The sequence below is a fragment of the Rhodobacter sp. NSM genome (genome assembly GCF_052244495.1).
Classification (GTDB): domain Bacteria; phylum Pseudomonadota; class Alphaproteobacteria; order Rhodobacterales; family Rhodobacteraceae; genus Cereibacter_A.
The window spans coordinates 1-55100 of record NZ_JBQPXH010000003.1 but is presented as its reverse complement, the minus strand read 5'-3'; the positions used below and the strand labels follow the sequence as shown (position 1 = coordinate 55100).

At 68.0% G+C, this 55100-nt stretch carries 53 protein-coding genes and 1 tRNA gene (1 of these 54 running past the window's edge); 31 read left to right on the top strand and 23 right to left on the bottom strand.

What is annotated here, in order from left to right:
* Positions 1–997, bottom strand: the 5' portion of a protein-coding gene (locus tag ACTVZP_RS07360) for a CoA-acylating methylmalonate-semialdehyde dehydrogenase (protein ID WP_443211495.1). It extends 503 nt beyond the left edge of the window; the window shows 997 of its 1500 coding nt (coding positions 1–997); it begins with the start codon at positions 995–997; the stop codon falls past the left edge of the window.
* Between the two features lie 103 nt (positions 998–1100).
* On the opposite strand from ACTVZP_RS07360, the gene ACTVZP_RS07355 reads away from it, so the two are divergent.
* The 3 genes from ACTVZP_RS07355 to coaD all read left to right on the top strand — a co-directional run bounded on the left by ACTVZP_RS07355 (position 1101) and on the right by coaD (position 3039).
* A complete protein-coding gene (locus tag ACTVZP_RS07355; RefSeq protein ID WP_443211494.1) occupies positions 1101–2009 on the top strand; it encodes a LysR family transcriptional regulator in 909 nt (302 codons plus the stop codon).
* Between the two features lie 37 nt (positions 2010–2046).
* Entirely contained in the window at positions 2047–2481 is a 435-nt protein-coding gene (locus tag ACTVZP_RS07350) for a CBS domain-containing protein (protein ID WP_443211493.1), read from the top strand.
* Positions 2482–2550: 69 nt separating this feature from the next.
* Positions 2551–3039: a pantetheine-phosphate adenylyltransferase gene (coaD, locus tag ACTVZP_RS07345; RefSeq protein ID WP_443211492.1), complete on the top strand. Its 489-nt coding sequence runs from the start codon at positions 2551–2553 to the stop codon at positions 3037–3039.
* A 135-nt stretch (positions 3040–3174) separates the two neighbouring features.
* Here coaD and ACTVZP_RS07340 read toward each other — a convergent pair whose 3' ends face one another.
* The 3 genes from ACTVZP_RS07340 to ACTVZP_RS07330 form a co-directional block, all read right to left on the bottom strand.
* A complete protein-coding gene (locus ACTVZP_RS07340; RefSeq protein ID WP_443211491.1) occupies positions 3175–3330 on the bottom strand; it encodes a hypothetical protein in 156 nt (51 codons plus the stop codon).
* 197 nt (positions 3331–3527) lie between these two features.
* On the bottom strand, positions 3528–4529 hold the full coding sequence (gap, locus tag ACTVZP_RS07335) for a type I glyceraldehyde-3-phosphate dehydrogenase (protein ID WP_443211490.1): 1002 nt from the start codon (positions 4527–4529) through the stop codon (positions 3528–3530).
* Between the two features lie 109 nt (positions 4530–4638).
* Positions 4639–4782 carry a hypothetical protein gene (locus ACTVZP_RS07330; protein ID WP_443211489.1) on the bottom strand — a complete coding sequence of 48 codons (144 nt, stop codon included), beginning with the start codon at positions 4780–4782 and terminating at the stop codon, positions 4639–4641.
* A 138-nt stretch (positions 4783–4920) separates the two neighbouring features.
* Here ACTVZP_RS07330 and ACTVZP_RS07325 point away from each other — a divergent pair, with 138 nt between their 5' ends.
* Entirely contained in the window at positions 4921–5892 is a 972-nt protein-coding gene (locus ACTVZP_RS07325; protein WP_443211488.1) for a DUF808 domain-containing protein, read from the top strand.
* A 31-nt stretch (positions 5893–5923) separates the two neighbouring features.
* Entirely contained in the window at positions 5924–6217 is a 294-nt protein-coding gene (locus ACTVZP_RS07320; RefSeq protein ID WP_443211487.1) for a DUF2934 domain-containing protein, read from the top strand.
* A gap of 241 nt (positions 6218–6458) precedes the next feature.
* On the opposite strand, the gene tkt is transcribed toward ACTVZP_RS07320, so the two are convergent.
* Positions 6459–8477, bottom strand: a complete 2019-nt coding sequence (gene tkt / locus ACTVZP_RS07315; RefSeq protein WP_443211485.1) for a transketolase — start codon at positions 8475–8477, stop codon at positions 6459–6461.
* Between the two features lie 252 nt (positions 8478–8729).
* Here tkt and ACTVZP_RS07310 point away from each other — a divergent pair, with 252 nt between their 5' ends.
* Positions 8730–9197 carry a hypothetical protein gene (locus tag ACTVZP_RS07310; RefSeq protein WP_443211484.1) on the top strand — a complete coding sequence of 156 codons (468 nt, stop codon included), beginning with the start codon at positions 8730–8732 and terminating at the stop codon, positions 9195–9197.
* Positions 9190–9564 (top strand): cell division protein ZapA, encoded by a 375-nt coding sequence (locus tag ACTVZP_RS07305; protein ID WP_443211483.1) that lies wholly within the window; start codon positions 9190–9192, stop codon positions 9562–9564. The genes ACTVZP_RS07310 and ACTVZP_RS07305 overlap by 8 nt, the downstream gene beginning before the upstream one ends.
* 431 nt (positions 9565–9995) lie before the next feature.
* Here ACTVZP_RS07305 and grxD read toward each other — a convergent pair whose 3' ends face one another.
* The 4 genes from grxD to ACTVZP_RS07285 all read right to left on the bottom strand — a co-directional run bounded on the left by grxD (position 9996) and on the right by ACTVZP_RS07285 (position 14309).
* Entirely contained in the window at positions 9996–10361 is a 366-nt protein-coding gene (gene grxD / locus ACTVZP_RS07300; RefSeq protein WP_443211482.1) for a Grx4 family monothiol glutaredoxin, read from the bottom strand.
* 58 nt (positions 10362–10419) lie between these two features.
* Positions 10420–10662, bottom strand: coding sequence for a BolA/IbaG family iron-sulfur metabolism protein (locus tag ACTVZP_RS07295; RefSeq protein ID WP_443211481.1), 243 nt, complete (start codon positions 10660–10662; stop codon positions 10420–10422).
* A 121-nt stretch (positions 10663–10783) separates the two neighbouring features.
* Entirely contained in the window at positions 10784–12943 is a 2160-nt protein-coding gene (gene purL, locus ACTVZP_RS07290; protein ID WP_443211480.1) for a phosphoribosylformylglycinamidine synthase subunit PurL, read from the bottom strand.
* A 472-nt stretch (positions 12944–13415) separates the two neighbouring features.
* Positions 13416–14309 carry a LysR family transcriptional regulator gene (locus ACTVZP_RS07285; protein WP_443211479.1) on the bottom strand — a complete coding sequence of 298 codons (894 nt, stop codon included), beginning with the start codon at positions 14307–14309 and terminating at the stop codon, positions 13416–13418.
* Between the two features lie 158 nt (positions 14310–14467).
* Here ACTVZP_RS07285 and ACTVZP_RS07280 point away from each other — a divergent pair, with 158 nt between their 5' ends.
* The 12 genes from ACTVZP_RS07280 (at position 14468) to ACTVZP_RS07225 (ending at position 27788) form a co-directional block, all read left to right on the top strand.
* The gene (locus tag ACTVZP_RS07280) at positions 14468–17854 is read left to right on the top strand and encodes an indolepyruvate ferredoxin oxidoreductase family protein (protein ID WP_443211478.1); all 3387 of its coding nucleotides are present in this window, start codon (positions 14468–14470) and stop codon (positions 17852–17854) included.
* A gap of 146 nt (positions 17855–18000) precedes the next feature.
* Positions 18001–18813: a glutamate racemase gene (locus ACTVZP_RS07275; RefSeq protein WP_443211477.1), complete on the top strand. Its 813-nt coding sequence runs from the start codon at positions 18001–18003 to the stop codon at positions 18811–18813.
* Positions 18814–18837: 24 nt separating this feature from the next.
* Positions 18838–19866, top strand: a complete 1029-nt coding sequence (gene argC, locus ACTVZP_RS07270) for an N-acetyl-gamma-glutamyl-phosphate reductase (protein WP_443211476.1) — start codon at positions 18838–18840, stop codon at positions 19864–19866.
* 22 nt (positions 19867–19888) lie between these two features.
* The gene (gene ccmE, locus ACTVZP_RS07265; RefSeq protein WP_443211475.1) at positions 19889–20344 is read left to right on the top strand and encodes a cytochrome c maturation protein CcmE; all 456 of its coding nucleotides are present in this window, start codon (positions 19889–19891) and stop codon (positions 20342–20344) included.
* Between the two features lie 252 nt (positions 20345–20596).
* Positions 20597–21208, top strand: a complete 612-nt coding sequence (locus ACTVZP_RS07260) for a holin-associated N-acetylmuramidase (RefSeq protein WP_443211474.1) — start codon at positions 20597–20599, stop codon at positions 21206–21208.
* Positions 21199–21690, top strand: coding sequence for a holin family protein (locus tag ACTVZP_RS07255; protein ID WP_443211473.1), 492 nt, complete (start codon positions 21199–21201; stop codon positions 21688–21690). The genes ACTVZP_RS07260 and ACTVZP_RS07255 overlap by 10 nt, the downstream gene beginning before the upstream one ends.
* A gap of 74 nt (positions 21691–21764) precedes the next feature.
* Positions 21765–23507 (top strand): arginine--tRNA ligase, encoded by a 1743-nt coding sequence (argS, locus tag ACTVZP_RS07250; protein ID WP_443211472.1) that lies wholly within the window; start codon positions 21765–21767, stop codon positions 23505–23507.
* 70 nt (positions 23508–23577) lie between these two features.
* Positions 23578–24570, top strand: coding sequence for an SPOR domain-containing protein (locus ACTVZP_RS07245; RefSeq protein ID WP_443211471.1), 993 nt, complete (start codon positions 23578–23580; stop codon positions 24568–24570).
* Positions 24567–25580: a beta-N-acetylhexosaminidase gene (gene nagZ / locus ACTVZP_RS07240; RefSeq protein ID WP_443211470.1), complete on the top strand. Its 1014-nt coding sequence runs from the start codon at positions 24567–24569 to the stop codon at positions 25578–25580. Before ACTVZP_RS07245 ends, nagZ begins: the two co-directional genes overlap by 4 nt.
* A complete protein-coding gene (locus tag ACTVZP_RS07235; RefSeq protein ID WP_443211469.1) occupies positions 25573–26361 on the top strand; it encodes a segregation and condensation protein A in 789 nt (262 codons plus the stop codon). The genes nagZ and ACTVZP_RS07235 overlap by 8 nt, the downstream gene beginning before the upstream one ends.
* On the top strand, positions 26358–26993 hold the full coding sequence (gene scpB / locus ACTVZP_RS07230; protein WP_443211468.1) for an SMC-Scp complex subunit ScpB: 636 nt from the start codon (positions 26358–26360) through the stop codon (positions 26991–26993). Before ACTVZP_RS07235 ends, scpB begins: the two co-directional genes overlap by 4 nt.
* Positions 26994–27347: 354 nt before the next feature.
* On the top strand, positions 27348–27788 hold the full coding sequence (locus ACTVZP_RS07225) for a chlorhexidine efflux transporter (protein WP_443211467.1): 441 nt from the start codon (positions 27348–27350) through the stop codon (positions 27786–27788).
* 4 nt (positions 27789–27792) lie between these two features.
* On the opposite strand, the gene ACTVZP_RS07220 is transcribed toward ACTVZP_RS07225, so the two are convergent.
* Positions 27793–28485, bottom strand: a complete 693-nt coding sequence (locus ACTVZP_RS07220; protein WP_443211466.1) for a DUF1045 domain-containing protein — start codon at positions 28483–28485, stop codon at positions 27793–27795.
* Between the two features lie 142 nt (positions 28486–28627).
* Positions 28628–29092 (bottom strand): disulfide bond formation protein B, encoded by a 465-nt coding sequence (locus tag ACTVZP_RS07215; RefSeq protein WP_443211465.1) that lies wholly within the window; start codon positions 29090–29092, stop codon positions 28628–28630.
* Between the two features lie 127 nt (positions 29093–29219).
* On the opposite strand from ACTVZP_RS07215, the gene ypfJ reads away from it, so the two are divergent.
* The 3 genes from ypfJ to ACTVZP_RS07200 all read left to right on the top strand — a co-directional run bounded on the left by ypfJ (position 29220) and on the right by ACTVZP_RS07200 (position 31693).
* Complete coding sequence (ypfJ, locus tag ACTVZP_RS07210) at positions 29220–30059, top strand: KPN_02809 family neutral zinc metallopeptidase (RefSeq protein WP_443211464.1); 840 nt, start codon at positions 29220–29222, stop codon at positions 30057–30059.
* Between the two features lie 106 nt (positions 30060–30165).
* A tRNA-Leu gene (locus tag ACTVZP_RS07205) sits at positions 30166–30249 on the top strand.
* A gap of 814 nt (positions 30250–31063) precedes the next feature.
* Positions 31064–31693 carry a Hint domain-containing protein gene (locus tag ACTVZP_RS07200; RefSeq protein WP_443211463.1) on the top strand — a complete coding sequence of 210 codons (630 nt, stop codon included), beginning with the start codon at positions 31064–31066 and terminating at the stop codon, positions 31691–31693.
* A gap of 151 nt (positions 31694–31844) precedes the next feature.
* Here ACTVZP_RS07200 and ACTVZP_RS07195 read toward each other — a convergent pair whose 3' ends face one another.
* From ACTVZP_RS07195 to ACTVZP_RS07160, 8 genes are all read right to left on the bottom strand, one after another.
* On the bottom strand, positions 31845–32447 hold the full coding sequence (locus ACTVZP_RS07195) for a nucleotidyltransferase family protein (RefSeq protein WP_443211462.1): 603 nt from the start codon (positions 32445–32447) through the stop codon (positions 31845–31847).
* A gap of 1 nt (position 32448) precedes the next feature.
* Positions 32449–33744 carry a branched-chain amino acid ABC transporter permease gene (locus ACTVZP_RS07190; protein ID WP_443211461.1) on the bottom strand — a complete coding sequence of 432 codons (1296 nt, stop codon included), beginning with the start codon at positions 33742–33744 and terminating at the stop codon, positions 32449–32451.
* Positions 33741–34751 carry a branched-chain amino acid ABC transporter permease gene (locus tag ACTVZP_RS07185; protein ID WP_443211460.1) on the bottom strand — a complete coding sequence of 337 codons (1011 nt, stop codon included), beginning with the start codon at positions 34749–34751 and terminating at the stop codon, positions 33741–33743. Before ACTVZP_RS07185 ends, ACTVZP_RS07190 begins: the two co-directional genes overlap by 4 nt.
* Positions 34752–34754: 3 nt before the next feature.
* Complete coding sequence (locus ACTVZP_RS07180) at positions 34755–35465, bottom strand: ABC transporter ATP-binding protein (protein WP_443211459.1); 711 nt, start codon at positions 35463–35465, stop codon at positions 34755–34757.
* A 92-nt stretch (positions 35466–35557) separates the two neighbouring features.
* The gene (locus ACTVZP_RS07175; RefSeq protein WP_443211458.1) at positions 35558–36340 is read right to left on the bottom strand and encodes an ABC transporter ATP-binding protein; all 783 of its coding nucleotides are present in this window, start codon (positions 36338–36340) and stop codon (positions 35558–35560) included.
* Positions 36341–36458: 118 nt separating this feature from the next.
* The gene (locus ACTVZP_RS07170) at positions 36459–37643 is read right to left on the bottom strand and encodes an ABC transporter substrate-binding protein (protein ID WP_443211457.1); all 1185 of its coding nucleotides are present in this window, start codon (positions 37641–37643) and stop codon (positions 36459–36461) included.
* Positions 37644–38146: 503 nt separating this feature from the next.
* Complete coding sequence (locus tag ACTVZP_RS07165; RefSeq protein ID WP_443211456.1) at positions 38147–39805, bottom strand: methyl-accepting chemotaxis protein; 1659 nt, start codon at positions 39803–39805, stop codon at positions 38147–38149.
* Between the two features lie 653 nt (positions 39806–40458).
* The gene (locus ACTVZP_RS07160; RefSeq protein ID WP_443211455.1) at positions 40459–41478 is read right to left on the bottom strand and encodes a GlxA family transcriptional regulator; all 1020 of its coding nucleotides are present in this window, start codon (positions 41476–41478) and stop codon (positions 40459–40461) included.
* A gap of 144 nt (positions 41479–41622) precedes the next feature.
* Between ACTVZP_RS07160 and ACTVZP_RS07155 the strand changes: the two genes are divergently transcribed.
* Positions 41623–42993 (top strand): class II 3-deoxy-7-phosphoheptulonate synthase, encoded by a 1371-nt coding sequence (locus ACTVZP_RS07155; RefSeq protein WP_443211454.1) that lies wholly within the window; start codon positions 41623–41625, stop codon positions 42991–42993.
* Positions 42994–43089: 96 nt separating this feature from the next.
* On the opposite strand, the gene ACTVZP_RS07150 is transcribed toward ACTVZP_RS07155, so the two are convergent.
* Positions 43090–43767 carry a PAS domain-containing protein gene (locus ACTVZP_RS07150; protein WP_443211453.1) on the bottom strand — a complete coding sequence of 226 codons (678 nt, stop codon included), beginning with the start codon at positions 43765–43767 and terminating at the stop codon, positions 43090–43092.
* A gap of 194 nt (positions 43768–43961) precedes the next feature.
* On the opposite strand from ACTVZP_RS07150, the gene ACTVZP_RS07145 reads away from it, so the two are divergent.
* The 5 genes from ACTVZP_RS07145 to ACTVZP_RS07125 all read left to right on the top strand — a co-directional run bounded on the left by ACTVZP_RS07145 (position 43962) and on the right by ACTVZP_RS07125 (position 48808).
* The gene (locus ACTVZP_RS07145; RefSeq protein WP_443211452.1) at positions 43962–44852 is read left to right on the top strand and encodes a YicC/YloC family endoribonuclease; all 891 of its coding nucleotides are present in this window, start codon (positions 43962–43964) and stop codon (positions 44850–44852) included.
* A 4-nt stretch (positions 44853–44856) separates the two neighbouring features.
* A complete protein-coding gene (gmk, locus tag ACTVZP_RS07140; RefSeq protein WP_443211451.1) occupies positions 44857–45492 on the top strand; it encodes a guanylate kinase in 636 nt (211 codons plus the stop codon).
* The gene (locus tag ACTVZP_RS07135) at positions 45489–46007 is read left to right on the top strand and encodes a gamma carbonic anhydrase family protein (protein ID WP_443211450.1); all 519 of its coding nucleotides are present in this window, start codon (positions 45489–45491) and stop codon (positions 46005–46007) included. Before gmk ends, ACTVZP_RS07135 begins: the two co-directional genes overlap by 4 nt.
* Positions 46008–46195: 188 nt before the next feature.
* Positions 46196–47389 (top strand): trans-sulfuration enzyme family protein, encoded by a 1194-nt coding sequence (locus ACTVZP_RS07130; RefSeq protein WP_443211449.1) that lies wholly within the window; start codon positions 46196–46198, stop codon positions 47387–47389.
* A gap of 378 nt (positions 47390–47767) precedes the next feature.
* Positions 47768–48808, top strand: coding sequence for a sensor histidine kinase (locus ACTVZP_RS07125; protein ID WP_443211448.1), 1041 nt, complete (start codon positions 47768–47770; stop codon positions 48806–48808).
* A gap of 25 nt (positions 48809–48833) precedes the next feature.
* On the opposite strand, the gene ACTVZP_RS07120 is transcribed toward ACTVZP_RS07125, so the two are convergent.
* From ACTVZP_RS07120 to mazG, 3 genes are all read right to left on the bottom strand, one after another.
* A complete protein-coding gene (locus ACTVZP_RS07120) occupies positions 48834–49775 on the bottom strand; it encodes a nucleoside hydrolase (RefSeq protein ID WP_443211447.1) in 942 nt (313 codons plus the stop codon).
* A 196-nt stretch (positions 49776–49971) separates the two neighbouring features.
* A complete protein-coding gene (locus ACTVZP_RS07115) occupies positions 49972–50982 on the bottom strand; it encodes a Fe(3+) ABC transporter substrate-binding protein (protein ID WP_443211446.1) in 1011 nt (336 codons plus the stop codon).
* Positions 50983–51075: 93 nt separating this feature from the next.
* Positions 51076–51882: a nucleoside triphosphate pyrophosphohydrolase gene (gene mazG / locus ACTVZP_RS07110; protein ID WP_443211925.1), complete on the bottom strand. Its 807-nt coding sequence runs from the start codon at positions 51880–51882 to the stop codon at positions 51076–51078.
* Between the two features lie 259 nt (positions 51883–52141).
* Here mazG and ACTVZP_RS07105 point away from each other — a divergent pair, with 259 nt between their 5' ends.
* The 3 genes from ACTVZP_RS07105 (at position 52142) to ACTVZP_RS07095 (ending at position 54973) form a co-directional block, all read left to right on the top strand.
* Positions 52142–53308 (top strand): M20 aminoacylase family protein, encoded by a 1167-nt coding sequence (locus ACTVZP_RS07105; RefSeq protein WP_443211445.1) that lies wholly within the window; start codon positions 52142–52144, stop codon positions 53306–53308.
* Positions 53309–53558: 250 nt separating this feature from the next.
* Positions 53559–54524, top strand: a complete 966-nt coding sequence (gene speB, locus ACTVZP_RS07100; protein ID WP_443211444.1) for an agmatinase — start codon at positions 53559–53561, stop codon at positions 54522–54524.
* A gap of 5 nt (positions 54525–54529) precedes the next feature.
* Positions 54530–54973, top strand: coding sequence for a DUF1499 domain-containing protein (locus ACTVZP_RS07095; RefSeq protein ID WP_443211443.1), 444 nt, complete (start codon positions 54530–54532; stop codon positions 54971–54973).
* The last annotated feature ends 127 nt before the right edge of the window (positions 54974–55100 follow it).

Genomic DNA, 55100 nt, shown 5'->3' with positions numbered 1-55100 from the left:
TCTCCTTGGCGGCGGCCGTGACCACCGGGCCATAATCCACGTCGTTGCCCGCGGTGTAGGGACCGACCTTCAGCTTCTCGATCCTCGGGATCAGCCGCTCGATGAGCGCGTCGGCCGTTTCGTCGCCCACCGGCACCGCGACCGAAATCGCCATGCAGCGCTCACCCGCCGCCCCGTAGCCCGCGCCCACCAGCGCATCGGCGGCCTGGTCGAGGTCGGCATCCGGCATGACGATCATGTGGTTCTTGGCGCCGCCGAAGCACTGAACCCGTTTGCCGTTCGCGCAGCCGCGGGAATAGATGTATTCCGCGATCGGGGTGGATCCGACGAACCCCACGGCCTGGATGGTGTGGTTGTCGAGGATGGCATCGACCGCCTCCTTGTCGCCGTTCACCACCTGGAGGACACCGTCGGGCAGGCCCGCCTCCTGGAAGATCTCGGCCAGCATCAGCGGCACCGAGGGGTCGCGCTCGGAGGGCTTGAGGATGAAGGCGTTGCCTGCGGCGAGCGCCGGGCCCATCTTCCACAGCGGAATCATGGCCGGGAAGTTGAACGGCGTGATGCCCGCGGCCACACCCAGCGGCTGGCGCATCGAATACATGTCGATGCCGGGGCCGGCGCTGTCGGTGAAGTCGCCCTTCAGCAGATGCGGCGCGCCGATGCAGAACTCGATGACCTCGAGGCCGCGCTGCACGTCACCCTTCGCGTCGGGCAGGGTCTTGCCATGCTCGCGCGACAGCGCCTCGGCCAGCTTGTCCATGTCCCGGTTCAGGAGGCGCACGACCTCCATCATCACGCGGGCGCGGCGCTGCGGGTTGGTGGCGCCCCATTTCACCTGCGCCTCGGCGGCCGAGGCCACGGCGGCGTCGAGTTCGGCCTTCGAGGCCAGCGGCACGCGGGCCTGCACCTCGCCCGTCGCCGGGTTGAAGACGTCCGCAAAGCGGCCCGAGTTGCCCTTGACGTGCTTGCCGTCGATCCAGTGGCTGAGTTCTTCCATGAATTCCTCCCATCGTTGCGGCGGCAGGATAGCTTGCAAATCCGCCGGAGAAAGCGGCAAGTCTCCAAAAGCGTTTTGCAGAAATACCCGGACGGAGGCCGAAGTGGACTGGGACGACCTGCGCATCTTCCTCGCCGTCGCGCGCGCCGAAAGCCTTTCGGGCGCGGGTCGCGGTCTGCGGCTCGATCCCGCGACGGTCGGTCGGCGCGTGGCGCGGCTCGAGGAAGCGCTGGGAGCACCACTCTTCGTCAAGAGCCCGCAGGGCTATGCGCTGGCCGAGGCCGGGCAGCGGCTGCTCGTCCACGCCGAGCGCGCCGAGCAGGCCGTGTCGGAGGCAGCGGAGGATCTGCAGGGCGCAGGGGGCCTGTCGGGACAGATCCGGATCGGCGCGCCGGACGGTTGCGCCAACTATCTTCTGCCGCAGGTCCTCGCCGCGATCTGCGACGAAAACCCGGGTCTCGAGGTGCAGATCGTTGCGCTGCCGCGGGTTTTCAACCTCTCGAAACGAGAAGCTGACATGGCAATCGCGGTCAGCCGGCCAGAAGCCGGGCGCCTGCGCGTGCAGAAGCTCGCGGACTACCGGCTGCATCTTGCGGCGCACCGCGACTACCTTGCCACGCACCCGCCAATCCTCTGTCTCGACGATCTTCGGGCCCATCGGCTGGTGGGCTACATCCCCGACATGATCTTCGACAAGGAACTCGACTATCTGACCGGGCTCGGCTCGGGCGCGGTGCCCTTCGCCTCAAACTCCGTTTCTGTCCAGCTGAACTGGCTGCGGGCGGGCGCCGGTGTCGGGATTGTCCACGACTTTGCCATGCCCTCCGCGCCCGAGCTGGTCAAGGTCCTGCCGCAGGTGCTGAGCCTCAGCCGGGCCTTCTGGCTCATCCGTCACCAGGACGATGCGCGGCTCGAGCGGCTGAACCGGTTCGCGGATGCCCTGGCACGGGGCATCAGGCGCGAAGTTCTACGTCTGGAGGACATGACTCGCCTGCAAATTGCGTTAGAGTGACTCCCGGATGGAGAATATCGGGAGGGAGGCCCCGCAGATGCTCGTTCAGCAGATACTGAAGACCAAGTCCGATGACGGTGTGGTGACGGTTCCGCCAGGTTCGAGCATCTCGCAGGCCGCCGAGGTGCTCTCGTCGCGCCGGATCGGGGCGGTCGTGGTGTCGCGTGACGGCAAGCGGCCGGACGGCATGCTCTCCGAGCGGGACATCGTGCGGGAACTGGGGCGGCGGGGAGCGGGCTGCCTTTCGGACAGCATCGAGTCGATCATGACGTCGAAGATCGCCACCTGTGTCTGCACCGACGAGGCGGACATGATCCTCGAGATCATGACCGAGGGCCGCTTCCGCCACCTGCCGGTGATGGCCGAGGGCGAGATGGTCGGGCTCATCTCGATCGGCGACGTGGTGAAGGCGCGGCTTTCCGAACTGTCGATGGAAAAGGACGCGCTGGAAGGCATGATCAAGGGATTCTGACGCGGCTTTTGGGGCTTGCATCCCGCGGCGCGATGCGATTGCGTTCCTTCCGACGACAAGGGAGGCATCATGCGCATCGGTCTCTATCCCGGCACCTTCGATCCGCTGACGCTGGGACATCTGGACATCATCCAGCGCGCGATGGCGCTTGTCGACCGTCTGGTGATCGGCGTTGCCATCAACCGGGACAAGGGGCCGCTCTTCACGCTCGAGGAGCGCGTCCGCATGGTCGAAAGCGAATGCCGCGCCATCGCGGCCAATGGCGGTGAGATCGTGGTGCATCCCTTCGAGAACCTGCTGATCGATTGCGCCCGCGACGTGGGTGCCTCGGTGATCGTCCGCGGTCTGCGGGCGGTCGCGGATTTCGAATACGAGTTCCAGATGGTTGGCATGAACCGGGCGCTCGACGCCGGGATCGAGACCGTCTTCCTGATGGCAGATGCGCGTCGGCAGGCCATCGCCTCGAAACTGGTCAAGGAAATCGCGCGTCTGGGCGGCGACGTGTCGAGTTTCGTGACGCCGGACGTGGGCTCTGCGCTCGTGGCGAAGTATCGCTGACTCAGGCGTTTTCCGGCTGAGGGCCGGTGGTGCCTCCGCCCGTGATGACCCGCGGCCGGGCCTGCGTCGCCCTCGGGTCCTGCAGGCCATTCCGCGCGATAGGATGTCGTGTCAGCTTGGGATCGTATCGGAAGTTCAGCCCCAGACGGCACGGCGCGCGAAGGCATCCACATCATGGATGTCTAGGTCGAGCCGGATGTCGAGGGGCAGGCGGGCCAGTTCGGCGCGGGTGCGGCGATAGCGGGCGCGGTCGCGCAGGCTCGTCAGGATGGGTTGGATCAGCGTCATCATGGTTCAGGTCCTTCTTTCTGTCTCTTTTCCTCCTCCCGCCCTTAGTTGCCCTCGAATGGTGGCGCTAACAACGGCCGTTCGCGCCGTGCTGCCATGCAGCATTCGCAAGGCATCCGGACCTTCGCCACGGCCGTCCTGAAACGAAAAGGACCGGCCCCGAAGGGCCGGCCCGCGCGCCTCGAGGGGTCGCGCAATGATCAGATCAGCTTGCCCATCGCCACGGCGGTGTCGGCCATGCGGTTCGAGAAGCCCCATTCGTTGTCGTACCAGGTCAGGATGCGGACCATGTTGCCCTCCATCACCTTGGTCTGGTCCATGTGGAAGATCGACGAATGCGGGTCGTGGTTGAAGTCCGTCGAGACGTTCGGCTGGTCGGTGTAGCCGAGGATACCCTTCAGCTTGCCGTCCGCTGCCTCGCGGATCGCGGCGTTCACTTCCTCGACGCTGGTCGCGCGCGAGGCCTCGAACACGAGGTCCACAACCGAGACGTTGGGCGTCGGCACCCGGATCGCCACGCCATCGAGCTTGCCCTTCAGTTCCGGCAGCACGAGGCCCACGGCCTTCGCCGCACCGGTCGAGGTCGGGATCATGCTCAGCGCCGCGGCGCGGGCGCGGTAGAGATCCTTGTGCATCGTGTCCAGCGTCGGCTGGTCGCCGGTGTAGCTGTGGATCGTGGTCATGAAGCCCTTGGTGATGCCGATCGTGTCGTTCAGCACCTTGGCCACCGGCGAGAGGCAGTTCGTCGTGCAGGAGGCGTTCGAGACGACGAGATCGTCCTTCGTCAGCGTCTCGTGGTTCACGCCGAAGACGATGGTCTTGTCCGCGCCGGTCGAGGGAGCGGAGACCAGCACGCGCTTGGCGCCGTTCTCGAGGTGGATCTTCGCCTTCTCCTTGTCGGTGAAGATGCCGGTGCATTCCATCACGATGTCGACATGACCCCAGGGAAGCTCGGCCGGGTTGCGGATTGCGGTCACGTCCATCGGGCCGCGGCCCACGTCGATGGTCTTCTCGGTGGTGGTGACGGTGGCGGGGAAGCGGCCGTGGACGGAGTCGAAGCGCAGCAGGTGCGCGTTGGTCTCCACCGGGCCGAGGTCGTTGATCGCCACCACCTCGATATCGGTCCGGCCCGATTCGATGATGGCGCGAAGCACGTTCCGCCCGATGCGGCCGAAGCCGTTGATTGCCACTTTCACGGTCATAGAGCTCTCCCACAATTGGCGGGCGCGGCAGTCGAGTCGCGCGCCCGCGGATGGTCTTCAGGCTAACGACCCCAGATCCGCGCGCAATTCAACCAAAGAAAGGAGGTTTTCAGCGCCAGAAGACGAGATACTGCACGAGTTGCGACAGTTTGCGCAGCAGGAACAGCGTGGCGGCCGACCCGTTCACCAAGGCGTCGAGGATGAGGGCGATCACGATCGTCGCGGCGAGGATCAGGGCGATGCGGTTGGTCATGCGCGGCTTCCGGGGTTCGCGCGACGCTAGCGCAGGCCACGGGCGACCGGAAGGGGTCGTATCCGCCGCGGGGGCTTCCTGCAGCCCGCCGCTTCTGCGACAAGGTATCGGACCGGCGAACGGACGAAGGGACGGAAAATGAGTGGCTTGCTGGCCTTGCTGGACGACGTGGCCTCGATCGCGAAGGTGGCCGCGGCGTCGGTGGACGACGTGATCGGGCAGGCCACCAAGGCGGGAGCGAAGGCCGCGGGCGCGGTCATCGACGATGCCGCAGTCACGCCGAAATACGTGCAGGGCTTCGATGCGGCGCGCGAGATCCCCATCGTCTGGCGCATCACGAAGGGCTCGCTCTTCAACAAGCTGGTGATCCTGTTGCCTGCGGCCCTGCTGCTGTCGTCCTTCGCGCCCTGGGTGATCTCGCCGCTGCTGATGCTGGGGGGCGCCTATCTGTGCTTCGAGGGGGCCGAGAAGGTCGCGCATCTCTTCGGCGGCCATCATGACGAGGCGGCGGTCCCCAAGGGCGATCCGGTCCATCTGGAAGAACAGAAGGTGGCGGGTGCCATCAAGACCGACTTCATCCTCTCGGCCGAGATCATGACGATCATCCTCGCGGCGCTTCCGCCGAGCGGCATTGCGATGAAGGCGGCCTCGCTGGCCGCGGCAGGGGTGGGCATCACGGCGCTGGTCTATGGCGGTGTGGCGGCCATCGTGAAGGCGGACGATCTCGGCGTGCTCATGAGCCTTCGCGGCCGCTTCGCCGTCACGCGGGCGGTGGGGCGGGGGATCGTGCACGGGATGCCGGGCTTCCTGAAGCTGCTGTCGGCTGTGGGCACGGCCGCGATGATCTGGGTCGGCGGTGCGATCGTGATCCACGGGCTCTACGAACTCGGGTTCGGCTGGTTGCATCACCACATCCACGACATCGCCGTGGCGGCGACCGAGGCCGTCGGACGCGCCCCGGGTGCCGTGGAATGGGCCGTCACGGCCTTCTTCGACGGGCTCTTCGGGCTGGCGCTCGGGATGGCGCTCATCCCGGTGGCGAACAAGATCATCGCGCCGCTCTGGGGCCTCGTCTCGCGGCTGCTCCCCGGAACATCCGCAGGGCGCTAGGGGTTTATCCGGCAACAGACAGGAGTTGCCGATGAACCGTCAGGAATTCGAAGCATGGGAGCGCCGCATCGACGAGCGCGCCCGGTTGCTGTGGGAAGAGGCAGGCAGGCCGGACGAGGGTGCTGCCTCGTTCCGCGACCGGGCGCAGGAGCTGCTGGGCATCGAGGAGAACCCGCATGCCGCTCGCCATCCCGCCGACGAGCGTGACCCCGAGGGCGAGCCGATCGAGGCGATCGAGAACCAGGGCGAGTTTCCGACGCTGACCGACCAGGGCGAAGAGCCCACCTATCCGCATCGCGAGGACGCGCCCGACTGGAAGGATTGAGCCTGCGAGCTTCGCCCGCAGGCGCCCCGGACCTGCGGCGCGATGCGACCGTGCAGCCAGTCCCCGCCAGGCCGTCGCGCAGAAATGCGAAAGGCCGCGTTCCGTTGCGCGGCCTTTGCGTTGTGCCGCGGACCTTCCCGGCCCCGGCGTGCGGCGCCGGCCGAGAAGGGCCGTCGCCATCATTGTTGAGCGGGCGGTGTCATCCGAGGAGAGACTTCGCCTTCTGCTTCGGCAAACGGTGTCAGCCGATAAGGGCTTTCGCCTTCTCCACCGTGGCTTCCGGGGTGATGCCGAACTCCTTGTAGAGCCGCTCGGCCGGGGCCGAGGCGCCGAAGCCGGACATGCCGATGAAGCCGTCCTTGCCCTCGCGTCCGCGCTCGCCCAGCAGCCAGCGATCCCATCCCATCCGGACGCCCGCCTCGATCGCTATGCGCACCGCACCCGGCGGCAGCACCTTGCGGCGATAGGCCGGATCCTGCTTGGCGAAAAGCTCCATGCAGGGCATCGAGACGACACGGGTGCCGATGCCCTCGGCCTCCAGCGCCTCGCGCGCCTTCAGCGCCACCTCGACCTCGGAGCCCGAGGCCATCAGGATCACCTGACGCTTGCCGGTAGCCTCCTCGAGCACATAGGCGCCCTGCGAGACGAGGTTCTTGTTGGTGTGCGCCTTGCGCACCGCGGGCAGGTTCTGCCGCGACAGCGCCAGCACCGAGGGCGTGGCCTTCTCGGACAGCGCGATCTCCCAGGCCTCGGCGGTCTCGGTCAGGTCGGCGGGGCGGAACACCATCATGTTCGGCGTGGCGCGCAGCATCGCCAGATGCTCGACCGGCTGGTGCGTCGGCCCGTCCTCGCCCAGACCGATCGAGTCATGGGTGAAGACATAGACCACCGGCATGTGCATCAGCGCCGAAAGGCGCACCGCCGGGCGGCAGTAGTCGGCGAAGCACATGAATGTGCCGCCATAGGGCCGCACCCCGCCATGCAGCGCCATGCCGTTCATCGCGGCCGCCATGCCATGTTCCCGAATGCCGTAGTAGACGTAGCGGCCCTTGCGATTGATCGGGTCGAAGACGCCGAGGTCGGCGGTCTTGGTGTTGTTCGAGCCGGTCAGGTCGGCCGAGCCGCCGATGGTCTCGGTCATGATCGGGTTGACCGCCTCCAGCACCATTTCCGAGGCGCGGCGGGTCGCGACCTTCGGCATCTTTTCCACCGCGTCCTTCTTCACGCCGCGGATGGCGGCAGCGAGCTTCTTCGGCGGCTCGCAGGAGAACTGCTGGTGGAAGAGGGCCTGCTTCGCGTCGGAGAGGGCCGCGAGCCGCTCTTCCCACTCCTTGCGGGCCGCTGCCCCGCGAGACCCGATGGTCTCCCAGGCCTTCTTGACGTCCGAGGGGATCTCGAAGGCGCCATGGTTCCAGCCGTAGGCGGCCTTGGTGTCGGCGATCAGCTTGGCATCGGTCAGGGCGCCATGACCCTTGGACGTGTCCTGTGCCGAGGAGCCGAGGGCGATGTTCGTGGTGCAGGCAATGAAGGCCGGGCCCTTCGAGGCCTTGGCCTCGGTCAGGGCGCGGTCGATGTCGGCGGGGTCGTGGCCGTCGCATTCGAAGACATCCCAGCCGGCGGCGGCGAAGCGCGCCTTCTGGTCGGTCCGGTCCGACAGCGCCACCTTGCCGTCGATGGTGATGCCGTTGTTGTCCCACATCACGACGAGATGCGACAGCTCGTGCCGACCTGCGAGGCCGATGGCCTCCTGGCTCACGCCCTCCATCAGGCAGCCGTCACCCGCAATGCAGTAGGTATGGTGGTCGATGATCTTCGACCCCCAGCGGGCGCGGAGCGACTCCTCGGCCATCGCCATGCCCACGGCCATCGCAAGCCCCTGGCCGAGCGGGCCGGTCGTGGTCTCGATCCCCTTGGCGAGGAAGTTCTCGGGGTGGCCGGCCGTCTTCGAGCCGAACTGGCGGAAGTTCCGGATCTGCTCCAGCGGGAATTCGGGGTCGCCGGTCAGGTGCAGCAGCGAGTAGACGAGCATCGAGCCGTGGCCGGCCGAGAGGATGAAGCGGTCGCGGTTCGGCCAGTCGGGGGCCTGGGCGTCGAAGACCATGTGCTTCTCGTAAAGCACCGTCGCCACGTCGGCCATGCCCATCGGCATGCCGGAATGGCCGGAATTGGCAGCCGCCACGGCGTCGAGCGTCAGCGCGCGGATGGCGCAGGCCTTCTTCCAGTGATCGGGGTGCTGGTCGCGCAGGCTCTGAATGTCCACGGCAAATCTCCGGATTGGATCCCCCCGGTGCGGCTTCTTGCACACACCGCGTCTCGGCTGCATACCAGCCCGACAGGCAAGATCAAGCACTCGGGGCGTTTCTCATGCCAAAGGGGGGCGCATCGGCCGGCATTGGACGGTAAGATCGTGGAAAAGCGCCGGGCGGACACGATTCGCACGACAATGTGCCGCCGCATCCCGGAAACGGGCCTGCGGACGGCCCGGCTGGAACGGAACGGAAAGGCAGACCCTATGCAGGAAATGGTGGAACTGGAGCGCAGGCTCACGGCCGCCCTGGAACGGATCGGGGCCGGGATCGATGCGATCCCCCTCGTGCCCGCGGAGAACCCGCTGCAGGCCGAACTCGACGAGGAGAGGATGGTCAATGCCCAGCTTTCCGAGCGGCTCAAGGCCGTGAAGGAACGCGAGGGCACGCGCATCGCCCGCTTCGAGGAGCAGGTCGAGGCGTTGACCCGGCAACTCGACGTTCAGGGGCTGGAGCTTCAGCGGATGAAGAAGACAACCGGCCAGCTTCGGGAGGCGCTGCGCAGCCTGCGCGAGGCCAGCGCCGAGGGCATGGCGGACCCGCATCTCCTGAACCGCTCGATGGTCGTGGAACTCGAGGCGCTGCGCGCGGCGCGGGCGACCGAGGCCGCGGAGGTGGACGAAGTCCTGTCCGCACTGGATCCCCTGGTTGCGGAGGGTCGCTCGGATGCCTGAACTGACCATCACCATCGGTGGCAAGAGCTTCGAGGTCGCCTGTCAGCCGGGCGAGGAGGATTTCCTGCGCACCGCCGCCGCCGTGCTGGATGCCGAGGCCGCCCCGGTCGTCGAGCAGATGGGCCGGATGACGGAGTCGCGCATGCTGCTCATGGCGGGGCTGATGCTTGCGGACCGCATGGCGGGGCAGGAGGAGGAACTGCGGCGGCTGCGCGAGCAACTGGCCGAGATCGAGGCGCGCCCCGCCCCCGAGCCGGAGCGGATCGAGGTGCCGGTGATCCCGGCGGGCGTGAAGGAGGCGCTGGCCGAGCTTGCCGCCCGCGCGGAGGCAATGGCAGAGAGAGTCGAGGAACGCGCGCGCGCCTGACCCCTATGCGCGCGGACGACGCCGAGTCGCGCCTGAGCCGCGTTGAGGAGCTTAGGCGGCCTTCCCCGGGCCGCCGGATCTGCCCGAAGGCGGGGGGCGTCTGCCCCCCGACCGCCCTGCCGGGCGGCTCCCCCCGAGGATATTTCTTCGAGAATGAAGATGGGTGTAGCGCGGGCTCGGCGGGCCTGCAGCGCCTGCCCTGATTGCCCTCCGTCCCGCGGCCCGGCAAAGGGCTGTCACACGCGACAGACGTCCATCCCTCGCGCATGCTCCCTGAGGCTGATCCTAACGGGGAGCATTGCCGCGGCCAATGCAACGGCACGTCCGGGCAGGGCGCCCCGGAACAGAGAGCATCGCTTGCCGGAGGAGCTGCGGGGCGCACCCCCGGGACGCGCAGCAGGTGCGCGCCCGAAGGCGCGCGCCCTGTGTGGTCACGCGTTGGCTTCGCGGATCTTGTCGGCGGCGGCCTTGTCATAGGCCACGCCCTTCGCCTCGAAGAGCTGATCGAGCTCGCCCGAAAGCGTCATCTCGGTGACGATGTCGCAACCGCCGACGAACTCTCCCTTGACGTAGAGCTGCGGGATCGTCGGCCAGTCCGAGAAATCCTTGATGCCCTGACGCACATCCGCATCCTCGAGCACGTTCACGTCCTTGTAGGCCACCTGCATGTAGTTCAGAACGCCGGCGACGCGGCTGGAAAAACCGCACTGCGGCATGCTCTTGGTGCCCTTCATGAACAGGACCACGTCGTTCGTGGTGACCATGTCACGGAGCTGTTCTTCGACGGTGGTGGTCATGTCGGATCGTCCTCGTAGGTTGGAGCGCGTCCTTGCGCTGTCGTCGGCGGGGAGGGGACTATTCGGGAACCTTGGTCGTCAGGGCCAGCGCATGGAGCTCGCCATGAGCGCCATCCATCTTGCCCTTCAGAGACGCGTAGACCGCACGTTGCTGCTGCACTCGATTCATGCCGCGGAAGCTCTCGTCGACCACCTCGGCCGCCCAGTGGTTTCCGTCGCCCGCAAGGTCGGTGATGGTGATCTTCGCCTGCGGGAAACTGGCGCGGATGAGGTTTTCGATATCCTGGGCTTCCATGGCCATGCGGGGATCCTGTGCGGTCACTCTCGGTCCAGATGTATGACGCGGATCCGGGTCGCGCAAGCGGCGGCGACGGGACGGGCCGCGGCAGGGTCCGCCGGTGGCGGACCTGCCTGAAGCTTCATCAGCCGATGGCCGCCTCGAAGGCGCTGCGGTAAAGGCGCGAGAGATCGACAAGCGGGGCGGAGACGCCGCCGAGCGTGACCTCCTCGCCGCCGAACTGGCCCACCTGCTGGAGGACGACGCCCGCCTCCTCGGCCGCGGCCTGCAGCGCCTTGGTGCGGTCCGGGTGGCAGGCCACCAGATAGCGTGCCTGATCCTCGCCGAAGAGCCGGGCCGTGCCCGTCGCGGTGAGGGTGACGCCGAGGCCGGCCCCTTCCGCCATCTCGAAGGCGGCGAGGGCGAGGCCGCCGTCCGAGAGGTCGGTCGCGGCGCTGATCAGCTTGCGGTTGGCCCGCAGGAACTCGCCATTGCGCTTCTCGGCCCCGAGGTCCACCGGCGGCGCGTCGCCATCCTCGCGGCCGAGCATCTCGGCAAGCAGCGCGGACTGGCCGAGGTGCCCCTTCGTCTCGCCGATCACCAGCGCCACGTCGCCCTCTTCGGGCTGGCCCGCGATCAGCTCGTCAAGGGTTTCGAGGATCCCGACGGCACCGATGGTGGGCGTGGGCAGGATCGCCACGCCGTCGGTCTCGTTGTAGAGCGAGACATTGCCCGAGACGATCGGCATGTCGAGCGCCGCGACCGCAGCCCCGATGCCTTTGATCGCGCCGACGAACTGACCCATGATCTCGGGCTTTTCCGGGTTGCCGAAGTTCATGTTGTCGGTGGTGGCGAGCGGCTTCGCGCCGACGGCGGTCAGGTTGCGGTAGGCCTCGGCCACGGCCTGCTTCCCGCCCTCGAACGGGTTGGCCTTCACGTAGCGCGGCGTCACGTCCGAGGTGAAGGCCAGCGCCTTCGGCGTGCCATGCACCCGCACCACGCCCGCGCCCAGACCCGGCGCCCGAACGGTGTCGGCCATCACCTGGCTGTCATACTGTTCCCAGACCCAGGCCTTATGGGCATAGGAGGGCGAGCCGATCAGCGCCTTCAGCCCCTCGACCGGATCGACCTCCTCCACTGGGGCCATCGGCGCGGCGGGGGGTGTCTCGACCCAGGGCCGGTCGTATTCCGGCGCGGTGCCCGACAGCGCCTTCAGGGGCAGGTCGGCCTTCACCTCGTTGCCGTGCAGGATCAGGAAGCGGTCTTCGGGGATGGTCTCGCCGACGATGGCGAAGTCGAGGTCCCACTTCTCGAAGATCGCGCGGGCCACGGCCTCCTTCTCGGGCTTCAGCACCATGAGCATCCGCTCCTGGCTTTCCGACAGCATCATCTCGTAGGCCGTCATGTGGGCCTCGCGCTGCGGCACGGCGTCGAGCTGCAGCTTGATGCCGAGGTCGCCCTTGTCGCCCATCTCGACCGCCGAGCAGGTCAGGCCCGCAGCCCCCATGTCCTGGATCGAGATCACCGAGTCCGAGGCCATGAGTTCGAGGCAGGCTTCCAGCAGCCGCTTTTCGGTGAAGGGGTCGCCGACCTGCACGGTGGGGCGCTTTTCCTCGATCGTGTCGTCGAACTCGGCCGAGGCCATGGTCGCGCCGCCCACGCCGTCGCGGCCGGTCTTGGCGCCGAGATAGACGACGGGCATGCCCACGCCCGAGGCCGCCGAGTAGAAGATCTTGTCGGCGTCCGCGAGACCTGCCGCAAAGGCGTTCACGAGGCAGTTGCCGTTGTAGGCGCGGTGGAAGCGCACCTCGCCGCCCACCGTGGGCACGCCGAAGGCATTGCCATAGCCGCCGATGCCCTCGACCACGCCCTTCACGACATGGGCGGTCTTGGGATGGTCCGGCACGCCGAAGCTGAGCGCGTTCATCGCAGCGATCGGTCGCGCGCCCATCGTGAAGACGTCACGCAGGATGCCGCCCACGCCGGTCGCCGCGCCCTGATAGGGCTCGATGTAGGAGGGGTGGTTGTGGCTCTCCATCTTGAAGATCACGGCCTGCCCGTCGCCGATGTCCACCACGCCCGCATTCTCGCCCGGTCCGCAGATCACCTGAGGGCCGGTGGTGGGCAGCGTGCGCAGCCATTTCTTCGACGACTTGTAGGAGCAGTGCTCGTTCCACATGGCCGAGAAGATGCCCAGTTCGGTGAAGCTCGGCTCACGCCCGATGATCTCGAGGATGCGCTGGTATTCATCGGGCTTCAGCCCGTGGGCCGCGATCAGCTCGGGGGTGATTTCGGGCTCGGTCATGGCACGTCTCCACGGGCAGAGGTTGGGCTGGGTCTGGCGCGTCTTAAGACGGAAAAGGCAGCAGGAAAAGGTGGCAGGCCGGACGGGGCGCGAAGAATCTTCGCCAGCCTGCCGCAGCCCGCGGCTTTGGCCGATGCCATGGGCGCCCGAAATGCGGGCAGGCCGCCGAATTTCCGCACGCTCCACAGGCAGCCGCGGAAAACCTGACCGGAAAGAAAAAAAAGGCCGAGCAGAAGCTCGGCCCAAGTCCAACAGGGAGGTATGAAGCGGACAAGAGAAACCTCTCGATCACCCGCTTCGAGAGGCGATTTAGGCCCGCGACTCTCCGCGATCAAGCGTCATGATGCTGCAAGAGCAGCATGGCCGCCATGCGGTGTGCGCATACCTGACCCTCGGACCTATGTTTTCCCTTATGCACCATTGGCTTAGCCGGCGGCGGCCGTCCGCGTCAGGCTGGTGCGCGCTATCATACTTAGGTCTGCTGCTGCTTCCGGTAGAGCGAGATCTCTTCCATGACGAACTCGCGGAAGGCCGAGACACGCTTCGAATGGCGCAATTCCTCGGGGTAGGCGAGGAAGACGGGCACATCCGTCGACTCGACTTCGGGCAGCACGCGGACGAGCTGGGGGAAGGCCACCGCCAGGTAATCCGGCATGACGCCCACACCCAGATTGTTCAGCACCGCCTGCAGGACGCCGAAGTAGTTGTTGACCGTGAGCGTGGACGGAATGTCGTGCGACATGAGTTCCTGCACGAGGGCCGCGCCCGCGGCCACCTGCGGGGCGCCTGGAAGCTGGCAGATCAGCCTGTGCTGCGCGAAATCGTCCATCTTCTCGGGCATGCCGTGTTCGGCGACATATTCCGGCGACGCATAGAGGCGCATCCGGATCGACATCAGCCGCTTGCGGATCAGGTCGGCCTGGCTCGGCTCCTTCATGCGGATGGCGACGTCCGCCTCGCGCATGGGCAGGTCGAGCACCCGCTCCTCGAGCATCAGGTCGATCTTGAGGGCGGGATATTTCTTGTAGAGCCCGACCAGCCGTGGCGCGAGCCAGAGCGTCCCGAAGCCGGTGGTCGTTGTCACGCGCAACTCGCCGAAGACCTCGTCCTCGCTGTCGCGGATGCGTGCCGCTGCCGCCTCCAGCCGCTTGACCATCTGGCTGGTCGCATCAAAGAGCAGTTCGCCCTGTTCGGTGAGAATCAGTCCCCGTGCGTGGCGATGGAAAAGGGTGACGTTCAGGCTCTCTTCCAGTGCCCGGATCTGCCGGCTGACCGCCGATTGCGAAAGGTGCAGCGTGTCGCCGGCATGGGTCAGGCTGCCCGCGTCGGCCACCGCGTGGAAGATTCTGAGCTTGTCCCAGTCCATGTCGCAACACTCCCGCCGCGGGAGGCGGCTTCTGCGCAACGATCCCTAGCGGATTGCATAACTGCGTTGCAATGGAAACATGGCTCGGAAAGCGCTTTGTAGGTCAGCTTATTTGACCTAATATGGAGTCATGTTCAAAGGCACTGGGAGGAGGACCTATGAGCAGGCAGGATGTGAAGCTTTCCGACCGCTTCGACCTCGGCAAGTCGCCGGTGCTTCTGAACGGCACGCAGGCGATGGTGCGGCTGATGCTGATGCAGAAGGCGCGTGATCGGGAGGCCGGGCTGAATACCGCGGGCTATGTCACGGGCTACCGCGGGTCGCCGCTGGGCGCGGTGGACCTGACGATGACCCGCGCCGAGAAGGACCTCCGCGCCGCGGACGTGCTGTTCCAGCCCGGGCTGAACGAGGATCTTGCGGCGACGGCGATCTGGGGCACGCAGCAGGCGGAGCTTCGGGGAGAGGGGCGCTACGATGGCGTCTTTGCCCTCTGGTACGGCAAGGGGCCGGGGGTGGACCGGACGGGCGACGTGATGCGCCACGCCAACATGGCCGGGACCTCGCCGCATGGCGGCGTGCTCATGGCGATGGGCGACGACCACACCGGCGAAAGCTCGACCACACTCCACCAGTCCGACTGGGCGCTGGTCGATGCCTATGTGCCTGTGCTGTCGCCCGCCGGCGTGCAGGAGATCCTCGACTACGGGCTCTACGGCTGGGCGCTGTCGCGTTTCGCGGGCGTCTGGGTCGGGCTCAAGACCATGAAGGACACGGTCGAGGCCACGGCGGTCGTCGACGGCCGCCCCGAGCGGATGCAGTTCGTCCTTCCGGAGTTCCGGATGCCCGAGGGCGGGCTCAACATCCGGCTCGTCGATACGCCGGTCGCGCAGGAAGCGCGGATGATCGACCACAAGCGTTTCGCGGCCGAGGCCTTCAGCCATGCAAACCGCATGGACCGGCGCGTCTGGGGCAAGCCCGGCGCCAGGATCGGCTTCGTCTCGGCGGGCAAGAGCTGGCTCGACCTTGTCCATGCGCTGTCTCTGCTGGGCATCGGCGAGGCGGAAGCCGAGCGGCTGGGTCTCACCACCTACAAGGTGGGGCAGGTCTGGCCGATGGACTTCCGCGGCTTCCAGGAGTGGGCCGAGGGGCTCGAACTCATCGTCTGCGTCGAGGAGAAGCGCAAGCTGATCGAGGTGCAGGCCAAGGAGGCGATCTTCAACGACCGCCGCGGCCGGCGCATCTATGGCTGGCAGAACGACCGCGGAGAGGAGCTGTTCCCGACGAGGTTCGCGCTCGATCCGATTGGAATCGCGGAAAAGATCGGAAACATCCTGATCGAGGAGGGCAGGGGCACCGACCGGGTGAAGGCGGGGCTCGCGCAGCTTGCCGAGGCGCGACGGGCCGACAATGCGCAGGATCTCGCGGCCCGGCTTCCCTATTTCTGCTCGGGCTGCCCGCACAACAGCTCGACCCGCCTGCCCGAGGGCAGCCGCGCCTATGCCGGGATCGGCTGCCACTACATGGTGCAGTGGATGGACCGCGACACGGTGGGCTTCACCCAGATGGGCGGCGAGGGCGCGAACTGGATCGGGGAAGCTCCGTTCTCCAAACGGCCGCACGTGTTCCAGAATCTGGGAGACGGGACCTACAACCACTCGGGCGTTCAGGCGATCCGGGCGGCGCTCGCCGCGGGCACGACGATTACCTACAAGATTCTCTTCAACGATGCCGTGGCCATGACCGGCGGGCAGACGAACGAGGGCGGCCTCAGCGCCGACCGCATCGTGCGCGAGATCCAGGCGATGGGCGTGAAGCGCATCGCGGTCGTCCATGACGCGAAGGAGGAGGTGGACCTTTCGCGCTTCCCCTCGGGCATCGAGATCCACGAGCGCGCCGAGATGATGGCCGTCCAGAGGGAGTTCGCCAAGGTCGAAGGCGTTTCGGCCATCGTCTATATCCAGACCTGCGCGGCCGAGAAGCGGCGGCGGCGCAAGCGCGGCACCTTCCCTGACATCGACAAGCGGGTCTTCATCAACACCGAGGTCTGCGAGGGCTGCGGCGACTGCGGCGTGCAGTCGAACTGCGTCTCGATCGTGCCGGTCGAGACCGAGCTCGGCCGCAAGCGCGCCATCGACCAGTCCTCCTGCAACAAGGACTTCTCCTGCCTCGAGGGCTTCTGTCCCTCCTTCGTGACGCTCGAGGGGGCGAAGCCGAAGAAGGCCGCGACCGCCGAGATCGAGATCCCCGACCTGCCGGACCCCGAACTGCCCGCGATCCGCGGGACCTACAACCTGCTCGTCACCGGCGTCGGCGGCACGGGCGTGGTGACGGTGGGGGCGATCCTGTCGATGGCGGCGCATGTCGACGGCCGCGGCGCGGCCATGATGGAGATGGCGGGCCTGGCGCAGAAGGGCGGCGCGGTGCAGATCCATTGCCGCATCGCCGAGCGGCCCTCTGACATCAGCGCGATCCGGGTGGCCGTGGGCGAGGCCGACGGCGTGATCGGCGGCGACCTCGTGGTGACGGCGGGGGCCAAGACTCTGGGCCTCATGTCCCAGGGACGGACGGGCGCGGTGGTGAACAGCCACGACATCGTGACGGGAGAGTTCACCCGGAACACGGATTTCCGTGTGCCTTCTGATAGGTTGCAGGTTTCTCTTCAGGCGCGGCTTCAGGATCGGGTGACGTTTCTCGATGCGACGGAGCTCGCCCGCGTTCTGATGGGCGACTCGATCTATTCCAACATGATGGTCTTCGGCGCGGCCTGGCAGCGGGGCCTGATCCCGCTCTCGGCCGAGGCGATCCAGCGCGCCATCGAGTTGAACGGAGCGGCCGTGGCGCAGAACGCCCGCGCCTTCGCGCTTGGCCGCTGGGCGGTGCTTCACCCCGCCGAGGCGGGCCGCATCCTGCAGCCCGAACCGCCGGTGCCGGTCGATCCGGTGAACTTCCGCGCCGAGCGGCTGGTGGGCTACCAGTCGCAAAGGCTCGCGCGGCGCTTCCGCGCCCTCGTCGACAGCGCCCCGCCCGAGATCCGCGAGGACGTGGCGCGCGGCTACTACCAGCTTCTCGCCTACAAGGACGAATACGAGGTCGCGCGGCTGCATCTCGACACGATGGCGCGCGCGAAGGCCGAGTTCGACGGCGACTTCCGTCCGACCTTCCACCTCGCGCCGCCGTTCCTCGCCGGCAAGGGAGAGGAGCGGCCGAAGAAGCGCGCCTTCGGCCCATGGATGCTGCCGGCCTTTCGCGTGCTTGCGGCGCTGAAACTCCTGCGCGGCACGCCGCTCGACCCGTTCGGGCGCAATCCCGAGCGGCGGCTCGAACGGCGCCTGATCGCAGAGTTCGAGGCCGACATGGCCGGGATCCTGCCGAAGCTCCGCCCCGAGACGATGGAGCTGGGCCGGGAACTGGCGCGGCTGCCGCTTACCATCCGGGGCTACGGGCCGGTGAAGGAGGCGAATGCCGCGAAGGCCGCTGTCCGGCGCGAGGAGCTGCTGGCCGCGATCCGTACGGGCGGCGCGCCGGTGCCGATGGCGGCGGAATAGGCTCGGGCCGCCCCCGCCCGACACTTGGCGGGGGCGGCACACCCTTCCCGCGGAATAGCTTGCCCACGTCCACCAATGCGCTTCCGTCGGCGGCGGCATGATCCTATGTTGAGGGAACAGAAAAGTCCTGAGGGGCGGGGGCAGGCATGGCGGTTGGTGTGTTCGACTCGGGGCTCGGTGGCCTCACGGTTCTCGATGCGGTGCAGAGGCGGTTGCCCGACGTGCCCTTCGTCTATTTCGGAGACAATCTGCATGCGCCTTACGGCGTGCGCGATGCCGACGACATCTTCCACCTCACCTGCGCCGCGACCGAACGGCTCTGGGCCGAGGGCTGCGATCTGGTCATCCTCGCGTGCAACACCGCCTCGGCCGCGGCGCTCAAGCGGATGCAGGAAACCTGGATCCCCAAGGACAAGCGCGTGCTCGGGGTCTTCGTGCCGCTGATCGAGGCGCTGACCGAGCGGCAATGGGGCGACAACTCCCCGCCGCGCGAGGTGGCGGTGAAGCATGTGGCGCTGTTCGCCACTCCCGCGACCGTCGCGAGCCGGGCCTTCCAGCGCGAACTGGCTTTTCGGGCCATCGGCGTCGATGTCGAGGCGCAACCCTGCGGCGGCGTGGTGGATGCGATCGAGCAGGGCGACGAGATCCTTGCCGAGGCGCTGGTGCGCAGCCATGTCGAGGCGCTGAAGCGGCGGATGCCGCATCCGCAGGCGGCGATCCTCGGCTGCACCCATTATCCTCTGATGGAACCGATCTTTCAGGAAGCGCTGGGGCCTGAGGTCTCGGTCTACAGTCAGGCCAACCTTGTGGCCGAGAGCCTTGCGGATTATCTGGCGCGCAAGCCGGAGTTCGCGGGCGCGGGAACCGAGTCGAAGTTCCTGACCACGGGCGATCCGCGCTCGGTCTCGAACAAGGCGACGCAGTTCCTGCGCCGGCGCATCGCCTTCGAGGCGGCCTGACCGAAAGCAACGGAAAAGAGACACATGGTTCAGAACATCGCCATCCTCGGAGCTTCGGGCTACACGGGGGCAGAACTGGTTCGCCTGATCGCCACCCATCCGTCGATGCGCATCGTGGCGCTCTCGGGCGACCGCAAGGCGGGCATGGCGATGGCCGAGGTCTTTCCCTTCCTGCGTCACCTCGACCTGCCGCGCCTCCAGAAGATCGACGAGATCGATTTCTCAAGCGTTGACCTGGCTTTCTGCGCGCTTCCTCATGCCACGTCTCAGGCCGTGATCGCCGCGCTGCCGCGCGATCTGAAGATCGTGGACCTCTCTGCCGACTTCCGTCTGCGCGATCCCGCAGCCTATGAGACCTGGTATGGCAAGCCCCATTCCGCGCCCGAGCTGCAGAAGGAGGCGGTCTACGGCCTGACCGAGTTCTACCGCGAGGAGATCCGCGGCGCGCGGCTGGTGGCCGGCACCGGCTGCAATGCGGCGACGGGACAATATGCGATCCGGCCCCTGATCGAGGCAGGCGTGATCGACCTCGACGACATCCTGATCGACCTCAAGGCGGGGGTCTCGGGCGCGGGGCGCAGCCTCAAGGAGAACCTGCTCCATGCAGAGCTCTCCGAGGGGACGCATGCCTATTCTGCCGGAGGCAAGCATCGCCATCTCGGCGAGTTCGATCAGGAGTTCTCGCAGGTGGCAGGGCGGCCGGTGCGGGTGCAGTTCACCCCGCATCTGACGCCCATGAACCGCGGCATCCTCGCCAATGTCTACGTCAAGGGCGATCCGCAGGCGGTGCATCGGGCGCTCGCCGACCGCTATCTCACGGAAACGTTCCTTGAGGTGCTACCTTTTGGCGCGCTCCCCTCGACACGCGATATCCGCGGGTCCAACTACGTCCACATCGGCGTGATCGGGGACCGCATTCCCGGCCGCGCCATGGTGGTGGCGGTGCTGGACAACCTGTGCAAGGGCTCGTCGGGGCAGGCGATCCAGAATGCGAACCTGATGCTGGGGCTGGACGAGGCGGCGGGCCTCGGGCTCGCCCCGGTCTTCCCCTGAGCCGAGACGCCATGAGGGTGACATGAAGGGCCTGAAGAAGAAACGCCGCATCCAGATCATAACGCTGGCCTTCGTGGCGCTGGCGGGATCCACCGCGCTGATCGGCTACGCGATGCGCGACGGGATCAACTTCTTCCGCTCTCCCACGCAGGTGGTCGAGGCGCCGCCGCCCGAGACCGAGGTGTTCCGCATCGGCGGCCTCGTCGAGAAGGGCAGCCTTGTGCGGGGGCAGGGCGAGACCGTCACCTTCCGCGTCACCGACACCAATGCGACCGTCCCGGTCAGCTTCACCGGCGTCCTGCCCGACCTCTTCGCCGAGGATGCCGGCATGGTCGGCACCGGCCGCCTCGTCGGCGGAGTGTTCGAAGCCACCGAGATCCTTGCCAAGCATGACGAGACCTACATGCCGAAGGAAGTGGTCGACGCACTGAAGGAGCAGGGTGTGTACCAGGAGAGCAAGGACCAGCCTCAGGGCTGAGCTCTCCAGGCCCGTAAGTCCGCGGGGCTGAGGTCCCGAGGCGACAGGGATCCGGTCGGATATTCGTGGCTGCCTGCTCCGTCGTCCTATGACCGCCGGCAGGCCACGGAGGCCGCCATCAGCCTTTCATTCTCGCCCAAATATCCCGGGGGTGCGGGGGCAGCGCCCCCGCGCGGTTCCCTGCGGACGCCCGCTTAACGCGGACTTGAGCGGCATCCGCCAGCCTGTCCTCGGACAACCGACGGGGGACAGATGCATACCGTTCAGGACATCGCGAAAGAGATCGTCGCCCGCGAGGGCGGCTTCGTGGACGACCCGGACGACCCGGGTGGCGCCACGAACCACGGCGTGACCATCGCTACGCTGCGCAGGCTTGGCTTCGACACGACGGGTGACGGCCGGGTGGGGGTGGAGGATGTGCACGCCCTGACCCGCACGCAGGCCGAGACGATCTTCGTCGAGCATTACTTCCGCCGCCCGGGTTTGTCGAACCTTCCCGATCCGCTGCAGCCGGGCGTCTTCGACATGTATGTCAATTCCGGCTCGAACGCGGTGAAGATCCTCCAGAAGCTCCTGTCGGAGATGGGCTTTCCCTGCACCCCGGACGGGATCGTCGGGCCGCAGACCATCCGGCAGGCGCAGGCGGCCTTTGAGGCGGCGCCCGCTCATATGGCCGATGCCTATGCCATCGCGCGGCGCAACTGGTACTACGCCCTGGCCGACAAGCGCGCCTCCTCGCGGAAATATGCCCGGCGGAAGGATGGCGGGAAGGGCGGATGGATCCTGCGGGCCGAGGAATTCATGGCAGCACGATACCGCCTGACCGAGGCGCAGCATTGCGAAAGGACAGCCTCATGGGCCTGATGGGACGGATCATCGCCGGCAGCGACAGCATGGCGGGCCTGGGCGCGGTGGTGAAGGACGTGGCGGAGGTGTTCCGCCCGAATGCCACGCGCGAGCTTGAGCTCTCGGCCGAGGTGCAGGGCGAGGCGCTGCAGCAGTATTCCGAGGAATTCGCCAATTCCGGCAACGGGTGGTTCGACCGTTTCGTGAACGGCGTGAACCGGCTGCCGCGGCCGATGCTGGCTTTCGGCACTCTGGCGCTTTTCACCTTCGCCATGGTCGATCCCGAGAGTTTCGGGCGGCGGATGTCGGGCCTCGCGCTCGTGCCGGACCCGCTCTGGTGGCTGCTTGCCGCCATCGTCGGCTTCTACTTCGGCTCGCGCGAGGCGCATTACTTCCGCACCCGGAGCCCGGGCCATGGGGTGGCTGCGCCTGCGGCCCCCGCAGGCCGGCCGGACGAAGCGAATGCAGCGCTCGAGGACTGGCGCGACGAGCGCAGCTGACGGTCAGGGCGGGCGGCATTGACCTGTGCGCCCGCCTCTGGCAAAGCCGGGGCGAACATCAGGACAAGCCCCGAATGAACCTCTTCACCGAAATCCGCTCGCTCGTGACCGCCGAACTCGGCGCCATGATGGAGGCGGGCGCGCTGCCTGCCGGGCTCGACCTTTCCGCCGTCGCGGTTGAGCCGCCGCGCGATCCGGCGCACGGCGACATGGCGACCAATGCCGCCATGGTGCTGGCGAAGCCTTCCGGCAAGCCCCCCCGTGTCATCGCCGAGGCGCTGGCCGACCGGCTCGGGGCCGACCCGCGCATCTCCTCGGCGGAAGTGGCCGGGCCCGGCTTCCTGAACCTGCGGCTGCGGCCCGCGGTCTGGCAGGGGCTCGTCGCCGCGGTGCTGGCCGAGGGCGAGGCCTATGGCCGCTCGACGATCGGCGCCGGGCAGAAGGTGAACGTGGAATTCGTCTCGGCCAATCCCACGGGTCCGATGCATGTGGGCCATGTCCGTGGTGCGGTGGTGGGCGATGCGCTGGCGCGGCTTCTGGCCTATGCCGGCTGGGACGTGACGCGGGAATATTACATCAACGACGGCGGCGCGCAGGTCGATGTGCTGGCGCGGTCGGCCTATGAGCGCTACCGCGAGGCGCACGGGCTCGAGCCCGAGATCCGCGAGGGCCTCTATCCCGGCGACTACCTGATCCCCGTGGGCGAGGCGCTGAAGGAAAAATACGGCGACAGCCTGCTCGACAAGGGCGAGCAGTTTTGGCTCACGGACGTGCGCGAGTTTGCCACCGAGATGATGATGCAGATGATCCGCGAGGATCTGGCCGCGCTCGGTGTCGCGATGGATGTCTATTCCTCCGAGAAGGCGCTCTACGGAACCGGCAAGATCGAGGCCGCGCTCGACCGGCTGAAGGAGATGGACCTGATCTACGAGGGCGTGCTCGAGCCGCCGAAGGGCAAGACGCCCGAGGACTGGGAGCCGCGCGAGCAGACGCTCTTCCGCTCGACCGCGCATGGCGACGACGTGGACCGGCCGGTGAAGAAGTCGGACGGCAGCTGGACCTATTTCGCCCCCGACATCGCCTATCACTACGACAAGGTAACACGCGGGTTCGACCAGCTGATCGACATCTTCGGCGCCGACCACGGCGGCTATGTCAAGCGGATGAAGGCGGCTGTCGCGGCGCTCTCGGCGGGTCGCGTGCCGCTCGACATCAAGCTGATCCAGCTGGTGAAGCTCTGGAAGAACGGCGAGCCCTTCAAGATGTCGAAGCGCGCGGGCACCTATGTCACGCTGCGCGACGTGGTCGAGCAGGTGGGGGCGGACGTCACCCGCTTCGTGATGCTGACGCGGAAGAATGACGCGGCCCTCGACTTCGACTTCGACAAGGTGCTGGAGCAGTCGAAGGAGAACCCGGTCTTCTACGTCCAGTATGCCAATGCACGGATCAACTCGGTGATCAGGAAGGCGCGCGAGCAGGGGATGGACGTCTCCGACGCGAGCCTCGCGGGCGCCGACCTCGACCGGCTCGACCATCCGGCCGAGATCGCGCTGATCGCGCGGCTCGCCGAATGGCCGCGCCTCGTCGAGATCGCGGCCCGCACGAACGAGCCGCACCGGGTCGCCTTCTACCTCCACGAGCTCGCCTCGGACCTCCACGGGCTGTGGAACCGGGGCAATGACGAGCCCGGCCTGCGCTTCCTGCAGGACGATCCTGTGGTTTCCCGGGCAAAAATCGCACTCGCACGGGCCGTGGGCGTTGTGATTTGTGCCGGTTTGGGTATCTTGGGCGTCACTCCGGTCGAAGAAATGCGCTGAAAATATGCATCCGCCGGGGCGTAACAGGCAAGCAGCGCCGGGGCGTGCCCCTCGCGCAGTGGGGCAGAGCATGGCGGACGTGGATTTCGACGATTTCGGGGGCTACTACGCCCCTCAGCGGCCTGCGAAGGTCCAGCGCATGATCAACATCGCGGGCGGCGTGTCGTCGATCGCGCTGATCCTCGGACTTGCAATCTGGGGCTACAAGCTTGCTGTGCGCGACGTGAACGGCATTCCCGTCGTGCGCGCCATCGAGGGTCCGATGCGCATCGCCCCGGACAATCCTGGCGGTGAGATCGCGGCGCATCAGGGTCTGGCCGTCAATGACGTCGCCGCAGCCGGCACCGCCTCGCCACCGCCCGACAGGCTGGTGCTCGCACCGAAGCCGGTGGAACTTGCCCTCGAGGACGGGCCGGGTCTGGAAGGGGCCGGCGCCACGCCCGAGGCCGTGCCGGCCGCCACGCCACCGAACGCGGACGCCGACAGCCTCGCCATGACGACCGAGGAGCTGCCTGGCGCGGCGCCTTTCGAGGATGAGAGCCAGGCGAGCGCGCTCGACGAAGAGGAACTGCCCGCCGTGGACGCCGATGCGACGAAGCTCGCGCTGGCGGAGGCCATCGCCGGCACGGTCGAGCCCGAGGCGGTCGAGGAGGTCGAACCGATGGCGGAGCCCATCCCTCCGGGCGCGCTGAGGCGGTCGCCTGTGCCGCCTCCGCGGCCGGCAAGAGCCACGCGTGCGGCCGGTCCGGCCCCGGTCGCTGCCGCCGCAGCGACCGTCGCGGCGACCGAAGTCGATGCCGCGACGCTGCCCGCCGGCACGCGGCTCGTCCAGCTTGGTGCCTTCGACGATGCGGACTCGGCGCGGCGCGAGTGGGACAAGCTCGCATCGCGGTTCGGTGCGCTGATCTCCGAGAAGAGCCGCGTGGTCCAGACCGCACAGAGCGGCGGGCGCACCTTCTATCGGCTGCGCGCTTCCGGCTTTGCGGATGCAAGCGAGGCAAGGCGCTTCTGCTCTGCCCTGCTGGCCGAGGATACCGCCTGCATTCCGGTCGCGGTGAGATGAGCGGGGCCGGCCGGACGGCCGCCATCTTCGGCTGCTCCGGCCCGGCGCTCAGCGATGCAGAACGGCGCTTCTTCCGTGAGGCTGATCCCTTCGGCTTCATCCTCTTCGCGCGAAACATCGAGGATCCGTCGCAAGTCTCTGCTCTCACGCGTGAATTGCGGATGGCCATCGGTCGCGATGCGCCGATCTTCGTCGATCAGGAGGGCGGCCGCGTCCAGCGCCTCCGCGCGCCGCATTGGCGTGAGTGGATGCCGCCTCTCGACGCGGTGCGGAGGGCTGGACAGGCCGCCGAGCGGGTGCTCTGGATCCGGTACAGGCTGATCGCCGAGGAACTGCGCGCGATCGGGATCGACGGAAACTGCGCCCCCGTGGCCGACATCCTTACGTCCGAAACCCATTCCTTCCTCGCCAACCGCTGTCTGGGCGGTGAGGCCGGCCGCGTTTCCCGGCTGGCCCGCGCGGTAGCCGAGGCGCATCTGGCAAGCGGTGTCCTGCCGGTGATGAAGCACCTGCCGGGCCATGGCCGCGCCACGGGTGACACGCATCACGACCTGCCCACGGTCAGCGCCGACCGCGAGACGCTCGCAGCGACAGATTTCGCGGCCTTCCGCGCCCTGTCGGACCTGCCGCTCGCGATGACTGCCCATGTCGTCTTTTCGGCCTTCGACACCCGGCCCGCCACCTGCTCTCCGGCCATGATCCGCGTGATCCGCGACGAGATCGGCTTCGGGGGCCTCCTCATGACCGACGATCTGTCGATGCAGGCGCTTTCGGGTGATCTGGGCGAGCGGGCGGGTGCCGCCATCGCCGCGGGCTGCGATCTGGCGCTTCATTGCAATGGCGACATGCCCGAGATGGAGGCGGTGGCCGCCTCAGCGGGCGCGATGAGCGCCGCGGCGCGCGCGCGCGCCGAAGCGGCGCTGGCCCGCCGCCGAGACCCCGAGCCAGTTGACAGCCGGCAGCTCGAGGCCGAACATGCCGACCTTCTGGGCGGGCATGTGCATGGCTGACGGTTGGGAAGAGACCTCCGTCCTCAGCGTCGCTGACCGGCTCGCGGCCGAGGCGCTGATCGTCGATGTCGAGGGCTTCGAGGGGCCGCTCGACCTTCTGCTGATGCTTTCCCGGACGCAGAAGGTGGACCTTCGGCGGATCTCGGTGCAGAAGCTCGCCGAGCAGTATCTTCTTTTCGTCAATCACGCCAAGAAGTTGCGGATCGAGCTTGCAGCGGATTATCTGGTCATGGCCGCCTGGCTCGCCTACCTGAAGAGCCGCCTGCTGCTGCCACCCGACCCGACCGAGGAAGGCCCCTCGGCCGAGGAACTGGCCGCGCATCTGGCCTTTCAGCTCGAGCGGCTCGAGGCGATGCGCGACGCGGCCGCCCGTCTCATGGCGCGCGATCAGAAGGGGCGCGACTTCTTCGCGCGCGGCCTGCCCGAAGATGTGACGCGGCACCGCAAGGTGACCTACACGGCCACGCTGATCGACCTGATGCGCGCCTACGCCCGGATCCGCACCAAGGACGAGTTCCGGCCCTTCGTGATGGACCGTCACCATGTCTTCACCATGGAGCAGGCGCTCGACCGGATGCGGGGGATGCTGGGCTGGTTCGGCGACTGGGGTGAACTCACAAGCTACCTGCCCGAGGGCTGGGACGGCCATCCGATGCGCCGCCGCTCGGTGACGGCCGCCCATTTCGCGGCCGTGCTCGAGATGACGAAGCGCGGCCAGATCGAGCTTCGGCAGGGCGAGACCTTCGCGCCGATCCAGATCCGCCGCAGGGAGGGGCCATGAACGAGAGGCCAGAGAAGAGCCTGTTCGACGCGCCGGTGATGGCCGAGCAGGAACGGATGGTCGAGGCGATCCTGTTCGCCTCCGCCGATCCCGTCACGGTGGCCGAGCTGCAGGCCCGGATGCCGCATGGCTGCGACCCGGCCGAGGCGTTGATGCATCTGCGGAGCCGCTATGAGGGGCGCGGCGTGCATCTCGTGCGTGTGGGCGACGCCTGGACCTTCCGGACCGCGCCCGACCTTGGCTTCCTTATGCGCAAGGAGACGGTCGAGCAGAAGAAGCTCTCGCGGGCGGCGATCGAGACGCTGGCCATCGTGGCCTATCACCAGCCGGTCACCCGTGCCGAGATCGAGGAGATCCGCGGCGTGGCGGTGAGCCGGGGCACCATCGACCAGCTGATCGAGCTGGAATGGATCCGGTTCGGCCGCCGCCGCATGACGCCCGGGCGCCCGGTGACCTTCGTCGTGACCGAAACCTTTCTCGATCATTTCGGTCTCGAGTCGGCGCGCGACCTTCCGGGGATCAAGGAACTGCGCGCGGCGGGCCTGCTCGACAACCGCCCGCTGCCGGGCAGCACGAAAACACCGGACGAGGACGAGCCGGTGACGGGACAAAGCGAACTCTTCGAGGATTGAGCATGATCGCAAGCGGCTTCTTCAGCGCCTTGAGGCGCCTCTTCCGCAGTGGGCAGGGCCGGGAGGCGCCGTCGGCGAAGGCGCCCGCGCAGGTGGCCAAGCAGCCCGGACGTCCCGCGGCCAAGCTTGCGCGGAAGGCAGCGCAGCGCACCCGCCGCGCCGGCCGCTGACACGCGGGCCGCTGAAAAATTCCACTTGTCGGCATTCGGAGGCGCTGAAATCCGCCAGATGCGGATATCGGTCCTATCCATTTGCCGCCTCTCGTGTTACGAAGCGGTGCGGCCCCATTAGGGTTGTCAGGACGCTGTCAGTGTCCGTGTCCAAATTCTTTGCACGAGTAATTCGGAGTGCTTCATGACCTCGCGATCCCTGGCCGGGCGCCTGTTCCATACCGTCTTCTTTGAAACCGTGGCGCTGGCGCTGGCCGTGCCGCTCTATTGCGTTGCCTTCCAGACCTCGGCCCGGGCCGCCCTTGGCGTGCTTCTGGTTGTCTCGGCGGCGGCCTTCCTCTGGTCGGTGATGCACCGCGTCCTCTTCGACTGGTTCGACTGGCATCTCACGCGTCGGCCCGAGGCGCTGCGACCCTCCAGCACCGGCATCGTACGCAGCCTTTCCGGCAAGATGACGGCCCTCGCGCTGACCTTTCCGATGCTGATCTGGCTGGGCGGTCACGCGCCGCGCGCGGCGCTCCTGTCGGCCCTTGCGCTGTCGGCCCTGCATGTCTGCCTCGGCGCGATCTTCGGGCTGCTGCGTGACCGGCGCCGCCCGTCCGCCCGCCGCACGGCCATGTGCTGACCGGTCAGGAGGTGGCGATCGCCAGCCGCTCCAGCATGCGGAACCGACCGTCGGCAGCCTCGGCGAAGAGGCACAGGCTGCCGATGCGCAGCGGCTCGTCGAGGACCGGCTGAAGCAGCAGGTCGAGCACGGCCTCGACCTCGGCAAGTTCGGCCTCGGGCAGTTCGCCTGTCAGCGTCAGGTGGAAGCGGTAGTCCTCGAAGACATAGGGATAGCCCCAGTCCGACAGATGGCCGCGCTGGCGGGGCGACAGCCGCTCCGGTCGCCTCCGTGCGATCTCCGCCTCGCTCAGCGGTGCACGGAACCCGTCGAGGGCGCGCACCACTTCGCTGGCAAGCTCCGCCACCGCCGCCCCGTTCGCAGCTGGCACGAGCGCAAGGAAGCCGCCGATCCGCTCCAGTTTCAGGGCGGGCAGGGTGACCGGTGCGAGATAGGGACAGAGCGCCACGATCGCCGCATGGAGGTCGGTCACATCCACCCCCTCCGCCAGCCGGAACGGCGCCTTCAGCGTGCCGTGAAGGCCGTATTTGCGCGGCGCCTGCGTGATGAGGGCGACGTCGCGCGGCAGGCCCGCCACAGGCGGCTGCGGCACCGGCTCGCCCGTCTGCGGATCCCAGCCGAGCCATCCGCGGCCAAAGCGGGCGAGCGGGCCGTCCTCGGGCGTCCAGTAGATCGCGTATCGCGAGAAGCCTTCCATGCGTCGCCCCCTCCTCCGCCCCGTCTACCCACCATAGCGCGACGTCGCTGCGAAGGAAGAGGCTGGAATAACGGGGCCCGTCTGCCATACGGCTGAGGGCTTGCCGGCGCGGGCGACCTGCGCCCCTGCCGCGGTGGGCTGATCAAGCCCGCCGCGTCGCGGCCACGAGCCAGATCGCCGCAAGACCAGCCGAGAGGATGACGTTCCATCCGGCCATCGAGACGCCCAGCAATTGCCAGGCGATCTCGTCGCATCGCACCACCGGCCCGAGATCGACGGCCGGATTGAGAAGGTCGGACGCCGAGATGCCCTCGATGGAGCCGGTGGAGCAGGAGGCGAGGCCCGCCCACCACTTCTGCTCCACGCCGACGTGGAAGACCCCGATGCCTGCCGAGACGGCGGCTCCGGCCGCTCCGACGAGGGCGACGACCCGCGAGGGCCACATCAGAGCAACGGCCCCGGCGATGACGGCCACGAGATGAGGCCAGCGCTGCCAGATGCAGAGCGGGCAGGGCGGAAGTCCGGCGAAGAACTGGAAGCCGAGCGCGCCGAGAAGCAGGCCGGCTGACCCGGCCGCGGCCACCAGCATCAGGAACCTGCGTGTCATTGCTGCGCCTCCGGCATGATCTCGGGCGGGTTGCAGCATGCGGCGGGTCGGCGGTCAAGACGAAAGGGACTGGCGGGGCGGCAGGCGGGATCTACACTTGCGTGAAGAACCGGGCGGGAGGGCACCGATGGACTGGCGTGGACGGCGTGGAAGCCGGAACATCGAGGATCGGAGAGGCGCCCGCATAGGCAGTATCGGCGGCCTCGGTGGGGCAGGATTTCTTGCGGTCCTGCTGATCGGCTGGGTGCTCGGTGTCGACGTGACGCCGCTGCTCGAGGATGCGGCCGCGCCGCAGGCGTCGCAGGACCTGTCGGCCGAGGACGAGGCGGCCGCCGAATTCGTATCGGTGACGCTCGCCGATACCGAAGAGGTCTGGACGCAGGTCTTCGCCGAGCAGCTGGACGCCGCGTATCGGCCGCCGGTGCTCGTGCTCTTCTCGCAGGCCACGAACTCGCCCTGCGGCGGCGCGAGCGGGGCGACCGGGCCCTTCTACTGTCCGCTCGACCGCAAGGCATATCTCGACACCGCCTTCTTCGCCACGATGGAGCGTCAGCTGGGCGCGAGCGGCGATTTCGCGGCTGCCTATGTCGTCGCGCATGAGATCGGCCATCACGTCCAGAACGAGATGGGCATCCTCGAAGAGGCGAACGCCATCCGGGCGCGTGTCCCGGAAGCCGAAAGCAACGCGATTTCGGTCCGGATCGAGTTGCAGGCCGACTGCTTCTCCGGGATCTGGGCGCGGCATGCCGAGCAGCAGTTCGGCAGCCTGGAGCCCGGCGACGTCGAGGAGGCCATGAACGCGGCGCGCCAGATCGGCGACGATACGCTGCAGCGGAACGCGGGGCGGCGGCCGATGCCCCACACCTTCACCCACGGCACCTCCGAGCAGCGGATGCGATGGTTCGAGCGCGGATACGCCTCGGGCGAGATGGCGGAGTGCGACAGCTTCGGTGCCCAGCAGCTGTGAGGCGGCTGCGACAGTCCCTCGGGCCTCGAGGGGCACCGCGGCGGTGCCGACGTCCCGCCGTCCAGATTGACGCCCGACGGGCTGCAGGCTAAATCGTGCCTCGCGTGCGGTTGTGGCGGAATGGTAGACGCGGGGGTCTCAAACACCCTTTCCTCACGGAGTGTCGGTTCGAGTCCGACCAGCCGCACCAGATCCCGAGAAGTTTGCGGTCCTCCCTTTTGCGGCATCGGCCATAAAGGGTCAGCCCGCTGATCCGATACTGCTGCGCGGCCCACGCTAGCCGCGGCGTATCCCCTTGCGGTTTATGGCACGGGCCCCTCTATCCGAGGAACCGAACGGGAGGGACGGTCCGAGAGATCCCGTCGCCCGAGGTTTGCCAAGGGCCTTCTCCGCCCTCCTGCCGCGCACGTTCCGGCAGGCGTTGATTCGCGGCAAGCCGATGTTTTTTCTGCCCGAAGGGTGTCTGAGCGACCATCAGGAACCGCGCAGGGCGAGGTGAGCGATCTTTCAAGCCTCGGTTGTGCAAGCCCCTGCCGGATTCTGGAGGGCGACGCCGGAGCATCGCCTTGTCTCGGGTCAAGCGCCTTGCGCGCTTGGCCGTATCGCGTTTCGCGCGAGCTTTCACATCCAGTGCGCGATCCGCCGATTGTGCCATCGGCGGTTGTGCGACTGCAGCATGAAAACCATGAATCGGCTCTGCCGGGGACCGGCCCACGCCGGCCGTTTCCCGTTTTCTCTTTGTCCAACGCGCGGCAAAGGTTAGATTTTTCCTATCCCGCATTGGCGGGGCCGGGCCTTGCTGCGACGGATGCAGATCCTTCGGCCAAGGGTGCGGATCGGAATTTCAGACGCGGCTAGAGGCCGGATTAATTTGATCGTAACGCTTTTCATATTGCCTCTTGTCGTCTCCGGCTCGCCACGTCCGGAGCTGAAGCATCCCAATCCGCACCATCTGGCCGCCGCCAGGTCCGGATCTCGAGGAGCGGGCAGGCGGAGGGTGGATCATGTCTGAACTGATGCGCAGCCGAACCCGCGGGAACCTGGTCGTGGCCTGCTTCACGCCGGGCACCCTGATCGCCACGCCGCGCGGCGAAGTGGCGGTGGACGAGCTGGTGGTGGGCGACAAGGTCATCACGCGCGACAACGGGATCCAGCCGATCCGCTGGATCGCCGCCCGCAAGCTCGACCACGGGCTGATCGTGGCCCATCCGCATCTGAAGCCCGTGCTGATCGAGAAGGGCAGCCTTGGCCCGGACCTGCCCGACCGCGACATGATGGTCAGCCCGAACCATCGCATCCTCGTGACGCGCGACCGCACGCAGATTCATTTCGATGAGCTCGAGGCGCTGGTTGCCGCGAAGCACCTCGTCGGCCCGCGTGGCATCCGCGACCTTGAATCCGGGGGCGTCACCTATATCCACTTCATGTTCGACCGGCACGAGGTGGTTCTGGCGAACGGCGTCTGGACGGAGAGCTTCCAGCCGACGGAACGGCTGATCAACGGGATGGGCAATGCCCAGCGGAACGAGCTGCTCGAACTTTTCCCCAGCTTGCGCAGCAGAGACGGCGTGGCCGCCTATCAGGCCGCACGCCCGGTCGTGACCCCGAAAAAGGTGGACGTCCTCGTTCGCTGACAGGCAAGGCATCGGCACGGCATCCCCCCAAGGCAGGCCGATGCTGAAAGGGGCTCCTCCGGGAGCCCCTTTCTGATTTTCGCGTCGTGGACCGCTTGAAAGGCGCGCCCGTCCTGCTTGAGGGCAGCCGCCATTGCGCTCGCGTGCCTCGTCACAAATCGGAGGTCTGCCGCCAGCGCGCCCAGTCCTCGGGCGTGTCGAGATCGGTGATCGCGCGCTCTCCCGCGAGCGCGACGAGGCGAAGCCGCCCGGCCTCGGCGGCGAGGAGATCCCGCGCCCCGCGGTCACCCTGAAGTCGGGCGAGTTGCGGGCGAAGATCGGCCGGGAAGAGGATCGGGTGTCCGGGTCTCCCGTCCGCCGCCGTTGCGCGGAGGATGGCAGCCGGGTCCGCCCGGTGAAGGCCGGCGATGTGGGTCAGGTCGGCCGCCTCGATCTCCGGGAGGTCGGCGAGGAGGAGGATCACCGCCGCCTCTTCCGGCGCAGCGCGCAGGCCCTGCCGGATCGAGGCCGCCATTCCCTCTCCGGCATCCTCCACCACGGCCGGGGTCAGCGTGAGCCCCTCGAGCGCCGCCTGACGCGCGGGCGAATGGGGGGGCAGCGTCACCACCAGCGGGAGCCCTGCCTCGATCACCCGGCGCGCCTGACGCCGCAGAAGCGGCTCGCCCCCCACCGGCTCGAGCAGCTTGTCCGTCCCGCGCATCCGACTGGATGCCCCCGCCGCCAGCAGCAACACGACGGGGGCGGGCGCCGTCACCTCAGCGCCCGGGGATCAGTCCGCGCGGCGAGAAGCGCAGCACGAGAAGCAGGATCAGTCCCATGGTCAGCAGTCGCATGTGCGCCGCCGAATCCTGCAGATGCGCCTTGAGCCAGGATCCATCCGCCATGCCCGAGGTGATCGCCCCCATGAAGGCAAGGCCGATCGGCTCGACCATGACCCAGAGCCACCAGATCAGGAAGCCGCCCAGCACAGCGCCCCAGTTCGAGCCCGAGCCGCCCACGATCACCATCACCCAGACGAGGAAGGTGAAGCGCAGCGGGTTGTAGGTGCCCGGCGTGAGCTGGCTGTCGAGCGTCGTCATCATCGCGCCGGCCACGCCGATGACGGCCGCGCCCAGCACGAAGATCTGCAGGTGGCGCCGGGTGACATCCTTGCCCATGGCCTCGGCCGCCACCTCGTTGTCGCGGATCGCGCGCATCATCCGGCCCCAGGGCGATCTGAGCGCCAGTTCCGACAGCGTGACGATGATCGCCAGCACCGCCAGGAAGAGCGCTGCATAGCAGAGCTTCACCACGATGGCCGAGGCCGTCACGGGATCGTACCCCCAGCCCTGAGACCAGGCGACGAAACCCGCGCTCTGCTGGAGATCCACCTCGTAGGGAACCGGGCGGGGCAGCGAGATCATGTTCTTGACCCCGCGGGCGAGCCAGTCCTCGTTCTTCATCACCGCAATGATGATCTCGGCGATGCCGAGCGTCGCGATGGCGAGGTAGTCCGACCGCAGACCGAGCGCCGTCTTGCCGATGGCCCAGGCGGCAATGGCCGCGAGGAGCCCGCCTGCAGGCCAGGCCAGCAGCACCGGCAGACCGAGGCCGCCGATGTTGCCGTAGAGCGCCGGGTTGATCGCCTCGATGGCAGCAACGGCCGGGTCGAAGATGGCGCGATAGGCGAAGAAGCCGCCGATCAGCACCGCGAGCAGCGCCGCCGTCCGCGTCCAGCCCTTCGGCATCCGCCGCCAGACCGCCACGGCCCCGCCGATCGTGGCCGCGCCGAGCGCCAGCGCGGCAAGGACGCCCCAGCCGCCGGCAACGAAGGCCCCCGGCACCGGCTGCGCCGCCGTCACCACCACCGCAAGGCCGCCGAGCGCCACGAAGCCCATGACGCCCACGTTGAAGAGGCCCGCATAGCCCCATTGCATGTTCACGCCGAGCGCCATGATCGCCGAGATCAGCGCCATGTTCAGGATGCCGAGCGCCGAGTTCCAGCTCTGCAGGACGCCCGTCCCCACGAAGAGCAGCGCCACGAAGGCGAAGAGGAGGAGGGTGCGGTTCATACCGATTTCCCCTTGAAGAGCCCGGTGGGCATGAACAGCAGCACGATGATGAGGATCGCGAAGCTCACCGCGAACTTGTAGTCGGTGGACATGAGCTGCACGAGCCCGTCCGGCGCCAGCGCGTCAGGCAAGAGGTAGGTCGCGACCTTCTTCCAGGCATAGGTCACCGTCACTTCCGAGAAGGCGATGACGAAGCCGCCCGCGATGGCGCCGATCGGGCTGCCGAGCCCGCCCACGATGGCCGAGGCGAAGATCGGCAGCAGCAGCTGGAAGTAGGTGAAGGCCTTGAAGCTCTTGTCGAGCCCGTAGAGCACACCCGCCGTCGTGGCCAGTGCCGCGGCCAGGATCCAGGTCACGGCCACCACCCGCTCGGGGTTGATGCCCGAGAGCAGCGCCAGGTCCTCGTTGTCCGAAAAGGCGCGCATCGACTTGCCGGTGCGGGTGCGGTTCAGGAACCAGAAGAGCGCCGCCACCACGATCATCGCGGTCACCACCGTGATCGCCTGCGTGGTCTTGATGGCGAGCCCTTCCGAAAGCCCGGTCATCCTGCGGAAATCGCCCGCGGTGATCAGGAACCGCTCGCCGTCGGCGAAGCCGATCTCTTCCACGCCGATGATGAAGCGCACGATCCCGTTCATCACGAACATGACGCCCAGCGAGACGATGACGAGGATGGTCGGCGCCGCCTTCTGCCGCCGATAGAAGCGGTAGACCGCTCGGTCGGTCGCCAGCACCAGCGCCGCCGTCACCGCGATGCCCAGGGGCAGGGCGAGCAGCGCGGTGGGCAGCGGCCCCCCGGTCACCCCCGCCGCCTGCAGCCCCCAGGTGCCGAGGATCGTCACCATCGTGCCGAAGGCCATCGTGTCGCCATGGGCGAAGTTCGAGAACCGCAGGATCCCGTAGATCAGCGTGACGCCGAGCGCCCCCAGCGCCAGCTGCGCCCCGTAGGCGAGACCCGGCACGAAGACGAAATTGAGGAAGGCCACAAGGGCGTTCAGGATGTCCATCTCTCAACCCCCGAGGAAGGAACGGCGCACCTCGGGGTCGGCCATCAGCGCGGGCCCCGTGTCGGTGAAGCGGTTGGCGCCCTGCACGAGGACATAGCCCTTGTCGGCGATCATCAGCGCCTGCCGGGCATTCTGCTCGACCATCAGGATCGAGATGCCGGTGCGCGCCACCTCGATGATCCGGTCGAAAAGCTCGTCCATCACGATGGGCGAGACGCCCGCCGTCGGTTCGTCCAGCATCAGGACCTTCGGCTGGGTCATCAGCGCGCGGCCCACGGCCACCTGCTGGCGCTGCCCGCCCGAAAGCTCGCCCGCGGCCTGCCGGCGCTTGTCCTTCAGGATCGGGAACAGCTCGTAGACCTGCTCCATCGTGCCCCGGATGTCGTCACGCCGCAGGAAGGCGCCCATCTCGAGGTTCTCCTCCACCGTCATCGAGGTGAAGATGTTGTGGGTCTGGGGCACGAAGGCCATGCCCTTGGCCACGCGCGCCTGCGGCGTCAGGGCGGTGATGTCCTCGCCCTCCAGCTTCACATGGCCCGCGCGCAGCTTCAGCATCCCGAAGACAGCCTTCATGGCCGTCGACTTGCCCGCACCGTTCGGGCCCACGATCACCGCGATCTGGCCCTTCTCCACGGCCAGGGTGCAGCCGTGCAGGATGTCGGCGGCGCCATAGCCGCCCGTCATGCTCTCGCCGATGAGGAAGGGCTCAGCCACGGCGGCCTCCCGCAGGGACGTGCCCCTTCATTCTCGCCCAAATATCCCCGCCGGAGGCTTCCACGGCAGCCCCCCGCACGGCGCCGGAGGTCTCACGCATGACCCACCACCTTGTTCTTCAGCCCGGTGCCGAGATAGGCCTCGATCACCCGCTCGTCGTTCTTCACTTCCTCGACCGTGCCTTCCGCCAGCACCTTGCCCTCGGCCATGCAGATGACCGGGTTGCAGAGGCGGGCGATGAAATCCATGTCATGCTCGATCACGCAGAAGGTATAGCCGCGCTCTTCGTTCAGCCGCACGATGGCGTCGCCGATCGTGTTCAGGAGCGTCCGGTTCACGCCCGCGCCCACCTCGTCGAGAAAGACGATCTTGGCATCCACCATCATGGTGCGGCCGAGTTCCAGCAGCTTCTTCTGCCCGCCCGAGATGTTCGAGGCCTTCTCGTCGGCGAGATGCGAGATCGTCAGGAACTCTAGCACCTCGTCGGCCTTGTCGCGCAGCCGCCGCTCCTCGGCCGCGACCGCGCCGCGGCGGAACCACGCGTTCCAGAGCGTCTCTCCGGACTGGCGCGCCGGAACCATCATGAGATTCTCGCGCACGGTCATCGAGCCGAACTCGTGGGCGATCTGGAAGGTGCGCAGCAGCCCCTTGTGGAAAAGCTCGTGCGGCGGCAGGCCCGTGATCTCCTCGCCGTCCATGGTCACCCGGCCCGAGGTGGGCGGCAGCCGTCCGGCTATCACGTTGAACAGAGTGGTCTTTCCTGCGCCGTTCGGTCCGATGAGCCCGGTGATCGTGCGGGTGCCGATCTTCAGCGAGGCGCCATCGACGGCGCGAAAACCGCCGAAATGCCTGTGCAGGTTCTCGACTGCAATCATTGTTTCCCCTTCGCCCGCCGGTTCGCGCCCTCCCGCACGCCGCCGGGTCTTTCTCAATGGCAACGGCCCGGGGCTCCTGCGCCCCGGGCCGTGCCGGTCCCTTATACCGCCTTTTCGCTCAGCGGAAGCGGTCCGTGACGAACTGTCCGTCCTTCACGGTATATTCTCGGAAGCTGCCCGCGCTTTCGCCCGGACCCACGAGCTCGACATTGGTCGCACCGACGTAGTCGATGTCGGTGCCCGCCTTCAGCAGCTCGATCGCCTTTGCGAGATCGCCCGGATAGATCTTTTCTCCCGGCGCGTTCGCCACTTCCTCGACCTTCGACTTGTAGTCGCCCGGCGCGGAGGAGCCCGCCGCCTGCATCGCGAGCAGGATCAGCGCGGCCGCGTCGTAGCTCTCGCCGACATAGGAGGAGGTACCGTCGAAGCCCGCCTGCTCGGCCATCTCGAGGATCTTCGTCGCACCCTCGCTGTCGGTGCCCGGCACGGTGCCGAACGAGCCGTCGAGCGACGGGCCGATCGCGCTGACCAGCGAGTCGCCATACATGCCGTCGGGCAGGAAGAAGGTTTCGAAGGCGCCGGTGTCCAGCGCACCCTGGATGACGCCCTTGCCGCCCTGGTCGACGTAGCCCGCGACGACCAGCATGTCGCCGCCCGCCGCCGCCAGCGCCGCGACTTCGGCCGAATAGTCGGCCTTGCCGTCCTCGTGGGCGGCCGAGATCGTGACGTCGCCGCCCGCGGCTTCGAAGGCCGCCTGGATCGAGTCGGCGAGGCCCTTGCCGTAGTCGTTGTTGGTGTAGGTGATCGCGACCGAGCTCATGCCGCGTTCCTTCAGGATCTCGGCGATGACTTCACCCTGCCGGGCGTCCGAGGGCGCGGTGCGGAAGAAGAGCCCGTCGTCCTCGGCCTGGCTGAGCGCCGGCGAGGTCGCCGAGGGCGAGATCATCACGGTGCCGTTCGGCCGGGCGACGTTCTGCAGGATGGCGCCGGTCACGCCAGAGCAGTCGGCCCCCATGATCCCCTGCACCTTGTCGGAGGTCACCAGGCGTTCGGCGGCGGCCGTCGCCGCAGCCGCGTCCACGCAGGTCGAGTCGCCGCGCACCACGGTGATCTTCGAGCCGTCCAGCAGGCTGCCCGCCGCGTTCACTTCCTCGATCGCGAGTTCCGCACCGGAGGCCATGTTCGGCGTGATCGATTCGAGCGGGCCGGTGAAGCCCAGGATGATGCCGAGCTTGACGTCCTCTGCGGTCGCGGCCCCGGCAAGCGCTACAGTGGCCGTGCCGGCCAGAAGCAGCTTCTTCATTTCTTGTCTCCCTGATTGGATCGAAATCCTGCCGCAGACCCTAATTTGCCGGATGGCGAAAGAAAAGGGAGCATCGCGCCGCCGCGAGGCACCGGAACCCGCCGCTTCCTGAAGCGGACAGCATGCCCCGGACGACCGGCCATCGTCCTCACTGTCGGCTGTGAGTTGCGCGCACGACCCTGCCGCCCGGCGGCGTCGTCACCTCTTCAGAGCACGGAGAGCCGGGGCCTTGGGCGTGGCGGAGGCCCTTTCCAGCCCGGGCCTCTTCCGCGGCCGGAAGGCGATCGTTCAGGAGGTCGACCCCTTCCTATCCGGGCTTCTTCTGTGCCCGGAGCGCCGCCCCCTCCTGCCCGGGCACATCTGCTTCCGGGTGCGTGAAAGCAACCAGGGCGACGCGCCACCGGTTCGTGGCGAAGCGGCCAATGCCGTCCCGGATCCGCGTGGCCCGAGATGCCCCCGGTCGCGATGGGGCGCGACCGGGGGGGATGAGCGCAGCCGTCCGATCAGGCGGCGTCCGTCCGGGCGAAGCCGGCATCGAGGTCGTCACCGAAAATGGTCATGTCGAGGTCGAACCCTCCGGATCTGCGCGGAGCAGGCGCCGCGGTTTGCCGCGTTCTGGTGGCGGCCGCGGCCGGCCTGGGCGTGCTGGCCTTGCGCAGGGTCGTTTCGCCGGTGCGGAAGTAGGAGATGGTGCCGTCGAGATGCTCCGCCTGACCGGAGAGTTCCATGGCGCCGGTGGAGAGTTGCTCGGAGGCCGACGTGTTCTGCTGGGTGACCTTGTCAAGCTGCTCGATGGCGGCGGCCACCTGCTGGGCTCCGGTGGAGAGCTCACGCGAGGCGACCGAGATGTCGCTGACCAGCCGTGCCGTGCGTTCGATGTCCGGCACGAGGCGCTCGAGCATCTCGCCGGCCACGTTGGCGGTGCGAGCCGTGCTGGCCGAGAGGGTCGAGATCTCGGAAGCGGCGGTCTGGCTGCGCTCGGCAAGCTTGCGCACCTCCGAGGCCACGACCGCGAAGCCGCGGCCATGCTCGCCCGCCCGGGCCGCCTCGACGGCTGCGTTGAGCGCGAGAAGGTCGGTCTGCCGGGCGATCTCCTGCACGACCATGATCTTCTCGGCGATGGCCTGCATGGCCTCGACGGCCTCGGCCACCGCGCGACCGCTTTCGCGGGCATCCGAGGCGGACTTGCCCGCCATGGTCTCGGTCTGCGCCGCGTTGTCCGCGGTCTGCTTGATATTCGCCGTCATCTGCTCGACGGAGGCGGAAGCCTCGGTGGTGGCCGAGGCCTGCTCGTTGGCGCTCTGGCTGAGCTGCTCGGAGGTTGCCGCCATTTCTGCACTGCCCGACGCCACCTCGCGCGCCGCACCCGAGACGTTGCCCACGATCTCGCGCAGCTTCTGCACCATGGTGTTCGACGCCTGCAGCAGGTCCGTCAGTTCGTCCCGGCCGGTGGCCTCTGCCATCGTCGTCAGATCGCCTTCCGCCACGCGCCGGGTCGCCGCGATCGCCTTCGCGAGACCGCGAGAGACGGTCAGCACGATCCAGGCAGCGGCAAGGAGCCCGATGGCACCCGATGCCGCGACGAGGAGCATCAGGTCGCGGGCCGACGAGGAATAGAGGGCATCGGTCTGGCCCTTGGCCTCGTCGAGGTCCGACATGAGCCGCGAGCGCAGATCGGTGATCAGGTCGATCCGCTGCTGCTGTCGCGCCATCTGCTCCTTGTCGGCGATCAGGCGCTCAGCCCCGGCGGTGTCACCGGCAGCGGCCAGTTCCACGACCTTCGCGTTCGTCACGTTCACCTCGTCCCAGAGCCGCTTGTAGTCGGAAAGTACCGCCGCGCGTGCCGGATCGTGCACGATGGACACCAGCTCATCGAAGGACGCGCGCTGTTCGGCGCGTGCCGTTTCCATCTTCTCGATCGCGGCCTTCCGCTGGTCTTCGGAATCGGCGAGGATGAGGTCGCGCATGTATCCCTTCACGCTGAGCTGGTTCTCGTTCAGGCTCTGCGTCAGCAGCACCTTCCGGACGTCGATGTCGATCACTTCGGTCAACCGGTCGTTGAGCTTGTCCATGCTGGAGATGGCGATGGCGGTGGCCACGCCGCTCAGGGCGAGGATCAGGCCGAAGGTGACGATTAGCTTGAGTTTGACGGTAAATCTCATCATACGCTTCCTGGTGAACGTTCGCGGCCGGGCTGGGGACGGCCGCCTCGTAGGATTCGGAGGACGCGAGCGAGACTTGGCCGCAGCCGTGTCGCGCTGTGCGGGTGGCGACGGACAGGCACCGCTGACGTGACGGCAAACCGTGGAAGACCTTTCGGCGGAACCAGGGCAGCGTCTGTCTTCATGGCATCGGCAATCCTGTGCAGATCGGCGGGCAGGCGGATCCTGCGGCAGTCACCGCAGCAGCCGTACGTATTTGCGAGAATGAGCCCGACCTGCCTTGGCGGCATCGACGAGCGGCAGCGAAACAATAGGTGGTGCCGTTCTGCCGAACGAGGCCGGCGTCTGGAACCTCACCGACCGGATTGCCTTACAACCTTTAGGATTGAACTAACGCCTGCGGACCCATCCGCCGCGACGTTCCGCCGCGGTCGGAGCGGCGGCATCACGGGCGCGGCCGGTCGGCACGACGCTGCCTGCGCCGTCCGCCCCTTCATTCTCCGGCTCCGGGGGCCGGAAATGCGAATCGCCGACATCGGGGAAGTGTGAGCCGGCCCTGGCCAAACGGGGCGCGGGACCCGGACGCGCGGCACCGGGACTCCACGAGCCGGCAGCGATCCGCACGGATGATGCAGGAGGACTGCCGGAGCAGTCTAGCCGGACCTGCCCTCCGTCGCTGCCGACGCGCCCTGCGTTCCACGCTCTCGGTAGGGGGTGGTTGCGTAATGCGACCGGTAGCATTTCGAGAAATGCGAGGGGCTGGCGAAACCGCAGGCGAGCGCCACGTTGATAACGCTCATGTCCGTCTGCATCAGCAGGTTGCGCGCCTTCTGCAGCCGGAGTTCCATGTAGTAGCGCTTCGGCGAGCGGTTGAGGTAGCGGCGGAACAGGCGCTCGAGCTGGCGGGTCGACATGCCCACCTCCTCGGCAAGGTCGGCCGGGCTGATCGGATCCTCGATGTTGGCCTCCATGGCGCGGATCACCTCGGAGAGCTTGGGGTGCCGCACCCCGATCCGCGTCGGAATCGAGAGGCGTTGCGTGTCCTGATCGGTCCGGATCGAGGAATAGATGAGCTGGTCCGCGACGGTGTTCGCGATGTCGTCGCCCTGATCGCGCGCGATGATCTTCAGCATCATGTCGATCGAGGCCGTGCCCCCCGCCGTGGTCAGGCGGTTGCCGTCCATCACGAAGACCGACTTGGTGAGCCGGACCTCCTCGAACTCCTCGGTGAAGCCGTCCTGGTTCTCCCAGTGGATGGTGGCCTTCTTTCCGTCCAGAAGCCCCGCCTTCGCCAGCGCATAAGCGCCGGTGCAGAGACCGCCGATGGTGACCCCCCGCCGGGCCTCGCGCCGCAGCCAGTTCACGATGCCGCGGGTCGTCGCCTTCTGCACGTCGATGCCCCCGCAGACGAGGAGCACGTCCTCGCGCTCGATCTCGCCCAGTCCCATGTCGAGCCGGAAGGCGGCCCCGTTCGAGCAGACGGCCTCCGTGCCGTTCTCTCCCGCCAGCGCCCAGGAATAGAGCGTCCGGCCGGAGACGCGGTTCGCAATCCGGAGTGGCTCGATCGCACCCGCAAAGGAGATCATGGTGAAGCGGTCGAGCAGCAGGAAGACGAAGCGGCGAGGGCGAAAGCCCCTGTCCGGGGAAGCCGCCTTGGCAGGGGAAATCGTCATGATGCGACCTTGTGCGTCGTTTACAGCCCTGTGAAACAGGAAACGAGGTACCCTTCAAGGTGCTAGTTGGGCCAATTCCGCTTCCCAAGCCGCCAGGGTTTCCGTATATCGCGCCCCAGACCGAAAGCTTCCGGAGGAGCCGTCATGACCAGGGGCTGGACCAAGACCGACTGGCGCGCCAAGCCACGCATCCAGATGCCCGACTATCCGGACGCCGCCGCCGTCGAAGCGGTCGAGACGCAGCTTGCGAAATATCCTCCGCTGGTCTTTGCCGGAGAGGCCCGCAAGCTGAGGACTGCGCTGGCGGAAGCGGCGGAGGGCCGCGCCTTCCTGCTGCAGGGCGGCGACTGCGCGGAGAGCTTCTCGGAATTCTCGGCCGACAACATCCGGGACACGTTCCGCGTGCTTTTGCAGATGGCCATCGTGCTGACCTACGGCGCGAAGGTGCCGGTGGTGAAGGTCGGGCGCATGGCGGGCCAGTTCGCCAAGCCGCGCTCGGCTCCGACCGAGATGGTCGCCGGGCAGGAGCTTCCCTCGTATCGCGGCGACATCATCAACGGCTTCGAGCCCACGCCCGAGGCGCGCATTCCGGATCCGCAGCGGATGCTTCAGGCCTATACCCAGGCGGCGGCCTCGCTGAACCTGCTGCGCGCCTTTTCCACGGGCGGCTATGCCGACATCCACCGCGTGCACAGCTGGACGCTGGGCTTTTCGGAGCAGGACAAGGCCGAGCGCTACCGCGAGGTCTCGAACCGGATCTCGGATGCGCTGGACTTCATGACGGCGGCGGGAGTCAACGGCTCGACCTCGCACAACCTTTCGACGGTGGATTTCTACACCTCGCACGAGGCGCTGCTGCTGGAATACGAGGAGGCGATGTGCCGGATCGACTCGATCACCGGCCAGCCCGTCGCGGGATCGGGTCACATGATCTGGATCGGCGACCGGACGCGCCAGATCGACGGCGCTCATGTGGAATTCTGCCGCGGGGTCCTGAACCCGATCGGGCTCAAGTGCGGCCCCTCGACCACGGTCGAGGACCTGAAGGTGCTGATGGCCAGGCTCAACCCCGCGAACGAGGCGGGGCGGCTGACGCTGATCGCGCGCTTCGGGGCCGGCAAGGTCGGCGATCACCTGCCGCGGCTGATCAAGGCCGTGCAGGAAGAGGGCGCCAAGGTGCTCTGGTGCTGCGACCCGATGCACGGCAACACGATCAAGGCGGCGTCGGGCTACAAGACCCGTCCCTTCGACTCGGTGCTGCGCGAGGTGCGCGAGTTCTTCGCGATCCACAAGGCCGAGGGCACGATCCCCGGCGGCGTGCATTTCGAGATGACGGGTCAGGACGTGACGGAATGCACCGGCGGCCTGCGCGCCGTGACGGACGAGGATCTGTCGAACCGCTACCACACCGCCTGCGACCCGCGCCTCAACGCCTCGCAGTCGCTCGAACTGGCCTTCCTCGTCGCGGAGGAACTGACGACGATGCGCGAGGCCGCCCGCCGCGTGGCGCTCTGACGGCACGCAGTTCGGAGCTAGGTGCAAGGTTTGCTGCGCAACCTCCTGATACAAATGGCAGAAGCCGCCCTGTGGGGCGGCTTTCCCATCAGGGCTTCAGTCCGATTTCACCAGCCGAAGATGTGACCGGCCGGGCTTGGCGCGCGGCGGCGGCGGGGCGGGATCGAAGCCGGCCGCTGCGAAGTCCGGCAGATGGATGCGCAGCGCGGGCTTGCCGGCGGGAGCGGTATCGAGCATCTCGACGGCCGAGCGGGTGATCGAGAGCCTGCGGGGCGCGCGGCCGATCTCGCCTTCGGTCACGAGGCAGCCGAAGATGAGCGGCAACTCCTCCTCCGCACGGAGCGGCAGCAGAAGCAGCCGTCCCGTGAGCGGTTGCCGCCCCAGCGTACCCGCTGATTCGATCCAGACCTCTCCCACGCCCGGCCCGGTGAAGACCTGAGCCAGCACCTCCGCAAGGCGCGCGCGCGACTCGAAGTCGAACATGGTCGAGATCGGGATACCGCGCACGTCGATCCCGATCAGGTCGGCGAGATGCATCCCGGCGAGGCGGAAGCGGGCCATGCCCGGTGCGATCCGCTCGGCAAGGAAGGCGCAGGTGAGCGCGTCGCCGATGCGGCGGGGGTCGATGTCGGCCCGGCGGGGCAAGGCTCCGCCCGACCGGCGGCGCAGTTCCTGCCAGTAGCCGCGCACGAGCGGGATCGACTGCGGGTCGACGCCCGCGCGCCCGCCGCCGCCCGCCCGTCCGATCCCGGTTCCGCCAATCCTCATGCCCATGACTTCTCTCCCGTTTCCCTTCGGCCACGCGGGTTGCCGCGCATCCACCGCTCTGCTATGCGCCGCTGCAGCCGATGCCGGGGCGCCGGCCGCAATGGTTATCCAAATGTTAATCTACCCCTCCTTTCGTATCTCGGGGTGAAAATTCTGAGACGATGGTAAACGGACGGATGGCGGTGGTCGGGGAGAACTGCATGATCAGCTCGATGACCGGCTTTGCCACGCGGAAGGGCCAGGGAGAGGGCCATTCCTGGCTGTGGGAGCTGCGTTCGGTGAACGGCAAGGGGCTCGACCTCAGGCTTCGGGTGCCGGACTGGATCGAGGGGCTCGAGCCGGCGATCCGGGCGGAACTGGGCCGCGCGCTGCAGCGCGGCAGCGTGAGCCTCACGCTGAAGGTTGCGGCCGAGGGTTCCACCGAGGGGCTGCGGGTCAATCTCGCGACGCTCGACGCGGTGCTGCGGGCCATGGGCGAAGTGGCGGCCGCGGCGCGCGGCACGGGTCTCGACCTGCGCCCGGCGAGCGCGACCGATGTCCTCGCGCTCCGCGGCGTGCTGGAGCAGGGGACCGGGATCGAGGACACTGCGCCGCTGCGCGCGGCGCTGCTGGCGGAACTGCCCGACCTTCTGTCGGCCTTCACCGCCATGCGGCGCGGCGAGGGCGAGGCGCTGGCGCGGCTGATCTCGGGACAGCTGGACCGGATCGACGCGCTGACCGCCGAGGCCAAGACCGAGGCCGAGGCCCGCCGCGAGGCCGCGCCATCCACGCTTCGCGAAAATCTGGCGCGGCTGATTTCGGCCGGAGAGACCCTCGACGAGACCCGCATCGCGCAGGAGCTGGCGCTTCTCGCCGTCAAGCAGGACGTGACCGAGGAACTCGACAGGCTGGCCGCCCATGTGGTGGCGGCGCGTGCCCTGCTGGAGGAGACCGGACCGGTCGGGCGCCGCCTCGACTTCCTCGTGCAGGAGTTCATGCGCGAGGCCAACACGCTCTGCTCCAAGGCGCAGTCGCTGGCGCTGACGCGGCTCGGGCTCGACCTCAAGACCGTCATCGACCAGATGCGCGAGCAGATTCAGAACGTGGAGTAAGGCATTGGCGCGGCGCGGACTTCTCCTCATCCTCTCCTCGCCGTCCGGTGCGGGCAAATCGACGCTTTCAAAGCGCCTCACGGCCTGGGATCCGACGATCCGCTTCTCGGTCTCGGCGACCACCCGCGCGCCCCGGCCGGGCGAGGTGGACGGGCGCGACTATTACTTCCGCACGCGCGAGGAGTTCCTCGCGGCCGTCGCCGCGGGCGACATGCTCGAACATGCCGAGGTCTTCGGCAATTTCTACGGCTCGCCCAAGGCTCCGGTCGAGGCCGCGCTCGCGCAGGGGCACGACACGCTCTTCGACATCGACTGGCAGGGCGGACAGCAGATCCGCAACTCCTCTCTAGGCCGGGACGTGGTGTCGATCTTCGTGCTGCCACCCTCGATCGGCGAGCTGGATCGCCGCCTCCGCTCGCGGGCGCAGGACAGCGAGGAGGTCATCGCGACCCGCATGGCGCGCTCGAAGGACGAGATCAGCCACTGGGCGGAGTATGATTATGTGCTGATCAATCGCGATCTCGACCTTGCGGAGGAACAGCTGAAGATGATCCTCTCGGCCGAACGTCTGCGCCGCGACCGACAGCCGGACCTGATGGACTTCGTGCGCGGCCTCAACGGGGAGTTCGAGACGAGATGATCTATGCACTGGACGGGGTGGCGCCCAGGATCGACGCCGAGGCCTGGGTAGCGCCGGATGCCAACGTGATCGGCAAGGTGGTGCTTGGCGCCGGAAGCTCGGTCTGGTTCGGCTCGACGCTGCGCGGCGACAACGAGGAGATCGTGATCGGCGCGAATACCAACGTGCAGGAGAATTCGGTCCTCCACACCGACTGGGGCTATCCGCTGACCATCGGCGCGAACTGCACCATCGGACACAAGGCGATGCTGCACGGCTGCACCATCGGCGAAGGCACGCTGATCGGAATGGGCGCCACGGTGCTCAACGGCGCCAGGATCGGCCGGTTCTGCCTGATCGGCGCCTGCGCTCTCATCACCGAAGGCAAGGAGATCCCCGACTTCTCGCTCGTGAAAGGGGCACCGGGCAAGGTGGTGCGTGAACTGACCGAGGAGGAGCGGGCACGGCTCATGGCCTCGGCCGAGGGTTATGCCGCGAATGCCCGCCGCTTCCGGGCCGGCATGACGGCCGTCTGAGACGGCGGGAAGCCCGCGCCGCGGCGTTTGTGGGCTGCCCTCGGGACCCCTTGAGGCTGACGCCTGACCGTGCGTTCGGAAGACCCTGCACGGAAAGATGAGGCCGGCGCCCGACCTTCCGGCCGGAAGAGTTGCAGAGACAGAAGAGGCCGGCGCCTGGCCGCCCGGTCGGAAGAAGGAGAAGACCGGTGGCGGATCGCGACGACATTCCCGAGGGGCTGGTGCGCCGGACGCCCTGGCCCGAAAGCGTGAGCCGGCCGGTGGTCACGCCGCTGCAGCCCTCGGTGGTCTATGCCTCGCTCGACCCTGACCAGCTTGACGCGCAATATGCAGGGCAGGTCAAGGGTTTCACCTATGCCCGCGAGGGCCATCCCAACGCCGAGGTGCTGGCGCGGAAGATCGACGCACTGGAGGGCGCCGAGGGCGGGATCATCCTCGGATCGGGCATGGCGGCGGTTACCGCAGTGCTGCTCGGGCTGCTGAAGGCGGGCGACCATGTGCTGGGCGGGGACCAGCTCTACGGCCGCTCGCTGCGGATGATGGCCGAGGACCTGCCGCGGCTGGGGATCGCGACGACGCTGGCGGATGCCACCGATGCGGCGGCCGTCGCTGCGGCGCTGCGGCCCGAGACGAAGCTCGTTCTGATCGAGGTGGTCTCGAACCCCACGCTTCGCGTGGCCGATCTGGACGGCATCGCCGCGCTCTGCCGCGAGCGGGGGATCCTTCTCGCGGTGGACAGCACCTTCTCGACCCCGCGCGGCATCCGGCCCTTCGAGCATGGGGCCGACATCGTGATCCATTCGGTGACGAAGCTGCTCGCCGGACATTCCGACGTGACGCTCGGCTATGTCGCCTGCCGGGCGGCCGAGCATCGCCGGGCAGTCGAGCTTTTCGCGGTCACCACCGGCCTGACGCCCAGCCCCTTCGACTGCTGGCTTGCCGAGCGGGGGATGCTCTCGTTCCACCTCCGCTACGACCGTGCCGAGGAGAACGCAATGCGGCTGGCTGAGCACCTCGCGGGCCTGCCGGGCGTCCGGCGGGTGATCTATCCGCTGCGCAGCGATCACCCGGATCATGCGCGGGCAGTCTCGCTGCTGGGACGGCGCGGCGGCAACATGCTCTCCTTCGAGCTCGACGGCGGCCGGGCTGCGGCCAATGCGCTGACGCGGGCGATGCCGCAGGTGGCCTTCGCGCCGACGCTGGGCGACGTGGGCACGACCCTTTCGCATCCCGCCTCGTCCTCGCATCGGGCGGTCGCGCCCGAGGTGCGGGAGAAGCTCGGGATTTCCGAGGGCTTCTTCCGGATCTCGGTGGGGGTCGAGGACGTGGACCTGCTCATCCGGGATTTCTCGGCAGGGGTTGCCGCGGCGCACGACGCCTGACCGCGCTCCGCGCGGCGCCCCGCCTTGGCGTCCAGACGGGCGACGTCGCGGCGACCCGTCGAAACCGCACGCGCCGGGCGACACGATCATGTCGTGCTGCCCGGTGATCGACCGCGCTGCGCGCCGGGCGCCGGACCCTCCGTCGCCAAACCCCACGACACGGCGAGGCCGACGGCGCGAGCCCCGTGCGACGGCTGTCCGAGGGTTCGTGTCGCAGGACTGTCATCTTGCTGTCATGATCCTCGGCGCATGGGTTTCGGGGTGACTCGCCCGGCGACCGCTGCCGGGCGCGTCCGGCGCGCTTCGGCCGCGGCCGGAGCGGCGGCCGCACCGGCCGCCGGGCATGGCAGGAGGGAAACGAGGCGGATGGAAACGGGAATGCAGGCGGAAGACGCAGCTCGGCTTCTGGAAGGCGTGCCTCTGCCGCTCGTGCTGATCGGCCCGGACGAACGCATCCGGGCGGCGAACGCGCCGGCGCAGAGGCTCTTCGGAGCGGCCAGCGTCGCGAGGCATTATGTCATGGCCATGCGCCAGCCGGCACTGCTCGACGCGATCGAGGGCGCGCTCCGGCTCGACCGGCCGGGGCGGGCGCGTCACATCATCACCGGCCCCTCGCGCGAGGTGACCTATCGTGTGACGGTGACGCCGGTGCCCATCAAGGGTGAGCGATGTGCGCTCTGCGCCTTCGAGGACATCACCGAGCAGGAGCAGATGGGGGCGATCCGCCGCGATTTCGTTGCGAACGTGAGCCACGAGCTGCGAACGCCGCTGACGGCCCTTCTCGGCTTCATCGAGACCCTGCAGGGTGCCGCCCGCGACGATGCCGCCGCGCGGGAGCGGTTCCTCGCGATCATGGCGCGCGAGGCGGGACGGATGAACCGCCTTGTGCAGGATCTCCTCTCGCTCAGCAGGGTCGAGACCGAGGAGCGGGTGCGACCCACCACGCCGGTCGATGTCTCGGCGGTGATTGCGCAGGCGACGGCGGCACTGAGGCCCATGGCAGAGGCGGCCGGCGTCGAGATCACCCGCAAGGGCGAGGTCGGGCCGATCTCGCTGCCGGGCGATCCGGATCAGCTGACGCAGGTCTTCCACAACCTCATTGAGAACGCGGTGAAATACGGCGCTTCCGGCAAGCTCGTCACGGTCGAGGTGACACGTGATCCCGAAGGCCTCGCGCGGCTCGGCCCTGCGGTGCGGATCGAGGTCATCGACCGGGGCGAGGGGATCGACGCGATCCACCTGCCGCGCCTGACCGAGCGCTTCTATCGCGTCGACAACCATCGTTCGCGCGAGAAGGGCGGGACGGGCCTCGGCCTTGCCATCGTCAAGCATATCATCAACCGGCACCGCGGGCGGTTCCGGATCGAGAGCGAGCTGGGGCAGGGCAGCCGCTTCATCGTCACGCTGCCCCTGTCCTGATCCGCCGCCGGCCGTGCGAAGGCTCTCAAAGCCGGGCGATGCGCTCGGTCAGGAGGGCAAAGAAGCCCTCGGCGTCGAGGTCGCGCATGAAGAGGGCATTGGGCGCGCGATCGCTCACCCGCCACCAGTCGGCAACTGTCATGCCGGTGGTGAACCGGCCTTCGGTCTCGATCTCGACATTGATGTGCCGGCCGAGGAACAGATCGGGGTTCAGCAGCCAGGCGATGACGCAGGGATCATGCAGCGGCGCGCCTTCCGAGCCGTATTTCTCGCGGTCGAAGCGCTCGAAGAAGTCGGTCCATTCGGCGACCATGCGCCCTGCGTGGGTGCCCATCGCGCGGAAACGCTCGACGCGCACCGCGTTGGTGAGCGCCTTGTGCGTCACGTCGAGCGGCATCACCACGAGCGGCACGCCGCTGCCGAAGACGATCTGCGCAGCCTCGGGGTCGACGTAGATGTTGAACTCGGCCGAGGGGGTGATGTTGCCCACCTCGAAATAGGCGCCGCCCATCAGCACGATCTCGCGGATGCGGGGCGCGATGTCGGGGGCGCGCTGCAGCGCGGTGGCGATGTTGGTGAGCGGCCCGAGCGGGCAAAGCGTGATGCTGCCCGAAGGCTCCGCGCGCAGGGTCTCGATCAGCCAGTCCACGGCGTGACGGTCCTGCAGCGGCATTGTCGGATCCGCCAGCACCGGGCCGTCGAGCCCGGTCTTGCCGTGGACATGCTCGGCCGTCACCAGCTTCCGCACGAGCGGCGCGTCGCAGCCTGCGAAGACGGGCACGTCGGTGCGCTGCGCGATTTCGCAGATGATGCGGGCATTCCTCTGCGTCAGCGCCAGCGGCACGTTGCCCGCGACGGCCGTGATGCCCAGAACCTCCAGCTCGGGGCTCGCCAGCGCGAGCAGGATCGCCACGGCGTCGTCCTGTCCCGGGTCGGTGTCGATGATGATCCGGCGGGCTGTCGTCATGTCGTCTCCTTAGGCTGGGTAGAGGCACCAGAGCGCAAGGCGGCCGGCTTGTCCATGCGGACCGAACCCGACCCGCCGTCGCGGTCCCCGGTTCGGAGGCAGGTGCTCGCGCCCGAGGTTCGTCGCGTTTCCCCGGCAGGAGGGGATATCGCGCCGCCGGACGGCATGTGGTCCGGCGGCATTGGGACCTTCGTCGTCAGCCGTCGATGTCCACGGTCTCGATCAGCTTCAGCGCGGCCGCGCGTTGGGCCGCAACCTCGACGAGGCCGAGCGCGTCCGGCGTGAAGTTGCCCCAGCTCTCGACCAGATCCGAGCGGGGGACGCCGGCCTTTACCGGGAACTCGTGGTTCGTCTCGGCATAGATCCGCTGCGCCTCGTCGGACGAGAGCCACTCCATGAACTTCAGCGCAGCCTCGCGGTTCGGCGCGGCGCGCGTCATGGCGACCCCCGAGATGTTCATGTGCGTGCCACCCTCCTCGAAGGTCGGGAAGACGATGCGGACCGATTCGGCCCACTCCTTCTGCTCGGGATCATTGACCATCTGGCCCATGTAGTAGGTGTTGCCGAGGCTGATGTCGCATTCGCCGGCCCAGATCGACTTCACCTGGTCGCGGTCGCCGCCCTCGGGCTTGCGGGCCAGATTGGCCTTCACGCCCTCGAGCCAGGCGCCGGTCTCCTCGACGCCGTGATGCGCGATCATGGCCCCGGTCAGGGCTACGTTGTAATCGTTGGTGAAGGAGCGCGTGCAGAGCCGCCCCTTCCACTTGTCCGAGGCGAGATCCTCGTAGGTCGTGACTTCGCCATCGGCCACGCGCTCCTTCGAGGCGTAGACGATCCGGGCGCGGCTGGTCAGCCCGAACCAGTGGCCCTCGGGATCGCGGAACTCGGCCGGAATGTTCCCGGCCAGCACGTCCGACTCGACGGATTGCGTGACGCCCGCCTCGACCACCTGCATCAGCCGCGCAATGTCCACCGTCAGCACCAGATCGGCGGGCGAGCGGTCTCCTTCGGCCGCGAGTCGCTCTGCCATGCCCTTGTCCACGAAGGCCACGTTGACGTCGATGCCGGTCTGGGCGCTGAACGCGTCCACGAGCGGCTGGATGAGTTCCGGCTGGCGGTGCGAATAGACGTTCACCTCTTCGGCAAGGGCGGGTGCGGCAGCGGCGCCGAGCGCGAGCGCAACGAGCGGAGCAGCGGAGTGACGCATGGTTGACCTCTTTTGTCAGGAATATCCCGACCAATATTCAGGATACGTCCGGCCGTCAATGCCTGAGTCCAATCCTCAGGTTTCGGCCTGCGCTCAGCTTCGTTCTTCGGCCTTCGCGCGGTCCCAGAGCGCGTCCATCTCTTCAAGATTGCTGTCCTCCGGCCGCCGGCCATCCTCGGCAAGAAGCGCCTCGATGCGCTCGAAGCGCCGGGTGAATTTCGCATTGGCGGCGCGCAGGGCGGCTTCCGGATCGACCTGCAGATGTCGTCCGAGATTGGCGATTACGAAGAGGAGGTCGCCGAACTCCTCAAAGGTTTCCTCGGCGGTCAGTTCGTCCCGCGCCTCGACCAGTTCGCGCGCCTCCTCGACGATCTTGTCCAGCACCTCGGCCGTGCCGGGCCAGTCGAAGCCGACCCGCGCCGCGCGCTTCTGCAGCTTCACCGCGCGGGTGAGCGCGGGCAGCCCCAGTGCCACGCCGTCGAGCACGCCGGCCTGTGCGCGGCCCGCGCGCTCGGCGGCCTTGATCTTCTCCCAGTCCGCCGTCTGCTGCTCGGCCGACTTGTCGCGCGACTCGTCCCCGAAGACATGGGGGTGGCGCGCGATCATCTTGTCGGCGATCCCCGCCGCCACGGCCTCGAAGTCGAAGAGACCCCGCTCCTCGGCCATGCGGGCGTGGAAGACCGTCTGCAGCAGCAGGTCACCCAATTCGCCGCGCAGGTCGTCCCAGTCCTCGCGCGCGATGGCATCGGCGACCTCGTGCGCCTCCTCGAGCGTATAGGGCGCGATCGTGGCGAAGGTCTGTTCAACGTCCCAAGGGCAACCCTTCTCGGGGTCGCGCAGGCGCGCCATGATGGCGAGGAGCCGCGGGAGGCCGGGGCCGGTGACGAAGGGATCGGACATGGGCACGCTCGCGCTGGATCGGACCCTGAGGGAATAGCTGGCCTCGGCGCGGGGGTAAACCGAAAGCCGGAGCGACGCGGACATCGTGCCCCCGCGGCCCGATCGACGATGCAGGGGATGCGCCTGCCGCGCCGGATCCGCGACCCGACGGCTTGCACCTGCTCGCGCGCTGACGCAGCGTCGGCGCGCCGCCTTCGCCTTGCAGCCGCGCCGGAATTCGGTTTCCTTGCGCGTCTGACCATTTCTTCAGGAGTCTCCCATGCCCGTCGTCAACCGCATCGCCGATTACGCGGAGGAGATGACGGCCTGGCGTCGCCACCTCCATCGCCACCCCGAGTTGCGGTTCGACTGCCACGGCACCGCCGCTTTCATCGTCGAGCGGCTGCGCGACTTCGGCGTGGACGAGATCCACGAGGGCATCGCCACCTCGGGGATCGTGGCGATCATCGAGGGGCAGGGCGAGGGGCCGACGATCGGGCTCCGGGCCGACATGGACGCGCTGCCCATCGAGGAACTGACGGGCGCCGACCATGCCTCGACCGTGCCGGGCCTGATGCACGCCTGCGGGCACGACGGTCACGTGACGATGCTGCTCGGCGCCGCGCGTTATCTGGCCGAGACCCGGCGCTTTTCGGGGCGCGTCGCGCTTCTCTTCCAGCCGGCCGAGGAGGATGGCGGCGGCGGAGAGGTCATGGTGCGCGAGGGCGTGATGGATCGGTTCGGCATCGCGCAGGTGTTCGGCATCCACAACGCGCCGAACGTGCCGCTCGGCCGGTTCGTGACCGCGCCGGGCCCGCTGATGGCCGCGGTGGATACGGCGACCGTGCGGGTGATCGGAAAGGGCGGCCATGGCGCCACGCCGCACGAAACGGTCGATCCGGTGGTCGCCATCGTGGGCATGGTTCAGGCGCTGCAGACGATCATCTCGCGCAACCTCTACACGCTCGACGACCTCGTGCTGTCGGTCACGCAGATCCACACGGGATCGGCCTCGAACATCATCCCCGAGGACGGCTGGTTCTGCGCCACGATCCGCACCTTCACGCCCGAGGTGCGCGACCTCGTCCGCCGCCGCTTCATCGAGATCGTCGAGGGCCATGCCGCGGCCTATGGCGTCCGGGTCGAGATCGATTACGAGCTGGGCTATCCGCCGACGGTCAACGATCCGGCGCGGGCCGCCTTTGCCGCCGAAGTCGCCTCCGAGATCGCAGGCGAGGCGGGCGTGGAGGCGAATGCCAACCGCGAGATGGGGTCGGAGGACTTCGCCTACATGCTCGAATCGCGGCCGGGGGCCTATCTCTTCCTCGGCACGGGCCCGGGGGCGGGCCTGCACCATCCCGCCTATGATTTCAACGACGCCGCAGCACCCCTGGGCGCGAGCTTCTTCGTCCGCCTCGTCGAACGGGCCCAGCCGCTCGGACACTGAGGTCCCGACGCCCGCGGTCCAGCCCCTGCCCAGACGGGCATCGGAGCCGCGGACCGGGGCGCGTGCTGCCAACGGATCCAGCGCCCAAGTGCAGACGGGCACCGGAGCCGCAAAGGGGAGCACCTGCTGCCAGTGGATCCAGCACCGCTGGGCAGAGGGGCATCAGAGACAGGCGGAAGCCGCGCCCGGGGCTGGCGCGGCGCGCGCGCTTGGCTAGACTGCCGACCGACAACCGGCCCGGGAAGGACGCATGGCTCTCGAAGACGCGAAGAACGAGGTGGACACGGCCTTCGTCCGGCCGGGGTCGCGCGGCTATGCCTACGAAAACGCCTTCGCCGGGGCGACGAGCTTCCTGCGCCGGCGCTACACCAAGGATCTGACCGGTGTCGACCTCGCCGTGACGGGCGTGGCCTTCGACCAGGCGGTCACGAATCGGCCGGGCACCCGCTTCGGCCCCCGCGCCATCCGCGAGGCCTCGACGCTGCAGCCCTACGACCGGCCCTTCGGCTGGGGCTTCGACCCGCTCGACGAGATGACGGTGGTGGATTACGGCGATCTCGCCTTCGACTACGCCCGCACTGCCGAGTTTCCGGCGCGCCTGACCGCGCATGTCGCGGGCATCCTTGCGGCGGGAGCGGGCACGATCACCCTCGGCGGCGACCATTCGATCACCCTGCCGATCCTGCGCGCCCATGCCGCCGCCTTCGGTCCGCTTTCGGTCGTGCAGTTCGACGCCCATTCCGACCTCTGGGCCGACGACGATCCCGACCGGATCGACCACGGCACCTTCATGTACAAGGCGGTCAAGGAGGGTCTGGTCGATCCCGCCCGCTCGGTGCAGGTCGGCATCCGCACCGACACGCCCGACTGGCTGGGCATGAACGTGATCGACGCGCGGAGCGTGCACGAGCAGGGCCCCGCGGAGGTCGCCCGCCGGGTGCGTGCCATCACGGGCGAACAGCCGGCCTATGTCACCTTCGACATCGACGCGCTCGACCCGGCCTTCGCGCCCGGAACCGGCACTCCGGTCTGGGGCGGCCTCGCCTCGTGGCAGGCTTCGGCCATCCTGCGCGACCTCGCCGGCCTCGCCATCGTCGGCGGCGACGTGGTCGAGGTCTCGCCCCCCCATGACCCGTCCGGCATCACCGCCGTGGCGGGCGCCCATGTGGCTTACGAGTTGATCTGTCTCTACGGTTGGAGAAGGCGCAAGGAATGAAACGGATGAGCTATCTTCTTCTCGCCCTCGTCGTCATCGTCGGCGGCCTGATGGCCTATGTGCGCTTCTCGCCGAACGAACCCGCTGCCTGGCATGCCGATCCGCTGACGGTCACCGAGCGGGGCGCCGACAACAGCTTCCTCGCAGCGCCGGGCGGCGACGTGGAGCCGCTGCACATCGCGCTGCCGCCCGATCAGGTGGCGGCGCAGCTCGAGGCCATCGCCTCGTCCTGGCCACGCACCCGGCCGATGGCGGGCGAGGGCTTCCACCGCACCTGGATCACCCGCACGAAATGGTGGGGCTTTCCGGACTTCACCTCCGTCCGCCTCGTGGCGGCCGAGGATGGCGGAACCGACGTCACCCTCTTCGCCCGCTCGCGCTTCGGCAAGAGCGACCTCGGGGTGAACCGCGCCCGCGGTCAGGAATGGCTGGCACGACTGCGGCCCTGAGCTTCATTCTCGTTCAAGTATCCTCGGGGGGAGCCGCCCCGTCCCGGGGCGGCCGGGGGGCAGACAGCCCCCCGCGCCGCGGCCGGCCGCGGGGGGGTGGCCGGGCCCCCCCGGGGCCCGGCCCGCG

Coding starts and splice junctions, on each gene's coding strand:
- ACTVZP_RS07350 (WP_443211493.1), top strand. CDS start 2,047: ATGCTCGTTCAGCAGATACTGAAGACCAAGTCCGATGACGGTGTGGTG.
- coaD (WP_443211492.1), top strand. CDS start 2,551: ATGCGCATCGGTCTCTATCCCGGCACCTTCGATCCGCTGACGCTGGGA.
- ACTVZP_RS07340 (WP_443211491.1), bottom strand. CDS start 3,330: ATGATGACGCTGATCCAACCCATCCTGACGAGCCTGCGCGACCGCGCC.
- gap (WP_443211490.1), bottom strand. CDS start 4,529: ATGACCGTGAAAGTGGCAATCAACGGCTTCGGCCGCATCGGGCGGAAC.
- ACTVZP_RS07330 (WP_443211489.1), bottom strand. CDS start 4,782: ATGACCAACCGCATCGCCCTGATCCTCGCCGCGACGATCGTGATCGCC.
- ACTVZP_RS07325 (WP_443211488.1), top strand. CDS start 4,921: ATGAGTGGCTTGCTGGCCTTGCTGGACGACGTGGCCTCGATCGCGAAG.
- ACTVZP_RS07320 (WP_443211487.1), top strand. CDS start 5,924: ATGAACCGTCAGGAATTCGAAGCATGGGAGCGCCGCATCGACGAGCGC.
- ACTVZP_RS07310 (WP_443211484.1), top strand. CDS start 8,730: ATGCAGGAAATGGTGGAACTGGAGCGCAGGCTCACGGCCGCCCTGGAA.
- ACTVZP_RS07305 (WP_443211483.1), top strand. CDS start 9,190: ATGCCTGAACTGACCATCACCATCGGTGGCAAGAGCTTCGAGGTCGCC.
- grxD (WP_443211482.1), bottom strand. CDS start 10,361: ATGACCACCACCGTCGAAGAACAGCTCCGTGACATGGTCACCACGAAC.
- ACTVZP_RS07295 (WP_443211481.1), bottom strand. CDS start 10,662: ATGGCCATGGAAGCCCAGGATATCGAAAACCTCATCCGCGCCAGTTTC.
- purL (WP_443211480.1), bottom strand. CDS start 12,943: ATGACCGAGCCCGAAATCACCCCCGAGCTGATCGCGGCCCACGGGCTG.
- ACTVZP_RS07285 (WP_443211479.1), bottom strand. CDS start 14,309: ATGGACTGGGACAAGCTCAGAATCTTCCACGCGGTGGCCGACGCGGGC.
- ACTVZP_RS07280 (WP_443211478.1), top strand. CDS start 14,468: ATGAGCAGGCAGGATGTGAAGCTTTCCGACCGCTTCGACCTCGGCAAG.
- ACTVZP_RS07275 (WP_443211477.1), top strand. CDS start 18,001: ATGGCGGTTGGTGTGTTCGACTCGGGGCTCGGTGGCCTCACGGTTCTC.
- argC (WP_443211476.1), top strand. CDS start 18,838: ATGGTTCAGAACATCGCCATCCTCGGAGCTTCGGGCTACACGGGGGCA.
- ccmE (WP_443211475.1), top strand. CDS start 19,889: ATGAAGGGCCTGAAGAAGAAACGCCGCATCCAGATCATAACGCTGGCC.
- ACTVZP_RS07260 (WP_443211474.1), top strand. CDS start 20,597: ATGCATACCGTTCAGGACATCGCGAAAGAGATCGTCGCCCGCGAGGGC.
- ACTVZP_RS07255 (WP_443211473.1), top strand. CDS start 21,199: ATGGGCCTGATGGGACGGATCATCGCCGGCAGCGACAGCATGGCGGGC.
- argS (WP_443211472.1), top strand. CDS start 21,765: ATGAACCTCTTCACCGAAATCCGCTCGCTCGTGACCGCCGAACTCGGC.
- ACTVZP_RS07245 (WP_443211471.1), top strand. CDS start 23,578: ATGGCGGACGTGGATTTCGACGATTTCGGGGGCTACTACGCCCCTCAG.
- nagZ (WP_443211470.1), top strand. CDS start 24,567: ATGAGCGGGGCCGGCCGGACGGCCGCCATCTTCGGCTGCTCCGGCCCG.
- ACTVZP_RS07235 (WP_443211469.1), top strand. CDS start 25,573: ATGGCTGACGGTTGGGAAGAGACCTCCGTCCTCAGCGTCGCTGACCGG.
- scpB (WP_443211468.1), top strand. CDS start 26,358: ATGAACGAGAGGCCAGAGAAGAGCCTGTTCGACGCGCCGGTGATGGCC.
- ACTVZP_RS07225 (WP_443211467.1), top strand. CDS start 27,348: ATGACCTCGCGATCCCTGGCCGGGCGCCTGTTCCATACCGTCTTCTTT.
- ACTVZP_RS07220 (WP_443211466.1), bottom strand. CDS start 28,485: ATGGAAGGCTTCTCGCGATACGCGATCTACTGGACGCCCGAGGACGGC.
- ACTVZP_RS07215 (WP_443211465.1), bottom strand. CDS start 29,092: ATGACACGCAGGTTCCTGATGCTGGTGGCCGCGGCCGGGTCAGCCGGC.
- ypfJ (WP_443211464.1), top strand. CDS start 29,220: ATGGACTGGCGTGGACGGCGTGGAAGCCGGAACATCGAGGATCGGAGA.
- ACTVZP_RS07200 (WP_443211463.1), top strand. CDS start 31,064: ATGTCTGAACTGATGCGCAGCCGAACCCGCGGGAACCTGGTCGTGGCC.
- ACTVZP_RS07190 (WP_443211461.1), bottom strand. CDS start 33,744: ATGAACCGCACCCTCCTCCTCTTCGCCTTCGTGGCGCTGCTCTTCGTG.
- ACTVZP_RS07185 (WP_443211460.1), bottom strand. CDS start 34,751: ATGGACATCCTGAACGCCCTTGTGGCCTTCCTCAATTTCGTCTTCGTG.
- ACTVZP_RS07175 (WP_443211458.1), bottom strand. CDS start 36,340: ATGATTGCAGTCGAGAACCTGCACAGGCATTTCGGCGGTTTTCGCGCC.
- ACTVZP_RS07170 (WP_443211457.1), bottom strand. CDS start 37,643: ATGAAGAAGCTGCTTCTGGCCGGCACGGCCACTGTAGCGCTTGCCGGG.
- ACTVZP_RS07165 (WP_443211456.1), bottom strand. CDS start 39,805: ATGAGATTTACCGTCAAACTCAAGCTAATCGTCACCTTCGGCCTGATC.
- ACTVZP_RS07160 (WP_443211455.1), bottom strand. CDS start 41,478: ATGACGATTTCCCCTGCCAAGGCGGCTTCCCCGGACAGGGGCTTTCGC.
- ACTVZP_RS07155 (WP_443211454.1), top strand. CDS start 41,623: ATGACCAGGGGCTGGACCAAGACCGACTGGCGCGCCAAGCCACGCATC.
- ACTVZP_RS07150 (WP_443211453.1), bottom strand. CDS start 43,767: ATGGGCATGAGGATTGGCGGAACCGGGATCGGACGGGCGGGCGGCGGC.
- ACTVZP_RS07145 (WP_443211452.1), top strand. CDS start 43,962: ATGATCAGCTCGATGACCGGCTTTGCCACGCGGAAGGGCCAGGGAGAG.
- ACTVZP_RS07135 (WP_443211450.1), top strand. CDS start 45,489: ATGATCTATGCACTGGACGGGGTGGCGCCCAGGATCGACGCCGAGGCC.
- ACTVZP_RS07125 (WP_443211448.1), top strand. CDS start 47,768: ATGCAGGCGGAAGACGCAGCTCGGCTTCTGGAAGGCGTGCCTCTGCCG.
- ACTVZP_RS07120 (WP_443211447.1), bottom strand. CDS start 49,775: ATGACGACAGCCCGCCGGATCATCATCGACACCGACCCGGGACAGGAC.
- ACTVZP_RS07115 (WP_443211446.1), bottom strand. CDS start 50,982: ATGCGTCACTCCGCTGCTCCGCTCGTTGCGCTCGCGCTCGGCGCCGCT.
- mazG (WP_443211925.1), bottom strand. CDS start 51,882: ATGTCCGATCCCTTCGTCACCGGCCCCGGCCTCCCGCGGCTCCTCGCC.
- ACTVZP_RS07105 (WP_443211445.1), top strand. CDS start 52,142: ATGCCCGTCGTCAACCGCATCGCCGATTACGCGGAGGAGATGACGGCC.
- speB (WP_443211444.1), top strand. CDS start 53,559: ATGGCTCTCGAAGACGCGAAGAACGAGGTGGACACGGCCTTCGTCCGG.
- ACTVZP_RS07095 (WP_443211443.1), top strand. CDS start 54,530: ATGAGCTATCTTCTTCTCGCCCTCGTCGTCATCGTCGGCGGCCTGATG.